This window comes from Escherichia sp. WS1152, assembly GCF_046487665.1.
Classification (GTDB): Bacteria; Pseudomonadota; Gammaproteobacteria; order Enterobacterales; family Enterobacteriaceae; genus Escherichia; species Escherichia coli.
The window spans coordinates 56,484-114,154 of record NZ_JBJQJA010000005.1 but is presented as its reverse complement, the minus strand read 5'-3'; the positions used below and the strand labels follow the sequence as shown (position 1 = coordinate 114,154).

General features: G+C 52.2%; 43 protein-coding genes (2 of these 43 cut by a window edge). 25 read left to right on the top strand and 18 right to left on the bottom strand.

The window, feature by feature from the left end:
* The 5 genes from gntR to ACJHW7_RS10070 all read left to right on the top strand — a co-directional run.
* Positions 1-797 carry the 3' portion of a gluconate operon transcriptional repressor GntR gene (gene gntR, locus ACJHW7_RS10090; protein ID WP_000730247.1) on the top strand. Its footprint begins 199 nt before the window's first position, so the window shows 797 of its 996 coding nt (coding positions 200-996); the start codon falls outside the window, past its left edge; the stop codon is at positions 795-797.
* A gap of 138 nt (positions 798-935) precedes the next feature.
* Positions 936-1,463 carry a gluconokinase gene (gntK, locus tag ACJHW7_RS10085; RefSeq protein WP_000108330.1) on the top strand — a complete coding sequence of 176 codons (528 nt, stop codon included), beginning with the start codon at positions 936-938 and terminating at the stop codon, positions 1,461-1,463.
* Positions 1,464-1,466: 3 nt separating this feature from the next.
* The gene (gene gntU / locus ACJHW7_RS10080) at positions 1,467-2,807 is read left to right on the top strand and encodes a gluconate transporter (RefSeq protein WP_000210111.1); all 1,341 of its coding nucleotides are present in this window, start codon (positions 1,467-1,469) and stop codon (positions 2,805-2,807) included.
* Between the two features lie 139 nt (positions 2,808-2,946).
* Positions 2,947-5,043: a RecQ family ATP-dependent DNA helicase gene (locus ACJHW7_RS10075; RefSeq protein ID WP_021557278.1), complete on the top strand. Its 2,097-nt coding sequence runs from the start codon at positions 2,947-2,949 to the stop codon at positions 5,041-5,043.
* The gene (locus tag ACJHW7_RS10070; protein WP_011310318.1) at positions 4,950-6,245 is read left to right on the top strand and encodes a DNA-processing protein DprA; all 1,296 of its coding nucleotides are present in this window, start codon (positions 4,950-4,952) and stop codon (positions 6,243-6,245) included. Before ACJHW7_RS10075 ends, ACJHW7_RS10070 begins: the two co-directional genes overlap by 94 nt.
* A gap of 45 nt (positions 6,246-6,290) precedes the next feature.
* Here the strand turns inward: ACJHW7_RS10070 and yhgN are convergent, their stop codons facing one another.
* Positions 6,291-6,884: an NAAT family transporter YhgN gene (gene yhgN, locus ACJHW7_RS10065; protein ID WP_001002544.1), complete on the bottom strand. Its 594-nt coding sequence runs from the start codon at positions 6,882-6,884 to the stop codon at positions 6,291-6,293.
* A gap of 191 nt (positions 6,885-7,075) precedes the next feature.
* On the opposite strand from yhgN, the gene asd reads away from it, so the two are divergent.
* From asd to ACJHW7_RS10020, 9 genes are all read left to right on the top strand, one after another.
* A complete protein-coding gene (asd, locus tag ACJHW7_RS10060) occupies positions 7,076-8,179 on the top strand; it encodes an aspartate-semialdehyde dehydrogenase (protein WP_000799956.1) in 1,104 nt (367 codons plus the stop codon).
* Between the two features lie 272 nt (positions 8,180-8,451).
* Complete coding sequence (gene glgB, locus ACJHW7_RS10055) at positions 8,452-10,638, top strand: 1,4-alpha-glucan branching enzyme (protein ID WP_001283746.1); 2,187 nt, start codon at positions 8,452-8,454, stop codon at positions 10,636-10,638.
* On the top strand, positions 10,635-12,608 hold the full coding sequence (glgX, locus tag ACJHW7_RS10050; protein ID WP_021557277.1) for a glycogen debranching protein GlgX: 1,974 nt from the start codon (positions 10,635-10,637) through the stop codon (positions 12,606-12,608). Before glgB ends, glgX begins: the two co-directional genes overlap by 4 nt.
* Positions 12,609-12,625: 17 nt before the next feature.
* Positions 12,626-13,921 carry a glucose-1-phosphate adenylyltransferase gene (gene glgC, locus ACJHW7_RS10045; protein ID WP_000253975.1) on the top strand — a complete coding sequence of 432 codons (1,296 nt, stop codon included), beginning with the start codon at positions 12,626-12,628 and terminating at the stop codon, positions 13,919-13,921.
* On the top strand, positions 13,921-15,354 hold the full coding sequence (glgA, locus tag ACJHW7_RS10040; protein ID WP_001197646.1) for a glycogen synthase GlgA: 1,434 nt from the start codon (positions 13,921-13,923) through the stop codon (positions 15,352-15,354). The genes glgC and glgA overlap by 1 nt, the downstream gene beginning before the upstream one ends.
* An 18-nt stretch (positions 15,355-15,372) precedes the next feature.
* Positions 15,373-17,820 (top strand): glycogen phosphorylase, encoded by a 2,448-nt coding sequence (gene glgP / locus ACJHW7_RS10035; RefSeq protein WP_000993449.1) that lies wholly within the window; start codon positions 15,373-15,375, stop codon positions 17,818-17,820.
* 125 nt (positions 17,821-17,945) lie between these two features.
* The gene (locus ACJHW7_RS10030) at positions 17,946-19,454 is read left to right on the top strand and encodes a PstS family phosphate ABC transporter substrate-binding protein (protein ID WP_021557276.1); all 1,509 of its coding nucleotides are present in this window, start codon (positions 17,946-17,948) and stop codon (positions 19,452-19,454) included.
* 25 nt (positions 19,455-19,479) lie between these two features.
* On the top strand, positions 19,480-20,472 hold the full coding sequence (locus ACJHW7_RS10025) for a PstS family phosphate ABC transporter substrate-binding protein (RefSeq protein ID WP_410233562.1): 993 nt from the start codon (positions 19,480-19,482) through the stop codon (positions 20,470-20,472).
* Complete coding sequence (locus ACJHW7_RS10020; RefSeq protein WP_021557275.1) at positions 20,472-21,074, top strand: hypothetical protein; 603 nt, start codon at positions 20,472-20,474, stop codon at positions 21,072-21,074. Before ACJHW7_RS10025 ends, ACJHW7_RS10020 begins: the two co-directional genes overlap by 1 nt.
* A gap of 215 nt (positions 21,075-21,289) precedes the next feature.
* Here the strand turns inward: ACJHW7_RS10020 and glpD are convergent, their stop codons facing one another.
* Entirely contained in the window at positions 21,290-22,795 is a 1,506-nt protein-coding gene (gene glpD, locus ACJHW7_RS10015) for a glycerol-3-phosphate dehydrogenase (RefSeq protein WP_040235034.1), read from the bottom strand.
* A 189-nt stretch (positions 22,796-22,984) separates the two neighbouring features.
* On the opposite strand from glpD, the gene glpE reads away from it, so the two are divergent.
* Genes glpE through ACJHW7_RS10000 form a run of 3 tightly spaced genes read left to right on the top strand, consistent with a single transcriptional unit; the run spans position 22,985 to position 24,961 of the window.
* The gene (gene glpE, locus ACJHW7_RS10010) at positions 22,985-23,311 is read left to right on the top strand and encodes a thiosulfate sulfurtransferase GlpE (protein WP_000371934.1); all 327 of its coding nucleotides are present in this window, start codon (positions 22,985-22,987) and stop codon (positions 23,309-23,311) included.
* 44 nt (positions 23,312-23,355) lie between these two features.
* Positions 23,356-24,186 carry a rhomboid family intramembrane serine protease GlpG gene (glpG, locus tag ACJHW7_RS10005; protein WP_000928731.1) on the top strand — a complete coding sequence of 277 codons (831 nt, stop codon included), beginning with the start codon at positions 23,356-23,358 and terminating at the stop codon, positions 24,184-24,186.
* Positions 24,187-24,202: 16 nt separating this feature from the next.
* Positions 24,203-24,961: a DeoR/GlpR family transcriptional regulator gene (locus ACJHW7_RS10000; protein WP_000815099.1), complete on the top strand. Its 759-nt coding sequence runs from the start codon at positions 24,203-24,205 to the stop codon at positions 24,959-24,961.
* On the opposite strand, the gene rtcR is transcribed toward ACJHW7_RS10000, so the two are convergent.
* The gene (gene rtcR / locus ACJHW7_RS09995; protein WP_001232966.1) at positions 24,943-26,541 is read right to left on the bottom strand and encodes a DNA-binding transcriptional regulator RtcR; all 1,599 of its coding nucleotides are present in this window, start codon (positions 26,539-26,541) and stop codon (positions 24,943-24,945) included. The genes ACJHW7_RS10000 and rtcR overlap by 19 nt on opposite strands.
* Before the next feature lie 188 nt (positions 26,542-26,729).
* Here rtcR and rtcB point away from each other — a divergent pair, with 188 nt between their 5' ends.
* Together rtcB and rtcA are read left to right on the top strand one after the other, a co-directional pair.
* Entirely contained in the window at positions 26,730-27,956 is a 1,227-nt protein-coding gene (gene rtcB / locus ACJHW7_RS09990) for an RNA-splicing ligase RtcB (protein ID WP_001105504.1), read from the top strand.
* A 3-nt stretch (positions 27,957-27,959) separates the two neighbouring features.
* Complete coding sequence (rtcA, locus tag ACJHW7_RS09985; RefSeq protein WP_001387129.1) at positions 27,960-28,976, top strand: RNA 3'-terminal phosphate cyclase; 1,017 nt, start codon at positions 27,960-27,962, stop codon at positions 28,974-28,976.
* A gap of 42 nt (positions 28,977-29,018) precedes the next feature.
* Here rtcA and malT read toward each other — a convergent pair whose 3' ends face one another.
* On the bottom strand, positions 29,019-31,724 hold the full coding sequence (malT, locus tag ACJHW7_RS09980) for an HTH-type transcriptional regulator MalT (protein ID WP_000906970.1): 2,706 nt from the start codon (positions 31,722-31,724) through the stop codon (positions 29,019-29,021).
* A gap of 611 nt (positions 31,725-32,335) precedes the next feature.
* Between malT and malP the strand changes: the two genes are divergently transcribed.
* Both malP and malQ read left to right on the top strand, forming a co-directional pair.
* Complete coding sequence (gene malP / locus ACJHW7_RS09975) at positions 32,336-34,729, top strand: maltodextrin phosphorylase (RefSeq protein ID WP_000081909.1); 2,394 nt, start codon at positions 32,336-32,338, stop codon at positions 34,727-34,729.
* A 9-nt stretch (positions 34,730-34,738) separates the two neighbouring features.
* Positions 34,739-36,823 (top strand): 4-alpha-glucanotransferase, encoded by a 2,085-nt coding sequence (gene malQ, locus ACJHW7_RS09970; RefSeq protein ID WP_000444353.1) that lies wholly within the window; start codon positions 34,739-34,741, stop codon positions 36,821-36,823.
* 44 nt (positions 36,824-36,867) lie between these two features.
* Here the strand turns inward: malQ and gntT are convergent, their stop codons facing one another.
* From gntT to gntX, 3 genes are all read right to left on the bottom strand, one after another.
* The gene (gntT, locus tag ACJHW7_RS09965; protein ID WP_001131758.1) at positions 36,868-38,184 is read right to left on the bottom strand and encodes a gluconate transporter; all 1,317 of its coding nucleotides are present in this window, start codon (positions 38,182-38,184) and stop codon (positions 36,868-36,870) included.
* A 359-nt stretch (positions 38,185-38,543) separates the two neighbouring features.
* The gene (nfuA, locus tag ACJHW7_RS09960) at positions 38,544-39,119 is read right to left on the bottom strand and encodes a Fe-S biogenesis protein NfuA (protein WP_000619389.1); all 576 of its coding nucleotides are present in this window, start codon (positions 39,117-39,119) and stop codon (positions 38,544-38,546) included.
* A gap of 58 nt (positions 39,120-39,177) precedes the next feature.
* The gene (gene gntX, locus ACJHW7_RS09955) at positions 39,178-39,861 is read right to left on the bottom strand and encodes a DNA utilization protein GntX (protein ID WP_001402592.1); all 684 of its coding nucleotides are present in this window, start codon (positions 39,859-39,861) and stop codon (positions 39,178-39,180) included.
* Between the two features lie 37 nt (positions 39,862-39,898).
* Between gntX and bioH the strand changes: the two genes are divergently transcribed.
* Entirely contained in the window at positions 39,899-40,669 is a 771-nt protein-coding gene (gene bioH, locus ACJHW7_RS09950) for a pimeloyl-ACP methyl ester esterase BioH (protein ID WP_001060076.1), read from the top strand.
* Between the two features lie 28 nt (positions 40,670-40,697).
* On the opposite strand, the gene rpnA is transcribed toward bioH, so the two are convergent.
* The 6 genes from rpnA to greB all read right to left on the bottom strand — a co-directional run bounded on the left by rpnA (position 40,698) and on the right by greB (position 47,912).
* Complete coding sequence (rpnA, locus tag ACJHW7_RS09945) at positions 40,698-41,576, bottom strand: recombination-promoting nuclease RpnA (RefSeq protein ID WP_000039059.1); 879 nt, start codon at positions 41,574-41,576, stop codon at positions 40,698-40,700.
* Between the two features lie 202 nt (positions 41,577-41,778).
* A complete protein-coding gene (gene feoC, locus ACJHW7_RS09940) occupies positions 41,779-42,015 on the bottom strand; it encodes a [Fe-S]-dependent transcriptional repressor FeoC (protein ID WP_000157586.1) in 237 nt (78 codons plus the stop codon).
* Positions 42,015-44,336 carry a Fe(2+) transporter permease subunit FeoB gene (gene feoB, locus ACJHW7_RS09935; RefSeq protein ID WP_000736997.1) on the bottom strand — a complete coding sequence of 774 codons (2,322 nt, stop codon included), beginning with the start codon at positions 44,334-44,336 and terminating at the stop codon, positions 42,015-42,017. The genes feoC and feoB overlap by 1 nt, the downstream gene beginning before the upstream one ends.
* A gap of 16 nt (positions 44,337-44,352) precedes the next feature.
* The gene (gene feoA / locus ACJHW7_RS09930; RefSeq protein ID WP_001200455.1) at positions 44,353-44,580 is read right to left on the bottom strand and encodes a ferrous iron transporter A; all 228 of its coding nucleotides are present in this window, start codon (positions 44,578-44,580) and stop codon (positions 44,353-44,355) included.
* A 437-nt stretch (positions 44,581-45,017) separates the two neighbouring features.
* Positions 45,018-47,339, bottom strand: coding sequence for a Tex family protein (locus ACJHW7_RS09925; protein WP_000980706.1), 2,322 nt, complete (start codon positions 47,337-47,339; stop codon positions 45,018-45,020).
* 96 nt (positions 47,340-47,435) lie between these two features.
* Positions 47,436-47,912, bottom strand: coding sequence for a transcription elongation factor GreB (gene greB / locus ACJHW7_RS09920; RefSeq protein ID WP_000856744.1), 477 nt, complete (start codon positions 47,910-47,912; stop codon positions 47,436-47,438).
* Positions 47,913-48,139: 227 nt separating this feature from the next.
* Between greB and ompR the strand changes: the two genes are divergently transcribed.
* Together ompR and envZ are read left to right on the top strand one after the other, a co-directional pair.
* Positions 48,140-48,859: a two-component system response regulator OmpR gene (gene ompR, locus ACJHW7_RS09915; RefSeq protein ID WP_001157751.1), complete on the top strand. Its 720-nt coding sequence runs from the start codon at positions 48,140-48,142 to the stop codon at positions 48,857-48,859.
* Entirely contained in the window at positions 48,856-50,208 is a 1,353-nt protein-coding gene (gene envZ, locus ACJHW7_RS09910) for a two-component system sensor histidine kinase EnvZ (protein WP_001253696.1), read from the top strand. The genes ompR and envZ overlap by 4 nt, the downstream gene beginning before the upstream one ends.
* Positions 50,209-50,284: 76 nt before the next feature.
* On the opposite strand, the gene pckA is transcribed toward envZ, so the two are convergent.
* Positions 50,285-51,907 (bottom strand): phosphoenolpyruvate carboxykinase (ATP), encoded by a 1,623-nt coding sequence (gene pckA, locus ACJHW7_RS09905; protein ID WP_001265681.1) that lies wholly within the window; start codon positions 51,905-51,907, stop codon positions 50,285-50,287.
* A gap of 378 nt (positions 51,908-52,285) precedes the next feature.
* Between pckA and ACJHW7_RS09900 the strand changes: the two genes are divergently transcribed.
* Positions 52,286-54,010, top strand: a complete 1,725-nt coding sequence (locus tag ACJHW7_RS09900; protein WP_040235026.1) for a DUF4153 domain-containing protein — start codon at positions 52,286-52,288, stop codon at positions 54,008-54,010.
* Positions 54,011-54,144: 134 nt separating this feature from the next.
* On the opposite strand, the gene hslO is transcribed toward ACJHW7_RS09900, so the two are convergent.
* The 4 genes from hslO to igaA form a co-directional block, all read right to left on the bottom strand.
* Positions 54,145-55,023 carry an Hsp33 family molecular chaperone HslO gene (hslO, locus tag ACJHW7_RS09895; protein ID WP_001135574.1) on the bottom strand — a complete coding sequence of 293 codons (879 nt, stop codon included), beginning with the start codon at positions 55,021-55,023 and terminating at the stop codon, positions 54,145-54,147.
* A gap of 24 nt (positions 55,024-55,047) precedes the next feature.
* On the bottom strand, positions 55,048-55,449 hold the full coding sequence (hslR, locus tag ACJHW7_RS09890; protein ID WP_000660485.1) for a ribosome-associated heat shock protein Hsp15: 402 nt from the start codon (positions 55,447-55,449) through the stop codon (positions 55,048-55,050).
* Positions 55,450-55,459: 10 nt separating this feature from the next.
* Positions 55,460-56,128, bottom strand: a complete 669-nt coding sequence (gene yrfG / locus ACJHW7_RS09885) for a GMP/IMP nucleotidase (RefSeq protein ID WP_001295168.1) — start codon at positions 56,126-56,128, stop codon at positions 55,460-55,462.
* Positions 56,129-56,192: 64 nt separating this feature from the next.
* On the bottom strand, positions 56,193-57,671 hold the 3' portion of the coding sequence (igaA, locus tag ACJHW7_RS09880) for an intracellular growth attenuator protein IgaA (protein WP_040235024.1). 657 nt of this gene lie beyond the right edge of the window; only the last 1,479 of its 2,136 coding nucleotides appear in the window; its start codon lies beyond the right edge, outside the window — the gene reads right to left on this strand; the stop codon is at positions 56,193-56,195.

Sequence of the window (57,671 nt, the reverse complement as noted above, 5' to 3'; positions counted from 1 at the left end):
GCGTCCTGTTACCTTCTCTCACCAACCAGGTTTTCGCGGAAGTATTACGCGGAATCGAAAGCGTCACCGACGCGCACGGTTATCAGACCATGCTGGCCCACTACGGTTATAAACCGGAAATGGAGCAAGAACGTCTCGAATCAATGCTCTCATGGAATATCGACGGACTTATCCTCACCGAACGTACCCACACGCCGCGCACCTTAAAGATGATTGAAGTGGCGGGGATTCCCGTGGTGGAACTGATGGACAGCAAGTCGCCATGCCTCGATATTGCCGTCGGTTTTGATAACTTTGAAGCGGCACGCCAGATGACCGCCGCCATTATTGCTCGCGGGCATCGCCATATTGCCTATCTCGGCGCACGTCTCGACGAACGTACTATCATCAAACAGAAGGGATACGAACAGGCGATGCGGGATGCAGGCCTGGTGCCGTATAGCGTGATGGTTGAGCAATCTTCTTCTTACTCTTCCGGTATTGAACTGATTCGCCAGGCGCGGCGGGAATATCCGCAGCTGGATGGCGTGTTCTGTACTAATGATGATCTGGCGGTCGGCGCGGCGTTTGAATGTCAGCGTCTGGGGTTAAAAGTTCCTGACGATATGGCGATTGCCGGTTTCCACGGTCATGACATTGGTCAGGTGATGGAGCCACGACTTGCGAGCGTGCTGACGCCGCGTGAGCGGATGGGCAGTATTGGCGCTGAACGCCTTCTGGCGCGTATTCGTGGCGAATCTGTGACACCGAAAATGTTAGATTTAGGTTTCACCTTGTCACCGGGCGGATCTATTTAAGCCCACAAATTTGAAGTAGCTCACACTTATACACTTAAGGCACGGATGGATATTGCTTCTGATATTGTCCGGCCGGAGAATGTTACCGATAACAGTTACCCGTAACATTTTTAATTCTTGTATTGTGGGGGCACCACTTTGAGCACGACTAACCATGATCACCACATTTACGTCTTGATGGGCGTATCGGGCAGCGGCAAATCTGCGGTCGCAAGTGAAGTGGCGCATCAACTTCATGCCGCGTTTCTTGATGGCGATTTCCTCCATCCACGGCGCAATATCGAAAAAATGGCGTCTGGCGAACCGCTGAATGACGACGATCGCAAACCGTGGTTGCAGGCGCTGAACGACGCCGCGTTTGCTATGCAGCGCACTAATAAAGTGTCGCTGATCGTCTGTTCTGCATTGAAAAAACACTATCGCGACTTGCTGCGTGAAGGTAATCCGAATCTCTCTTTCATCTACCTGAAAGGCGATTTTGATGTGATTGAAAGCCGCCTGAAAGCGCGCAAAGGCCATTTCTTTAAAACCCAAATGTTGGTGACGCAGTTTGAAACGCTGCAGGAGCCGGGTGCGGACGAAACCGATGTACTGGTGGTGGATATCGATCAACCGCTGGAAGGTGTTGTGGCAAGCACCATTGAGGTTATTAAAAAAGGCAAATAAGTAGTGACTACATTAACGCTTGTTTTAACAGCAGTAGGGTCTGTTTTACTGCTGCTGTTTTTAGTCATGAAGGCGCGTATGCACGCTTTCCTGGCTTTAATGGTGGTGTCCATGGGGGCTGGCCTTTTTTCCGGTATGCCGCTCGATAAAATCGCAGCGACGATGGAAAAAGGGATGGGAGGCACCCTCGGCTTCCTGGCGGTGGTTGTCGCCCTGGGAGCTATGTTTGGCAAGATCTTACATGAAACCGGCGCAGTCGATCAGATTGCCGTCAAAATGCTTAAATCCTTCGGTCACAGCCGCGCGCATTATGCCATCGGCCTTGCGGGGCTGGTCTGTGCGCTACCGCTGTTCTTTGAAGTGGCGATTGTTCTGCTGATTAGCGTTGCTTTCTCAATGGCGCGCCACACCGGTACGAACCTGGTGAAGCTGGTAATCCCATTATTCGCAGGCGTGGCGGCCGCGGCTGCGTTCCTGGTGCCAGGGCCAGCGCCAATGCTGCTGGCATCGCAGATGAACGCCGATTTTGGCTGGATGATCCTGATTGGCCTGTGTGCGGCAATTCCGGGAATGATTATTGCCGGGCCGCTGTGGGGTAACTTCATCAGCCGTTACGTTGAGCTGCATATTCCTGACGACATCAGCGAGCCGCATCTCGGCGAAGGCAAAATGCCGTCCTTCGGATTCAGCCTGTCGCTGATCCTGCTGCCGCTGGTGCTGGTGGGGCTGAAAACCATTGCCGCGCGTTTTGTGCCGGAAGGCTCTACCGCTTACGAATGGTTCGAGTTTATTGGTCATCCGTTTACCGCGATTCTGGTTGCTTGTCTGGTAGCGATTTATGGCCTGGCAATGCGTCAGGGCATGCCAAAAGACAAAGTGATGGAGATTTGCGGTCACGCGCTGCAACCGGCGGGGATCATTCTGCTGGTGATTGGTGCGGGCGGCGTGTTCAAACAGGTGCTGGTTGACTCTGGCGTAGGTCCGGCACTGGGCGAAGCGTTAACCGGCATGGGCCTGCCGATTGCTATCACCTGCTTCGTGCTGGCAGCTGCAGTGCGCATCATTCAGGGTTCTGCAACCGTTGCCTGTTTAACGGCGGTGGGACTGGTGATGCCGGTTATTGAACAACTGAACTACTCCGGTGCGCAAATGGCGGCGCTGTCGATTTGTATCGCCGGTGGTTCGATTGTTGTCAGCCACGTTAACGACGCTGGTTTCTGGTTGTTCGGTAAATTTACCGGCGCGACCGAAGCCGAAACGCTGAAAACCTGGACCATGATGGAAACCATCCTCGGCACTGTCGGTGCCATCGTTGGGATGATTGCGTTCCAGCTGTTGAGTTAATTACTGCGACAAATTACTGCGAGCTTGCTCGCAGTAATTCATTTCTCTTTTCTCCTCTCTTCATCTTTTTGATCTCTCTCGCAAATTTACCTGCAAATAATCCGTTCTAATCACTGCCCAAAGATCGCAGGAGATAAAGATGGAAAAGCACGCAGCTGAATTGCTTTTACAGCGGATGTTAGGAAATACCACCGCTACTTTCAGGGAAGGGCAATGGGAAGCCATAGACGCGGTGGTGAACCAACGGCGAAAACTGCTGGTTGTCCAACGCACTGGCTGGGGGAAAAGTGCTGTGTACTTCATCGCCAGTAAAATCTTCCGCGATCGCGGCGCTGGCCCGACAATTATCATCTCTCCTTTGCTTGCCCTGATGCGTAACCAGGTTGCCGCCGCTGAACGGTTAGGTATTACGGCTGAAACGTTGAATTCTACAAACAGAGAAGAATGGCAGCGCATTAGCGATAAGTTGCTGCAAGGTGAGGTCGATTGCTTGCTGGTTTCCCCGGAACGTTTGGCAAACCAGGACTTTATCGAAACGGTTTTATATCCTATAGCCGATCGTATTGGCTTGCTTGTGGTCGACGAGGCGCACTGCATCTCTGATTGGGGCCACGATTTTCGCCCGGATTACCGACGTATATTAGATATTTTGCGCCAACTACCTGCGAATACCCCTGTTCTGGGTACAACCGCGACAGCGAATAACCGTGTCGTTGAGGATATCCGTCAGCAATTGGGTGACATTGTGATTCAGCGTGGAACGCTGGCTCGCGAAAGTTTGGCGCTTGATGCCTTAGTCTTAGGTGAACAGTCATCCCGTCTGGCATGGTTAGCAACGGTTATCCCTCAGTTTTCCAAATCGGGAATTGTTTATACCCTGACTACTCGCGATGCCGAACTTGTCGCCGAGTGGTTAAGGAAAAATGGTATCAGTGCATTTGCTTACTACAGCGGCGTGACTTGCGAAGGCGCGGAAGATTCTAATACTGCCAGGGAATATCTGGAGCAGGCGTTGCTGGCAAATAAAATTAAAGTGCTGGTTGCGACAACGGCGCTGGGAATGGGCTTTGACAAACCGGATTTGGGGTTTGTTATTCATTACCAGATGCCAGGTTCGATAGTTGGTTACTACCAACAGGTGGGGCGTGCCGGTCGCGGTATCGATTCTGCTGTTGGCATACTGCTTTGCGGCAGTGAAGACCGTGCTATTCATAAATTCTTCCGTGAAAGCGCCTTTCCTGCGGAGGCGCAAATTCATGAAATACTCAACGTACTTAGCGTGAATGACGGTCTTACCTTACGAGGCATTGAACAACGGACGAATCTCCGTTATGGGCAAATAGAAAAAGCACTGAAATTATTGGTAGCTGAAAATCCATCGCCTGTGGTGTATACCGAGAAATTATGGCGCAGAACAATTGTCAGTTTTTCTCCTAACCATGAACGAATTAACCATTTGATGAATCAGAGAAAAAGTGAGCTGGCAGACGTTGAAAGCTATATCACGACCAAGGAGTGCAAAATGCAATTTCTGCGCCGCGCACTCGATGAGCCAGGTGCCGAACATTGTGGTAAATGTAGCAGTTGTCTTCAGCATCCGTTGTTGTCGCCCGACATTGATAGCGGCTTACTCCATGCGGCAAACTTATTTATTAAACACGCTGACCTGCCATTAAATCTCAATAAACAGGTGGCAGCTGGGGCTTTTACGCAATACGGATTTAAAGGGAACTTGCCTGCGAGTTTACAAGGATCTACGGGGCGAATCCTTTCTCGTTGGGGAGATTCCGGGTGGGGAAAGCAGGTAGCACAGGAGAAAAAAACGGGGCGATTCAGTGATGAACTGGTGGAGGCATGTGCGGAAATGGTTCGCCAACGCTGGAATCCGCATCCTGAACCAACCTGGGTATGCTGCGTTCCTTCATTAAAGCACCTCGACCTGGTTCCTGATTTTGCCCGGCGACTGGCGGCGAAACTTGGCTTACCTTTTATTGATGCCATTGAAAAAGTCGTGGACAATCCACCGCAGAAAATGCAGCAAAACCGTTTCCACCAGTGTCAAAATCTCGACGGGGCGTTTGTGATTACCCCTCCTTTGATGCCTGGTCCGGCGTTGCTGGTTGACGATATCGTGGATTCTGCATGGACGCTGACAGTTCTGACAGCACTGTTACGCCAGGCAGGTTGCCCGACGGTTTATCCTCTTGCCCTTGCTTCTACCTCGGTAAAAAATTGATGAATCTTTCAGCCAATGCACAAGCAACTCTCCTGCTAACCAGCGATTTTTCTCGCGCGGCGGCGAGTGAGTATAAACCTCTTAGTAATAGTGAATGGGGGAAGTTTGCATTATGGCTGAAGCACCAACGTATCAGTCCCGCCGAGCTTCTGGTGCCGCAACCGCAAGAGAAACTTACAGGCTGGAGCGATCCGCGTATTTCTCAGGAGCGTATTCTTGGCTTGCTGGCGCGTGGTCATAGTCTGGCGTTGGCGGTAGATAAGTGGCAACGCGCCGGTTTATGGATCTTAACCCGCGGAGATGCTGATTATCCCGTTCGCTTGAAAAACCGATTGCGAACGGATGCACCTCCCGTTTTATTTGGCTGCGGGAATAAAGCATTACTGCAAGCGGAAGGTATGGCGATTGTTGGCTCGCGAGATGCTCCGACTGACGATTTGCGCTATACCCAACAACTGGCCGCGAAACTGGCCCAACAGGGGATTTGCGTTATCTCTGGTGGTGCGCGAGGTATTGATGAATGTGCAATGGCGTCGGCACTGGAGGCCGGGGGAACTGCTGTTGGCGTATTAGCTGATAGCTTGTTAAAAACGAGTACGTTAGTGAAATGGCGTGAAGGGCTTATAGCAGGCAACCTGGTGTTGATTTCGCCGTTTTACCCAGAGGTACGTTTCACCGTCGGCAATGCGATGGCGCGAAATAAATATATTTATTGCCTTGCTGAAAGCGCAATGGTTGTACGTGCGGGAATGACCGGTGGAACGATAACCGGGGCGATGGAGGCATTAAAACATCAGTGGCTGCCTGTGCAGGTTAAACCAAATCAGGATATGCAATCAGCCAATTCACGATTAGTAGAAAATGGGGCGTCATGGAGTGCTGAACAGGCTGAGAATGTGACGATCAGACTGCCAGACGTTCCTGGGCTGATGTATGACAGAGCACTCCGTAACGCTCAACCAGAACTGTTTTCGCTGCATGAAGATGACGCAAATTACGCAGTAATGCCCGCGTATACGCCTGTCGATTTTTATCAACTCTTTGTGGCGGAACTGGCGATCCTTGCAAAGGAATCGATAAGTATTGAAAGGCTGGCGTCTTGTACTGGTTTAACCATCGAACAAATTAGTGTGTGGCTGAACCGCGCAGAAGAAGAGGGAAGGGTTATCCGATTGGGCGAAGGTCATTATCAGTTCAGGTAATAAAACAGGTGCCGCGTCTGGTTGTGTGCAGCACCTGTTTGAACCTTACCCCTTCATCCACATTCGAATGCCGTCGAGGAACATCTGGGTTGCCATCATCACCAGAATCAATCCCATCAGGCGTTCAAGTGCGTTCACCCCTTTCTCGCCCAGCAGACGTAAAAATAGCGAAGACTGTAGCAGGATGACAAAGGTGCCGCCCCAGGCCAGCAGCAGAGCAATCACCAGATGTCCCATCTGATTCGGGTACTGATGAGACAACAACATCAGCGTGGCGAGAATAGTTGGCCCGGCGACCAGCGGAATTGCCAGCGGCACGATAAATGGCTCTTCACCTGCCGGAAGCCCGCTGCTATTTCCTGAAGCGCTGGGGAAAATCATCTTAATGGCAATTAGAAACAGAATGATGCCGCCAGAAATGGAGACGGTTTCTGCTCTCAGGCTGAGAAATGCCAGAATTTTCTCACCCGCAAACAGGAACACCAGCATCACCAGGAGAGCAATAAGCAACTCTCGCACCATGATTGCCCGCCGTCTTTTCGGTTCAGTATGTTTCAGTACGGACATGAAAATAGGTAGGTTTCCGAGCGGATCCATAATCAGGATCAATAAAACTGCTGCAGAAATGATTTCATTCATAACTCAAATTCCCTGATAATTGCCGCGGACTTTCTGCGTGCTAACAAAGCAGGATAAGTCGCATTACTGATGGCTTCGCTATCATTGATTAATTTCACTTGCGACTTTGGCTGCTTTTTGTATGGTGAAAGATGTGCCAAGAGGAGACCGGCACATTTATACAGCACACATCTTTGCAGGAAAAAACGCTTATGAAAAATGTTGGTTTTATCGGCTGGCGCGGTATGGTCGGCTCCGTTCTCATGCAACGCATGGTTGAAGAGCGCGACTTCGACGCCATTCGCCCTGTCTTCTTTTCTACTTCTCAGCTTGGTCAGGCTGCGCCGTCTTTTGGCGGAACCACTGGCACACTTCAGGATGCCTTTGATCTGGAGGCGCTAAAGGCCCTCGATATCATTGTGACCTGTCAGGGCGGCGATTATACCAACGAAATCTATCCAAAGCTTCGTGAAAGCGGATGGCAGGGTTACTGGATTGACGCAGCATCGTCTCTGCGCATGAAAGATGACGCCATCATTATTCTTGACCCCGTCAATCAGGACGTCATTACCGACGGATTAAATAATGGCATCAGGACTTTTGTTGGCGGTAACTGTACCGTAAGCCTGATGTTGATGTCGTTGGGTGGTTTATTCGCCAATGATCTTGTTGATTGGGTGTCCGTTGCAACCTACCAGGCCGCTTCCGGCGGTGGTGCGCGACATATGCGTGAGTTATTAACCCAGATGGGCCATCTGTATGGCCATGTAGCAGATGAACTCGCGACCCCGTCCTCTGCTATTCTCGATATCGAACGCAAAGTCACAACCTTAACCCGTAGCGGTGAGCTGCCGGTGGATAACTTTGGCGTGCCGCTGGCGGGTAGCCTGATTCCGTGGATCGACAAACAGCTCGATAACGGTCAGAGCCGCGAAGAGTGGAAAGGGCAGGCGGAAACCAACAAGATCCTCAACACATCTTCCGTAATTCCGGTAGATGGTTTATGTGTGCGTGTCGGGGCATTGCGCTGCCACAGCCAGGCATTCACTATTAAATTGAAAAAAGATGTGTCGATTCCGACCGTGGAAGAACTGCTGGCTGCGCACAATCCGTGGGCGAAAGTCGTTCCGAACGATCGGGAAATCACTATGCGTGAGCTAACCCCAGCTGCCGTTACCGGCACGCTGACCACGCCGGTAGGCCGCCTGCGTAAGCTGAATATGGGACCAGAGTTCCTGTCAGCCTTTACCGTGGGCGACCAGCTGCTGTGGGGGGCCGCGGAGCCGCTGCGTCGGATGCTTCGTCAACTGGCGTAATCTTTATTCATTAAATCTGGGGCGCGATGCCGCCCCTGTTAGTGCGTAATACAGGAGTAAGCGCAGATGTTTCATGATTTACCGGGAGTTAAATAGAGCATTGGCTATTCTTTAAGGGTGGCTGAATACATGAGTATTCACAGCCTTACCTGAAGTGAGGACGACGCAGAGAGGATGCACAGAGTGCTGCGCCGTTCAGGTCAAAAAAATGTCACAACCAGAAGTCAAAAATCCAATTGGATGGGGTGACACAATAAAACAGGAAGACAAGCATGTCCGATCGTATCGATAGAGACGTGATTAACGCGCTAATTGCAGGCCATTTTGCGGATCCTTTTTCCGTACTGGGAATGCATAAAACCACCGCGGGACTGGAAGTCCGTGCCCTTTTACCCGACGCTACCGATGTGTGGGTGATTGAACCGAAAACCGGGCGCAAACTCGCAAAACTGGAGTGTCTCGACTCACGGGGATTCTTTAGCGGCGTCATTCCGCGACGTAAGAATTTTTTCCGCTATCAGTTGGCTGTTGTCTGGCATGGTCAGCAAAACCTGATTGATGATCCTTACCGTTTTGGTCCGCTAATCCAGGAAATGGATGCCTGGCTATTATCTGAAGGTACTCACCTGCGCCCGTATGAAACCTTAGGCGCGCATTCAGATACTATGGATGGCGTCACAGGTACGCGTTTCTCTGTCTGGGCTCCAAACGCCCGTCGGGTCTCGGTGGTTGGGCAATTCAACTACTGGGACGGTCGCCGTCACCCGATGCGCCTGCGTAAAGAGAGCGGCATCTGGGAATTGTTTATCCCTGGGGCGCATAACGGTCAGCTCTATAAATACGAGATGATTGATGCCAATGGCAACTTGCGTCTGAAGTCCGACCCTTATGCCTTCGAAGCGCAAATGCGCCCGGAAACCGCGTCTCTTATTTGCGGGCTGCCGGAAAAGGTTGTACAGACTGAAGAGCGCAAAAAAGCGAATCAGTTTGATGCGCCAATCTCTATTTATGAAGTTCACCTGGGCTCCTGGCGTCGCCACACCGACAACAATTTCTGGTTGAGCTACCGCGAGCTGGCCGATCAACTGGTGCCTTATGCTAAATGGATGGGCTTTACCCACCTCGAACTACTGCCCATTAACGAGCATCCCTTCGATGGCAGTTGGGGTTATCAGCCAACCGGCCTGTATGCACCAACCCGCCGTTTTGGTACTCGCGACGACTTCCGTTATTTCATTGATGCTGCACACGCAGCTGGTCTGAACGTGATTCTCGACTGGGTGCCAGGCCACTTCCCGACTGATGACTTTGCGCTTGCCGAATTTGATGGTACGAACTTGTATGAACACAGCGATCCGCGCGAAGGCTATCATCAGGACTGGAACACGCTGATTTACAACTATGGTCGCCGTGAAGTCAGTAACTTCCTCGTCGGTAACGCGCTTTACTGGATTGAACGTTTTGGTATTGATGCGCTGCGCGTCGATGCGGTGGCGTCGATGATTTATCGTGACTACAGCCGTAAAGAGGGGGAGTGGATCCCGAACGAATTTGGCGGGCGCGAGAATCTTGAAGCGATTGAATTCTTGCGTAATACCAACCGTATTCTTGGTGAGCAGGTTTCCGGTGCGGTGACAATGGCTGAGGAGTCTACCGATTTCCCTGGCGTTTCTCGTCCGCAGGATATGGGCGGTCTGGGCTTCTGGTACAAGTGGAACCTCGGCTGGATGCATGACACCCTGGACTACATGAAGCTCGACCCGATTTATCGTCAGTATCATCACGATAAACTGACCTTCGGGATGCTCTACAACTACACTGAAAACTTCGTCCTACCGTTGTCGCATGATGAAGTGGTCCACGGTAAAAAATCGATTCTCGACCGCATGCCGGGCGACGCATGGCAGAAATTCGCTAACCTGCGCGCTTACTATGGCTGGATGTGGGCATTTCCGGGCAAGAAACTGCTGTTCATGGGGAACGAATTTGCCCAGGGCCGCGAGTGGAACCATGACGCCAGCCTCGACTGGCATCTGTTGGAAGGCGGCGATAACTGGCACCACGGTGTCCAGCGTCTGGTGCGCGATCTGAACCTCACCTACCGCCACCATAAAGCGATGCATGAACTGGATTTTGACCCGTACGGCTTTGAATGGCTAGTGGTGGATGACAAAGAACGCTCGGTGCTGATCTTTGTGCGTCGCGATAAAGAGGGTAACGAAATCATCGTTGCCAGTAACTTTACGCCGGTGCCGCGTCATGATTATCGCTTCGGCATTAATCAGCCAGGCAAATGGCGTGAGATCCTCAATACCGATTCCATGCACTATCACGGCAGTAATGCAGGCAATGGCGGCACGGTACACAGCGATGAGATTGCCAGCCACGGTCGTCAGCATTCACTAAGCCTGACGCTACCACCGCTGGCCACTATCTGGCTGGTTCGGGAGGCAGAATGACACAACTCGCCATTGGCAAACCCGCTCCCCTCGGCGCGCATTACGACGGTCAGGGCGTCAACTTCACACTTTTCTCCGCTCATGCCGAGCGGGTAGAGCTGTGTGTCTTTGACGCCAATGGCCAGGAACATCGCTATGACTTGCCAGGGCACAGTGGCGACATTTGGCACGGTTATCTGCCGGATGCGCGCCCGGGTTTGCGTTATGGTTATCGCGTTCATGGCCCCTGGCAACCCGCCGAGGGGCATCGCTTTAACCCGGCGAAGTTGTTGATTGATCCTTGCGCGCGGCAAATTGACGGGGAATTTAAAGATAACCCGCTGCTGCACGCCGGTCATAATGAACCTGACTATCGCGACAACGCCGCCATTGCGCCGAAATGCGTAGTGGTGGTTGATCACTATGACTGGGAAGATGATGCCCCGCCGCGCACGCCGTGGGGCAGCACCATCATTTATGAAGCCCATGTTAAAGGATTAACGTACCTGCACCCGGAGATCCCGGTCGAGATCCGTGGCACTTATAAAGCCCTCGGGCATCCGGTGATGATCAACTATTTGAAACAGTTGGGCATTACCGCGCTGGAACTGCTGCCGGTGGCGCAGTTTGCCAGTGAACCACGTCTGCAACGCATGGGGCTAAGTAACTACTGGGGTTACAACCCGGTGGCGATGTTTGCGCTGCATCCGGCGTATGCCTGCTCGCCAGAAACGGCGCTGCATGAGTTTCGCGATGCAATCAAAGCACTGCATAAAGCGGGTATCGAAGTCATTCTTGATATCGTGCTCAACCATAGTGCGGAACTGGACCTCGACGGCCCGTTATTCTCGCTGCGTGGGATCGACAACCGTAGCTATTATTGGATAAGAGAAGACGGCGATTATCACAACTGGACCGGTTGTGGCAACACGCTCAATTTGAGTCACCCGGCGGTGGTGGATTATGCCAGCGCCTGCCTGCGTTATTGGGTAGAAACCTGCCACGTCGATGGTTTCCGCTTTGATCTGGCGGCAGTCATGGGCCGTACGCCAGAGTTCCGTCAGGATGCGCCGTTGTTTACCGCTATCCAGAACTGCCCGGTGCTCTCGCAGGTGAAGTTAATTGCTGAACCGTGGGATATCGCTCCTGGTGGTTATCAGGTGGGAAATTTCCCGCCGCTTTTTGCCGAGTGGAACGATCATTTCCGCGATGCTGCCCGTCGTTTCTGGCTGCATTATGATTTGCCTCTGGGGGCGTTTGCAGAGCGTTTTGCTGCCTCCAGCGATGTTTTTAAACGTAATGGTCGTCTGCCTAGTGCCGCGATTAATCTCGTCACCGCACATGACGGTTTTACGCTGCGCGACTGCGTTTGCTTCAACCATAAACACAATGAAGCAAACGGAGAAGAAAATCGCGACGGGACCAACAACAATTACAGTAACAATCATGGTAAAGAAGGGTTAGGCGGTACTCTTGATCTGGTTGAACGGCGGCGCGACAGCATTCATGCCCTGTTAACAACGTTGTTGCTCTCCCAGGGCACGCCGATGTTACTGGCCGGTGACGAACATGGTCACAGCCAGCATGGCAATAACAATGCCTACTGTCAGGATAACCAATTAACCTGGTTGGACTGGTCGCAGGCAAGCAGTGGTTTAACCGCATTTACCGCCGCGTTAATCCATCTGCGCAAGCGTATTCCCGCTTTGGTGGAGAATCGCTGGTGGGAAGAAGGCGACGGCAATGTCCGTTGGCTAAATCGATATGCTCAACCTTTAAGCACGGATGAGTGGCAAAACGGGCCGAAACAGCTGCAAATTCTGCTCTCGGATCGCTTTTTGATCGCAATTAACGCCACGCTTGAGGTAACAGAGATTGTTTTACCTGCTGGGGAGTGGCACGCCATTCCCCCATTCGCTGGAGAGGATAACCCAGTGATTACGGCTGTCTGGCAGGGACCTGCACACGGATTGTGTGTGTTCCAGAGATGATAAAAAAGGAGTTAGTCATGGTTAGTTTAGAGAAGAACGATCACTTAATGTTGGCGCGCCAGCTGCCATTGAAATCTGTTGCCCTGATACTGGCGGGAGGACGTGGTACCCGCCTGAAGGATTTAACCAATAAGCGAGCAAAACCGGCCGTACACTTCGGCGGTAAGTTCCGCATTATCGACTTTGCGCTGTCTAACTGCATCAACTCCGGGATCCGTCGTATGGGCGTGATCACCCAGTACCAGTCCCACACTCTGGTGCAGCACATTCAGCGCGGCTGGTCATTCTTTAATGAAGAAATGAACGAGTTTGTCGATCTGCTGCCAGCGCAGCAGAGAATGAAAGGGGAAAACTGGTATCGCGGCACCGCAGATGCGGTCACCCAAAACCTCGACATTATCCGCCGTTATAAAGCGGAATACGTGGTGATCCTGGCGGGCGACCATATCTACAAGCAAGACTACTCGCGTATGCTTATCGACCACGTCGAAAAAGGCGCACGTTGCACCGTTGCTTGTATGCCAGTACCGATTGAAGAAGCCTCCGCATTTGGCGTTATGGCGGTTGATGAGAACGATAAAATTATCGAATTCGTTGAAAAACCTGCTAACCCACCGTCAATGCCGAACGATCCGAGCAAATCTCTGGCGAGTATGGGTATCTACGTCTTTGACGCCGACTATCTGTATGAACTGCTGGAAGAAGACGATCGCGATGAGAACTCCAGCCACGACTTTGGCAAAGATTTGATTCCCAAGATCACCGAAGCCGGTCTGGCCTATGCGCACCCGTTCCCGCTCTCTTGCGTACAATCCGACCCGGATGCCGAGCCGTACTGGCGCGATGTGGGTACGCTGGAAGCTTACTGGAAAGCGAACCTCGATCTGGCCTCTGTGGTGCCGGAACTGGATATGTACGATCGCAATTGGCCAATTCGCACCTACAATGAATCATTACCGCCAGCGAAATTCGTGCAGGATCGCTCCGGTAGCCACGGGATGACCCTTAACTCACTGGTTTCCGGCGGTTGTGTGATCTCCGGTTCGGTGGTGGTGCAGTCCGTTCTGTTCTCGCGCGTTCGCGTGAATTCATTCTGCAACATTGATTCCGCCGTCTTGTTACCGGAAGTATGGGTAGGTCGCTCGTGCCGTCTGCGTCGCTGCGTCATCGATCGTGCTTGTGTTATTCCGGAAGGCATGGTGATTGGTGAAAACGCAGAGGAAGATGCACGTCGTTTCTATCGTTCAGAAGAAGGCATCGTGCTGGTAACGCGCGAAATGCTACGGAAGTTAGGGCATAAACAGGAGCGATAATGCAGGTTTTACATGTATGTTCAGAGATGTTCCCGCTGCTTAAAACCGGCGGTCTGGCTGATGTTATTGGGGCATTACCCGCAGCACAAATCGCAGACGGCGTTGACGCTCGCGTACTGTTGCCTGCATTTCCCGATATTCGCCGTGGCGTGACCGATGCGCAGGTAGTATCCCGTCGTGATACCTTCGCCGGGCATATCACGCTGTTGTTCGGTCATTACAACGGGGTTGGCATATACCTGATTGACGCGCCGCATCTCTATGATCGTCCGGGAAGCCCGTATCACGATACCAACTTATTTGCCTATACCGACAACGTATTGCGTTTTGCGCTGCTGGGGTGGGTTGGGGCAGAAATGGCCAGCGGGCTTGACCCATTCTGGCGTCCTGATGTGGTGCATGCGCACGACTGGCATGCAGGCCTTGCGCCTGCGTATCTGGCGGCGCGTGGGCGTCCGGCGAAGTCGGTGTTTACTGTGCACAACCTGGCCTATCAAGGCATGTTTTATGCACATCACATGAATGACATCCAATTGCCATGGTCATTCTTTAATATTCATGGGCTGGAATTCAACGGACAAATCTCTTTCCTGAAGGCCGGTCTGTACTATGCCGATCACATTACGGCGGTCAGTCCAACCTACGCTCGCGAGATCACCGAACCGCAGTTTGCCTACGGTATGGAAGGTCTGTTGCAACAGCGTCACCGTGAAGGACGTCTTTCCGGCGTACTGAACGGCGTGGACGAGAAAATCTGGAGTCCAGAGACGGACTTACTGTTGGCCTCGCGTTACACCCGCGATACGTTGGAAGATAAAGCGGAAAATAAGCGCCAGTTACAAATCGCAATGGGGCTTAAGGTTGACGATAAAGTGCCGCTTTTTGCAGTGGTGAGCCGTCTGACCAGCCAGAAAGGTCTCGACCTGGTGCTGGAAGCCTTACCGGGCCTTCTGGAGCAGGGCGGGCAGCTGGCGCTACTCGGCGCGGGCGATCCGGTGCTGCAGGAAGGTTTCCTTGCGGCGGCAGCGGAATACCCCGGCCAGGTGGGCGTTCAGATTGGCTATCACGAAGCATTTTCGCATCGCATTATGGGCGGCGCGGACGTCATTCTGGTGCCCAGCCGTTTTGAACCGTGCGGCTTAACGCAACTTTATGGATTGAAGTACGGTACGCTGCCGTTAGTGCGGCGCACCGGTGGGCTTGCTGATACGGTTTCTGACTGTTCTCTTGAGAACCTTGCAGATGGCGTCGCCAGTGGGTTTGTCTTTGAAGATAGTAATGCCTGGTCGCTGTTACGGGCTATTCGACGTGCTTTTGTACTGTGGTCCCGTCCTTCACTGTGGCGGTTTGTGCAACGTCAGGCTATGGCAATGGATTTTAGCTGGCAGGTCGCGGCGAAGTCGTACCGTGAGCTTTACTATCGCTTGAAATAGTTTTCAGGAAACGCCTATATGAATGCTCCGTTTACATATTCATCGCCCACGCTTAGCGTAGAAGCTCTTAAGCACTCTATCGCTTACAAGCTGATGTTTACGATTGGAAAGGACCCGGTCGTCGCCAATAAACATGAATGGCTGAACGCAACGTTATTTGCTGTGCGCGATCGTCTCGTGGAGCGCTGGTTACGTTCAAACCGTGCCCAGTTGTCGCAAGAAACTCGTCAGGTTTACTACCTGTCGATGGAGTTTTTGATTGGCCGTACGCTCTCCAACGCCATGTTGTCGCTAGGAATTTACGAAGATGTACAGGGCGCACTGGAAGCGATGGGGTTAAATCTCGAAGAGCTGATTGATGAAGAAAATGACCCGGGCCTCGGTAACGGTGGCCTGGGACGTCTGGCGGCTTGCTTCCTCGATTCTCTGGCGACGTTAGGGTTGCCGGGGCGCGGTTACGGCATCCGCTATGACTACGGTATGTTCAAGCAGAACATCGTTAACGGTAGCCAGAAAGAGTCGCCTGACTACTGGCTGGAATATGGTAACCCGTGGGAATTCAAACGCCACAACACGCGCTATAAAGTCCGTTTTGGTGGTCGCATTCAGCAGGAAGGTAAAAAAACGCGCTGGATTGAAACCGAAGAGATTCTGGGAGTCGCTTACGATCAGATAATCCCGGGTTACGACACCGACGCGACCAACACGTTGCGTTTGTGGAGTGCGCAAGCCAGTAGCGAAATTAACCTCGGTAAATTCAACCAGGGTGACTACTTCGCGGCAGTGGAAGATAAAAACCACTCCGAGAACGTATCTCGCGTACTGTATCCGGATGACTCCACCTACTCCGGGCGTGAGCTGCGCCTGCGTCAGGAATACTTCCTGGTTTCCTCGACCATTCAGGACATTTTAAGCCGCCATTATCAGTTGCATAAAACCTACGATAACCTGGCGGATAAAATCGCGATTCATCTCAATGATACCCATCCGGTACTGTCGATTCCTGAGATGATGCGTCTGCTGATCGATGAGCACCAATTTAGCTGGGACGACGCGTTTGAGGTGTGTTGTCAGGTCTTCTCCTACACTAACCACACGCTGATGAGCGAGGCGCTGGAAACCTGGCCGGTTGATATGCTGGGTAAAATTCTGCCGCGTCACCTGCAGATCATCTTTGAAATCAACGACTATTTCCTGAAAACCTTGCAGGAACAGTATCCGAACGATACCGATCTGCTGGGACGGGCGTCGATCATTGATGAATCCAACGGTCGTCGTGTGCGTATGGCCTGGCTGGCGGTTGTTGTGAGCCACAAAGTTAACGGTGTATCGGAACTGCACTCTAATCTGATGGTGCAATCGTTGTTTGCCGACTTTGCGAAAATCTTCCCGGGTCGTTTCACCAACGTCACCAACGGTGTGACGCCGCGTCGCTGGCTGGCGGTAGCGAACCCATCGCTTTCAGCCGTGCTGGACGAACACCTGGGCCGTAACTGGCGCACCGACCTTAGCCTGCTTAATGAGCTGCAACAACACTGTGATTTCCCAATGGTTAATCACGCTGTGCATCAGGCGAAGCTGGAGAATAAAAAGCGTCTGGCGGAGTATATCGCCCAGCAGCTGAATGTGGTGGTGAATCCAAAGGCGTTGTTCGATGTGCAAATCAAACGTATTCACGAATACAAACGTCAATTGATGAATGTGTTGCATGTGATTACCCGCTATAACCGCATCAAGGCCGACCCGGATGCGAAGTGGGTACCGCGCGTGAATATTTTTGGCGGTAAGGCGGCTTCGGCCTATTACATGGCGAAGCATATTATCCATTTGATCAATGACGTAGCGAAAGTGATCAACAACGATCCGCAGATTGGCGATAAGCTGAAAGTCGTGTTCATCCCGAACTACAGCGTTAGCCTGGCGCAGTTGATCATTCCGGCGGCAGATCTGTCTGAACAGATTTCGCTGGCAGGGACGGAAGCTTCCGGCACTAGTAACATGAAGTTTGCGCTTAACGGTGCGCTGACTATCGGTACGTTGGACGGTGCGAATGTCGAGATGCTGGATCATGTCGGTGCTGACAATATCTTTATTTTTGGTAACACAGCGGAAGAAGTGGAAGAACTGCGTCGTCAGGGCTACAAACCGCGTGAATACTACGAGAAAGATGAGGAGCTGCATCAGGTGCTGACGCAAATCGGCAGCGGTGTATTCAGTCCGGAAGATCCGGGTCGCTATCGCGATCTGGTTGATTCGCTGATCAACTTCGGCGATCACTACCAGGTACTGGCGGATTATCGCAGCTATGTCGATTGTCAGGATAAAGTCGATGAACTCTACGAGCTTCAGGAAGAGTGGACCGCAAAAGCGATGCTGAACATTGCCAATATGGGCTACTTCTCTTCTGACCGTACTATCAAAGAGTACGCTGATCATATCTGGCATATCGATCCGGTGAGATTGTAAGTTCGCTAAAAAACAGAACGGGGCCACAAGGTCCCGTTTTTTTTCGCCTTTATTTCGGAAAAGTGTCCAGAGGGGGCGAGGGTTCTCGTGGAGTATAATTCCGTCATTCAGGAAGAATGGACAGAATGATGCCAAATAGAAAATGGATTTTGACCTCGCTGATAATGACTTTTTTCGGCATCCCCATACTGGCGCAATTTTTGGCAGCGGTTGTTGCCATGCTGGGTGTCGGGCTTACCGGTATTATTGAAGTTTGTAATATCCTTATCACGCCAACAATTTATCTTCTACTCAACGTCTTTATGCTGACGCTGGGGGCGATAATAATATTTTTCTCTGGTCGCGTGTGGGCCGGTGATAGCGCGCCAGAAAACAGAGAAATAGCCGTCTGGCGGCAATGCTTTTTTCTCTTACCCGCGCTATTAACCCTGGTTGGCTGGATAATCACGCTACATCTGGCAGATTATCAATTTCGCCAGATGGGAGCTGGTTGGTTGGCAAACCTTATGCTTCCCTGGTTGGGCGTTTTTTTAGTCTCATTAGTGGGTGGTGAGTACTGGTGGATGGTCATTATTCCCGTTGGGGCGCATATCAGTTTTTCGCTGGGATACGCCTGGCCGACCAGATATCCTTTATCCGGCACGTCCGGACTACGTTGCCGTAACTTACTCCTGTTTCTACTTCTCTTACTTGGTATTGTCGCCGGGTATCAGGCCCATTTATATAAGCAGCAAAATCCTGGTGTCGGTGTACGCGAAAATATTGATATCTGGGCCTGGCGACCCGATAAACTCAATAATCGACTGACGCCGCTGCGCGGCAAACCGCAAATTCAGTTTAGGCAAAACTGGCCGCGAATCGATGGCGCCACGGCTGCGTACCCAATTTATGCTTCTGCATTTTATGCATTAAGTGTAATACCAGAGGATTTTCACGTTTGGGATTATCTGGAAAACTCTCGTACGCCAGAAGCATATAACAAAATCGTTAAGGGCGATGCTGATATTATTTTCGTGGCGCAACCTTCCGGTGGGCAAAAAAAACGTGCAAAGGAATCTGGTGTCACTTTGCTGTACACCCCCTTTGCCCGTGAAGCATTCGTTTTCATCGTCAATGCGGATAATCCGGTTAATTCCCTGACTGAACAACAGGTGCGTGACATTTTCAGTGGTGCAATTACCAACTGGCGTACTGTTGGCGGTAACGATCAGGAGATCCAGACCTGGCAGCGCCCGGAAGACTCTGGCAGCCAGACAGTGATGCAATCACAGGTCATGAAAAATGTCCGCATGATCTCGCCGCAGGAAACGGAAGTGGCAAGCGTGATGGAGGGAATGATTAAAGTCGTTGCCGAATACCGTAATACAAACAACGCAATAGGCTATACCTTCCGCTATTACGCGACGCAAATGAATGCTGATAAAAATATAAAATTGCTAGCGATTAACGGTATTACACCGACGGCGGAAAACATTCGCAACGGCAAATATGCGTACATCGTCGATGCATTTATGGTGACGAGAGAAAATACAACGTCAGAAACACAAAAACTGGTCGAATGGTTTTTAACGCCGCAGGGGCAGAGTCTGGTAGAAGATGTGGGATATGTGCCGCTGTATCCAACAATGGAATAACGCTCGAGAGAAAGGAATCAGCGAGATGAATAAATTCACCGGTGTTTTACTATTAGGCACGGCGTTACTGGCGGGATGTGTCGACCGGGAAGGGTACTATAACAGCGTCAGGGAAGAAGAGAGCCATGGACTGACGTCTCTGCGGGGGCAACCTGCATTACGTTACAGCGATGATTGGTCAAGATGGCCGAGAGTGTACGGCGCTACAGCCTTATACCCGCTGTATGCCTCCGCGTATTATAAATTAGTACCCGAGCCAAAAGATAAGGATCGAACCTCGCTGGCCTGGCAGGCGTATGGTTTGCAGCAAACCCGAACAGCTGAAGCCTACGATAGTCTGATTAAAGGTTCCGCGACGGTTATTTTTGTTGCGCAACCGTCGGAAGGACAGAAAAAACGTGCAGAAGAAGCGGGTGTTAAACTGAAATATACCGCTTTCGCCCGCGAAGCCTTTGTCTTTATCGTTGGTATTAATAACCCGGTAAATTCTCTCTCTGAGCACCAGGTTAAAGATATTTTTAGCGGCAAAACTAGCCGCTGGAATAAAGTAGGTGGTAGTGACGAACATATAAAAGTCTGGCAGCGCCCTGAAGATTCTGGAAGCCAAACGATTATGAAGGGGTTGGTTATGCAAGACACCCCAATGCTGCCAGCTAAAAAATCCACTGTGATTGATCTTATGGGCGGTTTAATTACTGAAGTTGCCGACTATCAAAACACGCCATCTTCCATTGGGTACACCTTCCACTATTACGTCACTCGTATGAATGACAATATGCTCAAAATGCGCAAGCAGATTAAACTTTTGGCTATAAATGGCGTTGCGCCTACCGAGGAAAATATCCGCAACGGCACTTATCCATACATTGTGGATGCCTATATGGTGACGCGTGAAAATCCCACGCCGGAAACGCAGAAATTTGTTGACTGGTTTATAAGTCAGCAGGGGCAACAGTTGGTAGAGGATGTGGGGTATGTGCCGCTGTATGAAGCATCCCCCGAATCATCAGGACAATAATGATGAATATAATCAGACTTTATATTTATCCGCTATATCTCGGCTTTGTTATTGTGCCGTTGTTGGTGTGGCCGACGGTGGTTGCGCTGGCTGCTTGTATTATCACGCTGAGTTTTCTGGGGGAAATGCTGTTCTCAATCCCGCTCATGATCAGGCGTATTTCACTTCTGCAATTACAACTTTGGTTATCGGCTGAATATGCGCTTTTCTTCTGTGCAATGGTGGGCGTTGGTTGGCAATTTGCGCGCAGAACGCCACCTGAATTGAAAAGCAAACTGCATTATTGGCTGGTATTTGTACCAGTTTATTTCTGGTTGCTCCTGTGGAATATCATTTTCTATGTCGCGCCAGCGAAAATTGCATTGCTGGAAAATATGCGCAGTTTCTTTCTGACCGTTGTCTGGCTCCCACTGAATTTTTCGCCATTTTGGTCTCAACCGTGGATTGACTTTATCGGTCCAATAAGCGCACAGCTTGGTTTTGCGTTGGGATATTATTGCCAGTGGCGCAGCAAAAATAGATGCCAGATACGGAAGTGGAGTGAGTGGGGAACGTGCTTAAGTTTTGTTACGTTGGGTATGATGGCGTGGGCTTTGCGGTAATTCCCTGAATCAAAAAGTAGGTCAGATTGTTGACAACGTGGCGCTTTGTTCATGCCTGATGCGGCGTGAACGCCTTATCAGGCCTACAAAATCATGCAAATTCAATATATTGTATAAACAACGTAGGCCAGATAAGCGTAGCGCATCTGGCAGTTTTTTGGTTTGTCATCAGTCTCAGGTCAGATTGAAATCTGACCTGGCCACCTTACATTAAATCACGACGCCAGCGACAGCTTCTGCTGCGTATACTCCACCAACCACTGACTCACACGAGATTGTTGTTCCGCACTTAGCCACATACCTTGTTTTGTGCGACGCCACAGGGCATCGTCGGCGCGGCGGACCCATTCGTGATCCACCAGGTATTTCAGTTCCGCTTCGTAGAACTCATGACCGAAATCCTCCCCGAGGTCGCTTATCGCCCCCGCATTGCCGAGCAGCAGCTCGCTGTTGCTGCCGTAAGTGCGTGCGTAATGACGCGCCAGCGATTCAGTCAGGAATGGATAGCGACGGCGCAGACGAGCTGCGTAATCGTCGCGGTCGCCTTCAATGGCACCACCCGGCAGCACGCTCTCTTTCGTCCATGCCGGGCCAATGCCCTGATAATACGGCGTCAGTTTTTCCAGCGCATGTTCCGCCAGTTTGCGGTAGGTGGTCAACTTACCGCCGAATACCGACAGCAGCGGTGCTTTGCCGTTTTCATCATGGATATCAAGGGTGTAATCACGGGTAATAGCCTGCGGCGAGTCGGACTCATCATCACACAGCGGACGCACACCGGAGTAGGTCCAGACGATATCGTCACGGCTAAGCTGTTTTTTAAAGTGCGCGTTATACACTTTCAGCAGATAGTTGATTTCACTCTCTTCAATCTTCACCGCTTTCGGATCGCCTTTATACTCTACGTCGGTGGTGCCGATGATGGAAAATTCGTCCATCCACGGGATCACGAACACAATACGTTTATCTTCGTTTTGCAGAATGTAGGCCTGCTTCTGGGTATGCACACGCGGCACCACAATATGGCTGCCTTTGATCAGGCGAATGCCATAAGGCGAAGGCAGATGCATCCCCTCGTCGAAGAACTGTTTCACCCACGGGCCGGTGGCGTTAACCAGGCCGCGCGCTTGCCAGCTATATTTTTTGCCGGTATCGATATCTTCCGCTTCCACAATCCACAGGCCGTTTTCGCGGCGAGCAGAGGTGGCGCGAGTCCGAGTAAGCACTTCGCCGCCTTTACGCACCACCATCTGGGCGTTGGCGAGTACCAGACGGGCGTCGTCTACCCAACAGTCAGAATATTCGAATCCGCGCTTAATTTCCGGTTTTAACACTGAATTTGCGCCAAAACGCAAACCAGTTGATCCCGGCAGGCTGGTGCGTTTACCCAGATGATCGTACATAAACAGACCAATGCGAATCATCCACGCCGGGCGCAGATGCGGACGATGTGGCAGGCGAAAACGCATCGGGAAGGCGATATGCGGAGCCATTTTCAGCAGCACTTCACGTTCAGCCAGCGCCTCGCTGACCAGGCGGAATTCATAGTGCTCAAGGTAGCGCAGGCCACCGTGAATGAGTTTTGAACTGGCGGAAGAGGTCGCGCAAGCGAGATCCTGCGCCTCCAGCATCAGCACGGATAAACCGCGTCCAGCGGCGTCTGCCGCGATACCAGCACCATTGATGCCGCCCCCTATCACAATCAGATCTTTGGTTTCCATGCTGCCCTCATTCACTTTCGTTAAAGCTCATAAATGTTCGTTATCGAACATATTAGCAAAGAATCGCGCTTTAGGTAACATTGAAAAAACATTTTAGAGTGATATGTATAACATTATGGCGTTTATCTGCCGCTTCGACGTAAACTGTGCGGTAAATTTGCCCACTTGTTTGTAAAGAAAGAGAGACGCATGGATCAGTTCGAATGTATTAACGTTGCCGTCGCGCACCAGAAGTTGCAGGAAAAAGAGGCGGTGCTGGTCGATATTCGCGATCCACAGAGTTTCGCAATGGGGCATGCGGTGCAGGCTTTCCATTTAACCAACGACACGCTGGGCGCGTTTATGCGTGATAACGACTTTGACACTCCGGTGATGGTGATGTGTTATCACGGCAATAGCAGCAAAGGCGCGGCGCAGTATCTGCTGCAACAGGGCTACGATGTGGTCTATAGCATTGACGGCGGCTTTGAAGCCTGGCAACGTCAGTTTCCCGCAGAGGTGGCGTACGGCGCGTAACGCTTTATACTGTCCCCTTTTGTGTGGAATAAGCGACAGCAACGATGTTGATGATTACCTCTTTTGCTAACCCCCGCGTGGCGCAGGCGTTTGTTGATTACATGGCGACGCAGGGTGTTATCCTCACGATTCAACAACATAACCAAAGCGATGTCTGGCTGGCGGATGAGTCCCAGGCCGAGCGCGTACGGGCGGAGCTGGCGCGTTTTCTCGAAAACCCGGCAGATCCGCGTTATCTGGCGGCCAGCTGGCAGGCAGGCCATACCGGCAGTGGCCTGCATTATCGCCGTTATCCTTTCTTTGCCGCCTTGCGTGAACGCGCAGGTCCGGTAACCTGGGTGGTGATGATCGCCTGCGTGGTGGTGTTTATCGCCATGCAAATTCTCGGCGATCAGGAAGTGATGTTATGGCTGGCCTGGCCATTCGATCCAACACTGAAATTTGAGTTCTGGCGTTACTTCACCCACGCGTTAATGCACTTCTCGCTGATGCATATCCTCTTTAACCTGCTCTGGTGGTGGTATCTCGGCGGTGCGGTGGAAAAACGCCTCGGTAGCGGTAAGCTAATTGTTATTACTCTCATTAGCGCCCTGTTAAGCGGCTATGTGCAGCAAAAATTCAGCGGGCCGTGGTTTGGCGGGCTTTCTGGCGTGGTGTATGCGCTGATGGGCTACGTCTGGCTACGTGGTGAACGCGATCCGCAAAGTGGCATTTACCTGCAACGTGGGTTAATTATCTTTGCGCTGATCTGGATTGTCGCCGGATGGTTTGATTTGTTTGGGATGTCGATGGCGAACGGAGCACACATCGCCGGGTTAGCCGTGGGTTTAGCGATGGCTTTTGTTGATTCGCTCAATGCGCGAAAACGAAAATAATTCCAGGGATTTATAAATGAAACAAACACAACGTCACAACGGTATTATCGAACTGGTTAAACAGCAGGGTTATGTCAGTACTGAAGAGCTGGTAGAGCATTTCTCCGTCAGCCCGCAGACTATTCGCCGCGACCTCAATGAGCTGGCGGAGCAAAACCTGATCCTGCGTCACCATGGCGGTGCGGCGCTGCCTTCCAGTTCGGTTAACACGCCGTGGCACGATCGCAAAGCCACCCAGACCGAAGAAAAAGAGAGGATTGCCCGCAAAGTGGCGGAGCAAATCCCCAACGGCTCGACACTGTTTATCGATATCGGCACCACGCCGGAAGCGGTGGCGCACGCGCTGCTTAATCACAGCAATTTGCGTATTGTCACCAACAATCTCAATGTTGCTAACACGTTGATGGTAAAAGAAGATTTCCGCATTATTCTCGCCGGTGGCGAATTACGCAGCCGCGATGGCGGGATCATTGGCGAAGCGACGCTCGATTTTATCTCCCAGTTCCGCCTTGATTTCGGCATTCTGGGGATAAGCGGCATCGATAGCGACGGCTCGCTGCTGGAGTTCGATTACCACGAAGTTCGCACCAAGCGCGCCATTATTGAGAACTCGCGCCACGTTATGCTGGTTGTCGATCACTCGAAATTTGGCCGTAACGCGATGGTCAATATGGGCAGCATCAGCATGGTAGATGCCGTCTACACCGACGCCCCGCCGCCAGTAAGCGTAATGCAGGTGCTGACGGACCATCATATTCAACTGGAGCTGTGCTGATCCTGCACGGCTTCCCACGTCAGACCAAAACGCGCCAGGTATTTGCGTAGCCGATCCGCGTCATTGACGCTGGCTTTGCCCTGGCGCGAAACATCAAAAAGCAGGCGTCCGGCAGCGGAAAGCGACTTTGCCTGGCGACAGAGAGCTATCACGTGTTCCAGTTGCAGCCTGTCAAAAAGGTCGATGTTTTCTGCCTCTGCGCCCAGCAACGCCGTAAGCGCGGAGGGGCGGCTCTCCTGCCAGTTATAGCGCAGACGGTTTATCTCATCTTCAACCACGTCCAGAGTGATGCGTCCGCTAGTGGCAAAGGTGGCCATCCGCGTGACGCTGGCAGAAAGTTCGCGAAAGTTACCGCGCCATGTTGCCTGGGGAGAGGTCGCAAAAGCCAACCAGGCGCGCCGCGCTTCGGTGTTAAAACGCACGCTGTCGCCAGTGAGTGTGGCGTGGCGCTCCACTTCATAATCAAGGTTCGGTTCAATATCTTCCTGGCGCTGGCGTAGACCCGGCAGGGTGAAGGTCCAGAGATTGATCCGCGCGTACAGATCTTCGCGAAATTTGCCTTCGGCAACCAGCTGGCGCAAATCGCGCACCGTTCCGGCGATAAGCTGAAAATCACTGCTCACCTGGCGATCGCTGCCAAACGGGTAAAAGGTTTTCTCTTCAATGGCTTTTAGCAGCATTGCTTGTTCGTCTGCGCCCAGTTCGCCAATCTCATCAAGAAACAACATTCCGCCGTTGGCGCTGCGTAATAAACCTTCACGAGATTCCCGCGCCCCGGTAAACGCGCCTTTTACATGACCAAACAGCGTCGACATGGCGGTATCGCCGCGCAGGGTGGCGCAGTTCACTTCCACAAACGCGCCGCTAAACTGATGCCGCGCCTGTTTTAACTCGAAGATGCGTCGCGCCAGAAATGACTTGCCCGCGCCGGTTGGACCGTTAAGCAGAATCGGCGCGCGGGATTTGATCGCCACTTTTTCGATCTGCTCAATCATGCGGTTGAAGTGGGGGTTACGCGTGGCAATGCCGGACTTAAGAAAATCAAGCGTTTGCTGGCGTTCCTCGGCAAAGCGGCTGGCGATGGCGTTATAACGGCTTAAATCGAGATCGATAATCGTCACTTCACCTGCGCCGCGCGGCTGTTCTTTTTTGCGCGGAGGTGAAGATTGTATCAGCCGGGCGGGCAGGTAACGCGCTTCCGCCAGCAGAAACCAGCAAATCTGCGCGACGTGGGTGCCGGTGGTGATGTGAATTAAATAGTCTTCTTTTTCTGGCTGAAACTCGTAACCACGGGCGAAATCATGCAGGCAGGCGTAAACCTCTTCGAAATCCCACGGGTTATGCAGTTCAATCTCAACGCCCACGACTTCTGTTTCTGGCGAAACGCTGGCGATATCGCGTTTAAGCGTTTCGAATAGCGAGCGCGAGCGGGTGTCGTGCAACAATTCCAGCCGATCGATGACTAACGATTCTTGCTGGCATAAACAAAGCGTCGGACGCCATTTCGACCAGCGCTGACTACCGCGTCCGGCATAATCCAGCACGGTACCGACAAAGCCAAAAGCCACTGTTTTACGCATCTTAGATATCCTTATAAAAGACGATATTTCATTATCGGTGAATTGGTTTTGTGGAAAATCTCCGTTTACGGACGTAAAGATATAATCTTTTTTAAAACAATGAATTAAAAAATTAAGCTGCTTATTTAATTTTCTGGCACGACGGTTGCAATTATCAGGACAGCAAACAACGAAAAGAGAAAAACAAAATGAATTACGAATTACTGACCACTGAAAATGCCCCGGTAAAAATGTGGACCAAAGGCGTGCCGGTAGAGGCCGATGCGCGTCAGCAACTTATTAATACGGCGAAGATGCCGTTTATTTTCAAACATATTGCGGTAATGCCTGATGTACACCTGGGTAAAGGTTCCACCATTGGTAGCGTGATCCCGACCAAAGGGGCGATTATTCCGGCGGCGGTGGGCGTGGATATTGGCTGTGGAATGAACGCGCTGCGTACCGCGTTAACGGCGGAAGACCTGCCTGAAAACCTGGCAGAGCTGCGTCAGGCGATTGAAACGGCCGTGCCGCACGGGCGTACCACTGGCCGTTGTAAACGTGATAAAGGTGCCTGGGAAAATCCACCTGTTAACGTCGATGCTAAATGGGCTGAGCTTGAAGCCGGTTATCAGTGGTTAACGCAAAAATATCCCCGTTTCCTGAATACCAATAACTATAAACACCTGGGAACGCTGGGAACCGGTAACCACTTTATTGAAATCTGCCTTGATGAGTCGGACCAGGTGTGGATTATGCTGCACTCCGGTTCACGCGGAATTGGTAACGCCATCGGGACTTACTTTATCGATCTGGCACAAAAAGAGATGCAGGAAACGCTTGAGACGTTGCCGTCGCGTGATCTGGCGTACTTTATGGAAGGTACGGAATACTTTGATGATTACCTGAAAGCCGTGGCCTGGGCGCAGCTTTTTGCCAGCCTTAACCGCGATGCGATGATGGAAAACGTGGTAACGGCATTGCAGAGCATTACGCAGAAAACGGTCAGACAGCCACAAACGCTGGCGATGGAAGAGATCAACTGTCACCACAACTATGTGCAAAAAGAACAGCACTTTGGTGAAGAGATCTACGTGACGCGTAAAGGCGCGGTGTCTGCGCGTGCTGGTCAATATGGAATTATTCCCGGTTCGATGGGAGCAAAAAGCTTTATCGTCCGTGGGCTGGGAAATGAAGAGTCGTTCTGTTCGTGCAGCCACGGTGCCGGGCGGGTAATGAGCCGAACTAAAGCGAAAAAACTGTTCAGCGTGGAAGATCAAATTCGTGCCACCGCGCATGTGGAATGCCGTAAAGATGCCGAAGTGATCGACGAAATCCCGATGGCGTATAAAGATATTGATGCGGTGATGGCGGCACAAAGCGATCTGGTGGAAGTTATCTATACCCTGCGTCAGGTGGTGTGCGTAAAAGGATAAATGATGAAAAGGATGATTGCGCTGGATGGCGCACAGGGCGAAGGTGGCGGGCAGATCCTGCGCTCGGCGCTGAGCCTGTCGATGATAACCGGCCAGCCATTTACCATCACCAGCATTCGTGCCGGGCGGGCGAAACCGGGGCTGTTGCGCCAGCATCTGACCGCGGTAAAGGCGGCGACGGAAATTTGCGGAGCAACCGTGGAAGGCGCGGAGCTGGGGTCGCAGCGTCTGCTCTTCCGGCCTGGCACCGTGCGCGGCGGCGAGTACCGCTTTGCTATCGGTAGTGCCGGAAGCTGTACGCTGGTGCTGCAAACGGTGCTGCCCGCGCTGTGGTTTGCCGATGGACCTTCGCGTGTTGAAGTGAGCGGAGGCACCGATAACCCGTCGGCCCCGCCTGCGGATTTTATCCGCCGGGTGCTGGAGCCGCTGCTGGCGAAAATAGGAATTCATCAGCAAACCACGCTGTTACGTCACGGTTTTTATCCTGCCGGAGGCGGCGTGGTGGCAACGGAAGTCTCGCCGGTGGCATCGTTTAACACCTTGCAACTTGGCGAGCGCGGGAACATTGTGCAGATGCGTGGAGAGGTGTTATTAGCTGGCGTGCCGCGCCATGTCGCTGAGCGTGAAATCGCTACGCTGGCGGGTAGTTTTTCCCTGCATGAGCAGAATATTCATAACCTGCCGCGTGACCAGGGGCCGGGTAATACCGTCTCGCTTGAAGTCGAAAGTGAAAATATCACCGAACGCTTTTTTGTCGTCGGTGAAAAGCGCGTCAGTGCCGAGGTGGTAGCCGCGCAGTTAGTGAAAGAGGTGAAACGCTACCTGGCAAGCCCGGCGGCAGTGGGGGAATATCTCGCCGACCAGCTGGTACTGCCGATGGCGCTGGCGGGCGCGGGAGAATTTAAGGTCGCCCATCCTTCATGCCATCTGCTGACCAATATCGCGGTGGTGGAGCGTTTCTTGCCGGTGCGGTTTGGTTTGATAGAAACAGATGGCGTAACGCGGGTGAGTATTGAATGATGTAAAGATGTAAACCGGATCCAATGCATTATCCGGCTAAACTCACACCCCATAACCCATCATCTTCAGCAGTTTCTGCGCGTGCTGCACGGCAGCCTGACGGTGGGCGACGCCGAGTTTTTGGTACAGATTGCGGATATGCGTCTTGATGGTGGTTGCCGCCACTTCCAGTTCGCCCGCAATTTGTTCATTGCTGTAACCGGAGTAAATCAGCCCCAGGACCTGCCATTCACGTTGGGTCAACGGGCTGGTGCGGATCAGTTCTGGCACTTCCGGATGATTTAGCAGACGTTCAACGAAATTCTCATCGAAATGGGCGAATTTATGCCGATGATGTTGATTGATTTCTCGCAGAATACGCTGTGCGCGATGCTGTTCCAGTTCCGGCAGCGTATTGAGTTGAATCAGCTGGCGCAGTTGTTGCGCCATCGCTTCGCCTTCGATGACAAAATGGCTGATAAATCCGGTGCGATTCGCCAGTTTTAATGCGTCCAGCAACACGCGCTGGGCGTCACTTTTACGTCCGGCCTGCCAGTACAGTTGATTAAGCAGCAACAGGTTACGGTTGAGATCGCTCATCAACCGCAGACTGCGGGCATTTTCATTGAGTTCTTCGAGAACAATTTCCGCAGGTTCAAACTCGCCCAGCAAGATTTGTGCGCGGGCAATGTTGCGCCATTGACCTTGCAGGAAGTGGTTGTTCGCAAACTCCGGTTTAGCCGTATGACGCAACCAGTTGGCAGCGGCGGCTTTATCGCCGGTCATTTGCCAGTAAATCACCCGGACTTTGTTGGCGTTAGAGATCCAGTCGCTGTGATATTTGCCATTCCCCAGCAGGTTTTCCAGACGGTTCAGCTGGCTACGGGCGTTATCTAAATCACCACGGGCCAGCGAGCATTGAATCAACATTGCCAGGCACTGAAGCTGTTGCTGTGGCTGATAAGACGACAAGACTTCAATCCCGCTACGCGCCGACGCTTCGGCTTCATCCAGCCGTGCCCAGGCCCATAACAGTTGTGCTCGGATGCGCACCAGAAACTCATGCATCGGCAGCTGTTCCAGATGCTGCTCGTTGATCAGCTGGAACGCTTTTTCCTGTGTTTCCCACGCGGTTTGCAGGAACCCTTGGGCAAACAGAATTTCACTTTGCTGGATTAAACTCCATAAGGCGTAGTGCCAGACGTCGTGCTGGCGTGCCATCTGTTCGGTTTGCTGCATTAGCGCCAGTGAGCGGGTCAATTCGCCTTTGCAGTGCAGCACTTCACCCAGCACCGAGGTTGCCACAATGCGGCTATAGAACCAGCCCGGCGGCAGCTCTTCCAGTGCCAGTTTTGCCAGCCGTTCCGCTTCATCCGGATTACCATCGTTAATCGCCACCTGGGCGCGCAGAGCGTTAAATTCTGCGTGCATGGTGCCTTCTCTGATGTCCTTGATTTCATGTTCAGCACGGGCTAGCAGGGTGTTAACTTCGCCATAGCGATGTTGGCTTTGCATTAGCCACGCCTGCAATAACACTAACTGCGGATTTTCCAGCAAACTGTCCCACGGCAGGGCCTTAAGCGACTCTTCCAGCAGCGACAGTTCGCTATGGTTGAACAAACTCCAGGCGTGATTAAGCAGAATATCGCGCAGCATCAGCGCATCGCCTGCCGCCAGCGCATGATGAATCGCTTCGCTGGGAAATCCCTGGGCCATCCAGCTTTCTGCGGCGGCACGGTGGATTTCCGGCAGCTCCGCCGCCAGTTCCCACTGGCAGCGCTGGCGCAGGAAGTTGCCAAACAGCGGGTGATAGCAGAACCACTCGCCGGTATCATCCATCCGCTGTAAAAACAGCCCCTGACGCTCAATCTCTTCGAGACGCATTTGCCCGTTTTCTTCGCCGGTCACACGGGTGATGAGGGCATCGTTCATTGAGCGCAAAATGGCGCTTTTCAACAGAAAATGGCGCGTTGCGAGATCGACGTTATCCAAAACCTCATCGACCAGATAATCCGAAAGATGGCTGGCATTGATTCCCGCCAGGCGGCGTGCCGACTTATGGGCTGAGTGGGTATTCTGCCGGGCGGAGAGGGCGATTAGCTGTAGTGCCGTCGCCCAACCGGAAACGTCATCGCAAATCCGACTGCTTTCTGCAGCTTCAATCGGCGATGACAGACGGCAATCAAAAAACTGCTTCGCTTCCTGATGGGTAAATGCCAGTTGCTGACTGCCAATTTCCAGCAGTTGATCACGAACACGCAGATTGGCAATGCCCAGTTGCGGAAGGTTGCGTGACAACACCACCAGGGTGAGATTTTCTGGTTGATGGCGAATAAAGAAGCGCATTGACTCGTGGATCACTGGATTAGTGATCAGATGATAGTCATCGATGACCAGATAAAGTGGGCTATGCCATTCCGCCAGCTCAATGAAAAGCTGGGCGAAGAGTGACGTCAGGCTGGCATATTGCCGTTTTTGCGCCATCGTCTCACATATCGCACAGTGACCGTTGGTTGCCTGCTGCACGGCGGCAATGAGATAGCTGGCGAAACGCTCTTGCTGGTTATCACCTTCATCCAGCGAGTACCAGCCGATATCGTTTTTGCCTGCCGCCCACTGGGAAATGAGGGTGGTCTTTCCGTAGCCCGCAGGACTCGTGATCAGCGCCAGCCGGAAGTTGTTCGCGCCGGAAAGTTTAGCCAGCAGGCGCTCACGAACCACGGTATGGTCGAGTCGAACCGGACGACTTAGTTTTGACGGAATCAGCATAGTTAATCACTTCACTGTGGAAAATGAGGAAATATTATTTTTTTTGCGCTTCGTAATTAATGGTTATAAGGTCGGCCAGAAACCTTTCTAATGCAAGCGATGACGTTTTTTTATGTGTCTGAATTTGCACTGTGTCACAATTCCAAATCTTTATTAACAACTCACCTAAAACGACGCTGATCCAGCGTGAATACTGGTTTCCCTTATGTTCATCAGATTCATTTAAGCAAGGGTTTCTTCTTCATTCCTGATGAAAGTGCCATCTAAAAAGATGATCTTAATAAATCTATTAAGAATGAGATGGAGCACACTGGATATTTTACTTATGAAACTGTTTCACTCCTTTACTTAATTTATAGAGTTACCTTCCGCTTTTTGAAAATACGCAACGGCCATTTTTTGCACTTAGATACAGATTTTCTGCGCTGTATTGCATTGATTTGCTGCTAATCCTGTGGTTTGCACTAGCTTTAAGTGGTTGAGATCACATTTCCTTGCTCATCCCCGCAACTCCTCCCTGCCTAATCCCCCGCAGGATGAGGAAGGTCAACATCGAGCCTGGCAAACTAGCGATAACGTTGTGTTGAAAATCTAAGAAAAGTGGAACTCCTATGTCACAACCTATTTTTAACGATAAGCAATTTCAGGAAGCGCTTTCACGTCAGTGGCAGCGTTATGGCTTAAATTCTGCGGCTGAAATGACTCCTCGCCAGTGGTGGCTAGCAGTGAGTGAAGCACTGGCCGAAATGCTGCGTGCTCAGCCATTCGCCAAGCCGGTGGCGAATCAGCGACATGTTAACTACATCTCAATGGAGTTTTTGATTGGTCGCCTGACGGGCAACAACCTGTTGAATCTCGGCTGGTATCAGGATGTACAGGATTCGTTGAAGGCTTATGACATCAATCTGACGGACCTGCTGGAAGAAGAGATCGACCCGGCGCTGGGTAACGGTGGTCTGGGACGTCTGGCGGCGTGCTTCCTCGACTCAATGGCAACTGTCGGTCAGTCTGCGACGGGTTACGGTCTGAACTATCAATATGGTTTGTTCCGCCAGTCTTTTGTCGATGGCAAACAGGTTGAAGCGCCGGATGACTGGCATCGCAGTAACTACCCGTGGTTCCGCCACAACGAAGCACTGGATGTGCAGGTAGGGATTGGCGGTAAAGTGACGAAAGACGGACGCTGGGAGCCGGAGTTTACCATTACCGGTCAAGCGTGGGATCTCCCCGTTGTCGGCTATCGTAATGGCGTGGCGCAGCCGCTGCGTCTGTGGCAGGCGACGCACGCGCATCCGTTTGATCTGACTAAATTTAACGACGGTGATTTCCTGCGTGCCGAACAGCAGGGCATCAATGCGGAAAAACTGACCAAAGTTCTCTATCCAAACGACAACCATACTGCCGGTAAAAAGCTGCGCTTGATGCAGCAGTACTTCCAGTGTGCCTGTTCGGTAGCAGATATTTTGCGTCGCCATCATCTGGCGGGGCGTAAACTGCACGAACTGGCGGATTACGAAGTTATTCAGCTGAACGATACCCACCCAACTATCGCGATTCCAGAACTGCTGCGCGTGCTGATCGATGAGCACCAGATGAGCTGGGATGACGCCTGGGCCATTACCAGCAAAACTTTCGCTTACACCAACCATACCCTGATGCCAGAAGCGCTGGAACGCTGGGATGTGAAACTGGTGAAAGGCTTACTGCCGCGCCATATGCAGATTATTAACGAAATTAATACTCGCTTTAAAACGCTGGTGGAGAAAACCTGGCCGGGCGATGAAAAAGTGTGGGCCAAACTGGCGGTGGTGCACGATAAACAAGTGCATATGGCGAACCTGTGTGTGGTTGGCGGTTTCGCGGTGAACGGTGTTGCGGCGCTGCACTCGGATCTGGTGGTGAAAGATCTGTTCCCGGAATATCACCAGCTATGGCCGAACAAATTCCATAACGTCACCAACGGTATTACCCCACGTCGCTGGATCAAACAGTGCAACCCTGCACTGGCGGCTCTGTTGGATAAATCACTGCAAAAAGAGTGGGCTAACGATCTCGATCAGCTGATCAATCTGGAAAAATTCGCTGATGATGCGAAATTCCGTCAGCAATATCGCGAGATCAAGCAGGCGAATAAAGTCCGTCTGGCGGAGTTTGTGAAAGTTCGTACCGGTATTGAGATCAATCCACAGGCGATTTTCGATATTCAGATCAAACGTCTGCATGAGTACAAACGCCAGCACCTGAATCTGCTGCATATTCTGGCGTTGTACAAAGAAATTCGTGAAAACCCGCAGGCTGATCGCGTACCGCGCGTCTTCCTCTTCGGCGCGAAAGCGGCACCGGGCTACTACCTGGCGAAGAATATTATCTTTGCGATCAACAAAGTGGCTGACGTGATCAACAACGATCCACTGGTTGGCGATAAGTTGAAGGTGGTGTTCCTGCCGGATTATTGCGTTTCGGCGGCGGAAAAACTGATCCCGGCGGCGGATATCTCCGAACAAATTTCGACTGCAGGTAAAGAAGCTTCCGGTACCGGCAATATGAAACTGGCGCTCAATGGTGCGCTTACTGTCGGTACGCTGGATGGTGCGAACGTTGAAATCGCCGAGAAAGTCGGTGAAGAAAATATCTTTATTTTTGGTCATACCGTGGAACAAGTGAAGGCTATTCTGGCCAAAGGCTACGACCCGGTGAAATGGCGGAAGAAAGATAAGGTGCTGGACGCAGTATTGAAAGAGCTGGAAAGCGGTAAATACAGCGACGGCGATAAGCATGCCTTCGACCAGATGCTGCACAGTATCGGCAAACAAGGCGGCGATCCGTATCTGGTGATGGCGGATTTCGCAGCCTATGTTGAGGCACAAAAGCAGGTGGATGTGCTGTACCGCGACCAGGAGGCCTGGACTCGCGCGGCGATCCTCAATACCGCCCGCTGCGGTATGTTTAGCTCGGATCGCTCTATTCGCGATTATCAGGCTCGTATCTGGCAGGCAAAACGCTAAGGAAGCTCGATGGAAAGCAAACGTCTGGATAATGCCGCGCTGGCGGCGGGGATTAGCCCCAATTACATCAATGCCCACGGTAAACCGCAGTCGATTAGCGCCGAAACCAAACGGCGTTTGCTTGACGCGATGCATCAACGTACCGCCACGAAAGTGGCGGTAACGCCAGTCCCGAATGTCATGGTTTATACCAGCGGCAAAAAAATGCCGATGGTGGTGGAGGGCAGCGGCGAATATAGCTGGCTGCTGACCACCGAAGAAGGAACACAGTACAAAGGCCATGTAACGGGGGGCAAAGCGTTCAATCTACCGACGAAGCTGCCGGAAGGTTATCACACGCTGACACTCACCCAGGACGACCAGCGCGCGCATTGCCGGGTGATTGTCGCCCCGAAACGCTGTTACGAACCGCAGGCGTTGCTGAATAAACAAAAGCTGTGGGGTGCCTGCGTTCAGCTTTATACGCTGCGATCGGAAAAAAACTGGGGTATTGGGGATTTTGGCGATCTCAAAGCGATGCTGGTGGATGTGGCAAAACGTGGCGGGTCGTTCATCGGCCTGAACCCGATTCATGCGCTCTATCCGGCAAATCCGGAGAGTGCCAGCCCATACAGCCCGTCTTCTCGCCGTTGGCTGAATGTGATTTATATCGACGTTAACGCCGTTGAAGATTTCCATCTTAGCGAAGAGGCTCAGGCCTGGTGGCAGTTGCCGACCACGCAACAGACGCTGCAACAGGCGCGCGATGCCGACTGGGTCGATTACTCCACGGTTACCGCCCTAAAAATGACAGCATTACGAATGGCGTGGAAAGGTTTCGCGCAACGTGATGATGAGCAGATGACCGCGTTTCGCCAGTTTGTTGCAGAGCAGGGCGACAGCCTGTTCTGGCAGGCAGCCTTTGATGCGCTACATGCCCAGCAAGTGAAAGAGGACGAAATGCGCTGGGGCTGGCCTGCATGGCCAGAGATGTATCAGAACGTGGATTCACCAGAAGTGCGTCAGTTCTGCGAAGAACATCGTAATGACGTCGATTTTTATCTCTGGTTGCAGTGGCTGGCTTACAGCCAGTTTGCCGCCTGCTGGGAGATAAGCCAGGGCTATGAAATGCCGATTGGCTTGTATCGTGATCTGGCGGTTGGCGTAGCGGAAGGTGGGGCGGAAACCTGGTGTGATCGTGAACTATATTGCCTGAAAGCGTCGGTTGGCGCGCCGCCGGATATCCTCGGCCCGTTGGGGCAGAACTGGGGATTACCGCCAATGGACCCGCATATCATCACCGCGCGTGCCTATGAACCGTTTATCGAGCTGTTGCGTGCCAATATGCAAAACTGCGGCGCATTACGAATTGACCATGTGATGTCGATGCTGCGTTTGTGGTGGATACCGTATGGCGAGACGGCAGATCAGGGCGCGTATGTTCACTATCCGGTGGATGATCTGCTCTCGATTCTGGCACTCGAAAGTAAACGTCATCGCTGTATGGTGATTGGTGAAGATCTCGGTACCGTACCGGTAGAGATTGTCGGTAAGCTGCGCAGCAGCGGTGTGTACTCCTACAAAGTGCTCTATTTCGAAAACGACCACGAGAAGACGTTCCGTGCACCGAAAGCGTATCCGGAGCAGTCGATGGCGGTTGCGGCGACACATGACCTGCCTACGCTGCGCGGTTACTGGGAGAGCGGGGATCTAACGTTGGGCAAAACCCTGGGGCTGTATCCGGATGAAGTGGTACTGCGCGGTCTGTATCAGGATCGCGAACTGGCGAAGCAAGGGCTGCTGGATGCACTGCATAAATATGGTTGTCTGCCAAAACGTGCCGGGCATAAGGCATCGTTGATGTCGATGACGCCGACGCTGAACCGTGGTTTGCAGCGCTACATTGCCGACAGTAACAGTGCTCTGTTAGGACTACAGCCGGAAGACTGGCTGGATATGGCCGAACCGGTGAATATTCCTGGCACCAGTTACCAGTATAAAAACTGGCGACGCAAGCTTTCCGCAACGCTTGAGTCGATGTTTGCCGATGATGGCGTGAACAAGTTGCTGAAGGATTTGGACAGACGGCGCAGAGCTGCAGCGAAGAAGAAGTAGAGTGCGGTTGATGCCGGATGCGATGCATCCGGCAGTCAGTGTTATCAAATCACCATATTCAGCAGCAGACAGCCTACCAGACCGCACACCGAGATAATGGTTTCCAGCATCGACCAGGATTTGATGGTCTCGCCGATAGTCAGGTTAAAGTACTCTTTGAACAGCCAGAAGCCCGGATCGTTCACATGAGAGAAAATCACACTACCGGAACCCACCGCAATAACCATCAGCTCCGGGCTAACACCCGTCGTTGCAATCAGCGGTGCCGCGATACCACCCGCAGTGATTGCCGCAACGGTTGCGGAACCCAGCGCGATACGCAGTACGGCAGCAATCGACCAGGCCATCAGCAGCGGAGAAATGTTGGTTTCGTGCATCATGGAAGCAATGTATTTGTCCACGCCGCTGTCTACCAGCACCTGCTTGAACGCACCGCCACCACCGATGATCAACAGCATCATCGCAATGATTTTGATGGAAGAAACCAGCGTGTCGTTAATCTGATCCATTGAACGACCACGGTTTAGACCAAAGGTGAACATCGCAATCAGCACGGCAATCAGCGTTGCCATTACCGGGTCACCGAGGAACTCCGCTACCGGCAGGAAAGCGTGACCTTTCGGCAGGATCATTTCGGCAATCGCACGCATCGCCATCAGTACTACCGGCACCAGAGAGGTCCAGACGCTGACGCCAAAGCTCGGCATCTCTTCTTCGCTGAAGGTTTTCGCGCTGTAGAGACCTTCCGGAATTGGCTTATCGATACCTTTCAACACGCGAGCGTAAACCGGACCGGCGAGAATCACGGTCGGGATTGCCAGAATAGTACCGTACAGCAGGGTTTTACCCATATCGGCATTGAAAATGGTGGCAATCGCAGTCGGACCCGGATGCGGTGGCAGGAAGCCGTGGGTCACAGACAGTGCAGCCGCCATTGGTACACCAACATACAGCAGTGGAATATTCGCAGAAGCCGCGATGGTAAACACCAGCGGCAGCATCAGCACAAAGCCCACTTCATAGAACAGGGCAAAACCAACGGTAAAACCGGTCAGTACCACCGCCCACTGGATGTGTTTTTTACCAAATTTGGCAATCAGCGTGGTGGCGATACGTTGTGCGCCACCGCAGTCTGCCAGCATTTTGCCCAGCATTGCGCCAAAACCCATGATCAGGGCAAGGCTACCGAGCGTCCCGCCGACACCGGCTTTGATGGAGCCAATAACTTTATCCAGCGGCATTCCTTGCATTAATCCAACAGCAAGCGCCACGAGGACGAGAGCGATGAAGCCGTTCATTTTGAAGCGGATCATCAGGAGCAACAACAAGATTACACCGATAGCAACAATGACTAATGGCATGATTTACCTGGCCTTTCATTTGTTATGGGTAACGTCAATTTTCTGACGACAAACTCTAATTATCCCAATCGGGAACAGAGATATTGCGGCACCACGACTGATACCCACTAAAACTAATTATTGTAGTCAGATGTCAGGAGTATGTTTGGTACCCATGTGAATGATACGGGTAACATCTGGCGTTTGAGAATCACCAGAGCGGGGTAAATTTAAATTATGAGAGGTTGGTCATATTATCGCGGGGAAACGAACCGAGGATTTGACAAAGCAATGCTGCGCCAACGTCTGGCACATGTTCAACGTAGGCCCGAAATGACGCTTTAGCGTCGCATCGGGCAATCTACAAAAGAGGGGATAACTTAGTAGTAGGAGTGTTCGCCGCGCTGGTGTTCGGTGAGATCGCGCACACCTTTCAGCTCCGGGAATTCGTTCAGCAGCTGCTTCTCGATCCCTTCTTTCAGCGTCACATCGACCATGGAACAACCGTTACAGCCGCCGCCAAATTGCAGAATGGCGTAACCGTCTTCGGTGATTTCCATCAGCGAAACGCGACCACCGTGACCAGCAAGCTGTGGGTTGATCTGCGACTGCAGCATATACTCCACGCGCTCCATCAGCGGTGCATCGTCTGCCACTTTACGCATTTTGGCGTTCGGGGCTTTCAGCGTTAACTGAGAACCCAACTGGTCGGTAACAAAGTCGATCTCTGCATCTTCCAGGTATGGTGCGCTTAACTCATCAACATACGCGGTCAGCAGGTCAAATTTCAGGGCAGTGTCGGTGGCTTCCACGGCATCCGGCGGACAATAAGAAACACCACATTCAGCGTTAGGCGTGCCAGGGTTAATCACAAATACGCGGATTTGTGTCCCTTCTTCCTGATTTGCCAGCAGTTTGGCAAAGTGCGCTTGTGCAGCATCGGAAATACGGATCATAGTAATGGCCTAATAGTTGACTATTTTAGTTGGTTATAATACGCCCATCATCGAGGCTCTACAAGGTTCGACAAAGGCACCAGACCTGGACAGTCGCCGCACCATTGCGTAAAAGCAACTGCGCAATCTCTGCGACGGTACTTCCGGTGGTAACGACATCATCCACAATCACCATATGGCGACCTTGCACGGGCAATTCAAGACGAAAGGCATTTTTCAGGTTGCGCTTGCGCAGCCGGGCACTGAGAAAATGCTGGGTCGCAGTGGCCCGTGTACGTGTGACGGCTTCGCTATCCCATTGGCAGTGCAACCAGCGTGATAACGGCTGACACAGCAAATCGCTCTGATTAAATCCCCGACGCCAGTGACGCCGCTGCCATAACGGAACGCTGATGATGCGATCCGGCAATTGCAACCCGGTGGTGCGACGAGCGTGTAAGACTTCCAATAGTAACAGACGTGACAGGGCGCTGGCGATTTCACTGCGCCGGGAAAATTTAAGCTGGTGGATAAGCGGACTTAACGGCGGCGCATAGTCGGCAACCGTGACCAGTCTTTGCCAGAGCGGCGGTTTTTGCAGGCAGCGACCGCAGGGAAGATGGGAGTGTGTGGCGGGTAATCCACATTGTGGGCATAACGTTTTATCTGTGCGGGTGGCGCGTGAACAGACCGAACAAATCCCCCAATGACCTAACGCCAGTGGCATTCGGCATAGCCAGCATAATCCCGGTACTGTTAGCATATGTTCATCCTTGTGAGTCAAAAGAGAACAATAGCGGATGAATAACATCTGGTGGCAGACCAAAGGTCAGGGGAATGTTCATCTTGTGCTGCTGCACGGATGGGGACTGAATGCCGAAGTGTGGCGTTGCATTGACGAGGAACTTAGCTCGCATTTTACGCTGCACCTTGTTGACCTGCCCGGCTTCGGGCGTAGCCGGGGATTTGGTGCGCTGTCACTTGCTGATATGGCCGAAGCCGTGCTGCAACAGGCACCTGATAAAGCCATTTGGTTAGGCTGGAGTCTGGGCGGGCTGGTGGCAAGCCAAATTGTTTTAACCCATCCCGAGCGTGTTCAGGCGCTGGTCACCGTGGCGTCGTCACCTTGTTTTAGTGCTCGTGACGAGTGGCCGGGGATAAAACCGGACGTGCTGGCGGGATTTCAGCAGCAACTCAGTGATGATTTTCAGCGTACAGTGGAGCGGTTCCTGGCGTTACAAACCATGGGGACTGAAACGGCGCGCCAGGATGCGCGGGCGTTGAAGAAAACCGTTCTGGCGTTACCGATGCCGGAGGTTGACGTGCTTAATGGCGGGCTGGAAATCCTGAAAACGGTCGATCTCCGTCAGCCGCTGCAAAACGTGTCCATGCCGTTTTTGCGATTGTATGGCTATCTCGACGGTCTGGTGCCGCGCAAAGTGGTGCCGATGCTGGATAAACTTTGGCCTCACAGCGAATCATATATCTTCGCCAAAGCGGCCCATGCGCCGTTTATTTCGCATCCGGTCGAGTTTTGTCACCTGCTGGTGGCGTTGAAGCAGAGGGTGTAGGCAACTTTTGAAATGGCGAGACAGAAATTTACTGGCTCGCCGCAGCCAACTCTTCTTCTGACACCCCGGTAAAGCGCATGATGTCTGTAAGAGGGACTCCGGATTCAAGCATTATTTTGGCTATATGCAGGGCTTTGGATTGTTCCCCCTCCTGCCGCAATCTTTCCGCAATTGTCATTAAACTCTCCTTGTGTTTCGGTGAACGTTCGGCAACGCCGTCGATAAAATCGTTAAAACGTACCGCGTCGCCGGTTTGCAGTATGTAATTAAACAGCCCTTTGATTTGTCTGTCATTAGCGTATCCACTACTTAATAAGCAGGCCATTTGCTCTACCAGCCCCATCAGGTCGCGTTGGCGAATATGTTTTTGAATTAACTCCAGCAGCGCCATACGTCGGTGCTGCATGATTTCATCATCAGGCATGACGGTGACATCAATCAGCGGAAATGCGGAGGCATAAAGCTGCCTTGCCAGTTTGGGATCGGCGAAACAATCCAGCCAAGACAGCGAATAGGGATAGGGGCTTTCAATACCGTGGTAAAACAACAATAGCACCACCATCGGCAACGTTTTGTATCCAGCATCAAGGTGATTTTGCATTGCGGCAATAGCGTAACGCATCATGCGAAATGCGATCAGTTTGTTTGAGGTGCTTTGATGTTCAATCAGACAATAGATGTATCCTGGTCCTTGTTCCGTTTTCACCGACCACAGCACATCGGAATAGCTTTCACGCAGATCGTCATCAATAAAGCTGCTCGACTCCAGCTTGAGGGTTTTCATATCACAGAGCGCGTGAATGGGGGCCGGTAAATGGAACGCAAGAAAATCGCGAGCCGTGTCCGGTTGGCGTAAAAAGAGTTTGAACAGCGCATCATGTGGGGTGGAACTCTGCTTTTTACTCATGGCGTTCCTTCACCTGTTGTTTGAATGCCGCGACTCTACGCGCCACTTCACATCTGTGCATTAGCGAGTTTTCATCCCTGCGAGATGCTTTCAAAGGAACTTACGCCGTGCTGCAAGAGTTGCATTTTTATGGAAAGCCGCACGCAAAAAAGCCCGGATGCAGACGCATACCGGGCTTTCCAAAACAGGCGATGGAGTAAGGTTAACGCAGCGCCCACCACTCGCGCAGACAGGCTTTTCCTTCCGGGCAGCTTTTACAACTGCCAGAGAGGCAGCCGTCAGGTTCTTCCTGAATCCGCACGGCTTTGCCCATACTTTCCAGTTGTTGCAGCATGGCGTTAATCATTGGCTGTGGAGTGTTCAATGTCTGGCTTATCTGGGCCGCTTCCATACGGCCCCGTAACGCCAGCAAATCGCGCACCTGAATAAGTGAAGCCATTAATGGCAATCACCGGTGGTGCTGGCTGCGCAGCAACTGCTTACCGACTTGCGGGTTGCCAGCAGTTCGATATCCACCCGGCTACGCGCGCGGCGCAGCAGACCGATAACCACGATGTTAAACAGGATAACCGCCAGAATGCACACCAGGCTGTAAGTTGGATGCTGACTGTAGCTGGCGACCTGATAGAACAATGTTGCCAGTGAGTAAGCGATATTCAGCCCCCACAGGATGGAGAAGCCCATCCAGCCACGGCTTGATTCACGGGCGATAGCCCCCATCACCGAGATACACGGTACATACAGCAGGACGAAAATCAGGTAGCTGTATGCGGCAGCTGCGCTACCGAATTTCTGATCCATCACGCCCATCGCCCCGGTACCCATTTCGCCGTCGCCTTTGCTAGCTTCAATGGGGTTCATCAGTACGCTAAGGCTGAAGGTGTCTTTCAGGCTCTGCCAGGTTTCATCTACCGCACTGAACAGCTCTTCACCGAGGTTGAATTCCGCCGGATTGAACTCTTCGTCCTGAATATTTTCTGCGGTGTAGAGGGTGTTGAGCGTACCCACCACCACTTCTTTCGCCATTGCGCCCGTAAACAGGCCAACCGTTGCCTGCCAGTTATCTTCATGTACGCCAATCGGCTTGAAGACCGGGGTGATCACCCGGCTGACGGAAGCCAGCGCCGAGTCGTTGATGTTATCGACGATTTTCCCGCTCAGCGAGAAGCTGTTGAAAGCGCTCAGGAAAATGCTGACGATGATGATCACTTTACCAGCACGCAGAACGAAGCCTTTCAGACGCTGCCAGGTCTGGATAATCAGGCTTTTAACGTGTGGTACATGATAGACCGGCAACTCCATGACAAACGGCGTCGCTTCACCGCGCATGATGGTGTACTTGAGCATCAGGCCAGTCAGCACCGCCATCACAATACCCAGCATATACAGCGAGAAGACCGCCAGCGCACCGTTCTGCCCGAAGAAGGCAGCCGCGAATACTGCGAAGATAGCCAGACGCGCGCCGCAGGACATAAACGGTGCCATCATGATGGTCATCAGACGTTCACGCGGTGCATCAAGCGTACGTGCACCCATTACCGACGGTACGTTACAACCGAAACCGACGATCAGCGGCACAAAGGATTTCCCCGGCAAGCCCAGCGCCTGCATCAGACGGTCCATCACAAACGCCGCACGCGCCATATACCCGGAGTCCTCAAGGAAGGAGAGGAACAGGTACATCATGCCAATCTGCGGCACCAGTGGCAGCACGGTGTTAATGCCGCCACCCAGGCCCTGGGCGAGGAAGATAGTCAGCCAGTCCGGGAAGTGGAGCGTGTAGCCAATCCATTGAATACCATGCACAAATAGCGCCACGGAGCCGACGTCAAACAGCGGCTGTAACGCCCCGCCGATGTTGATAGCCAGCAGGAACATCAGGTACATCACAAAGAGGAAAATCGGCAGACCGAGGAAACGGTTGAGCACGATTTTATCTACCGCAGTGGTGAAACGGCTGGGTTCTGCCGTCAGGGTGTTGCTTACCACATCACAGATGGCAGCAATGCACTGGTAACGCGCATCGGCAATGTGCAGCGCCGGATCGTCCATCTCATTACGCAGACGGGCGAGGGCGGCATCAAGATGCTGCGACGCTTCACCGGCGTAGGCGCGGCTGTAGATATCGCCTTCCAGCATTTGCAGGCCCAGCCAGCGACGTTGTTTCAGCGGGATGTCGGAAGGCATCACTTTTGCCAGTGAATCTGCTTCGTTGAGCAGCGGCTGTGCGTAATGCACCAGTTCTACATTGTCGTTAGCTTTATAGCGGTCAATCGCCAGTTTCAGAGCTTCGATACCGCGACCACGCGTGGAAACCAGCGGGATCACCGGGCAGCCAAGACGCGCCGACAGCGCATCAATTTCAATACGAATATTTTGCTTCTCGGCAATGTCGAGCATGTTCAGTGCCACGATGCAGGGAATGCCGAGTTCCAGCAGTTGCAGCGTCAGGTACAGGTTACGCTCAAGGTTAGAAGCATCCACCACGTTAATCAGCAGGTCTGCGTCGCCACTCAAAATGTAGTGACAGGCGATTTGCTCATCGAGCGAGGTCTGCGATGAGATGGTGGTCAGGGAATAGGTGCCGGGCAGGTCCACCAGCGTGACCTGATGATCGGTGGTGGAGAATTGCCCTTCTTTACGTTCGACGGTAACGCCAGCCCAGTTACCTACACGCTGACGTGCGCCAGTGAGCTGGTTAAATAAGGTTGTCTTGCCAGAATTTGGATTACCAATTAAGCCAATGGTTAATTTTTTCATTGTTGTTATCACCGTATTAACAGGAAACCGCTTCCACTTCTAATAAGGCCAGATCTTTTTTGCGTAATACCAGGCTCACACGACGGGTTTCGATATGAATGGGGTCGCCGAGTGGAGCGACGCGCACCACATTAAAAGAGGAGCCAGGTAACATGCCTAGAGAAAGCAGTTTTTGACGATATGCCGGGCTGATTTCACGGGAAAAGCCAGTGATTTTCCACGCAGTATCTGGAGTGTATTGCATAGGTGCCTACTTGTTTCTCATTAACTGGATAACTACCTCATGGGGCGTTTGACAGCGACATGAGACCAGATGATTTGCCAACAAAGGAGAGATTAAATAATCAACAACACAATGATAATGAGAATGGTTTCTATCAGCAATACTTAAAATGTGTGCGAATGTTGGTTTAGTTAATAATCTGCGTGAATGTTGATGTGGCTCAAGGTTATATCGCAGCGAAAATATAATTCGAATAGCGAATTACCAGGACTGGCTAATGTTTAATTAAGGTTTCAGTTGTTAATGAAGTGATAAATGTTGCCGGAATATATTGTGAGTTTGGCTGTGGAATAAAAATGCCGGAGATATTCTCCGGCACTTTTATGTCAGACAAGGCGTTCGTTGCCAGATGCGGCGTGGACACCTTATCGCGCAGGTTTAGGGGTCAATCAGGGCGTTTAACGTTTTTTGCCCATTGCTGCCGCCAGCGCGTCCATCATCGCGCTGTTACCGGCAGGCTGCGCTTCACGTCCGCGCGGTTTGGCTGCCGGGCGGTTGTTTTGCGGGCGTTCATTACCGCCGCCGCGACGGGCGTTGGTTTCGCCAGGCTGCTCGTCCAGACGCATGGTCAGGGCGATACGTTTACGCTGAAGATCCACTTCCAGCACTTTCACCTTCACAATGTCGCCCGCTTTCACCACGGTATGCGGATCTTCTACAAACTTGTTCGACAATGAAGAGATGTGAACCAGGCCGTCCTGATGCACGCCGATATCGACAAACGCGCCAAAGTTGGTGACGTTGGTCACCGCACCTTCGAGGATCATACCCGGTTGCAGGTCGTTCATTGTCTCGACGCCATCGGCAAACTGAGCGGTTTTAAATTCCGGACGCGGATCGCGACCCGGTTTTTCCAGCTCTTTGATGATGTCAGTTACTGTCGGCACACCGAATTTTTCATCAGTAAAGTCAGACGCTTTCAGGTTACGCAGTTCGCTGCTGTTACCCATCAGATCTTTCAGTGCCTGCTGTGTTGCTGCCAGAATGCGTTCCACCACCGGATAGGCTTCCGGGTGGACGGTAGACGCGTCCAGCGGGTTATCACCATGGTTAATGCGCAAGAAGCCCGCGCACTGCTCGAAGGCTTTCGGCCCCAGACGGCTCACTTTCAGCAGTTGCTGACGGTTCTGGAACTGACCGTTCTCATCGCGCCAGGCCACGATGTTTTGCGCCATCATGCGCGTCAGGCCCGCCACGCGGGTTAACAGCGGAACAGAAGCAGTGTTGAGATCGACGCCAACGGCGTTTACGCAGTCTTCTACTACTGCGTCCAGTTTGCGGGCCAGTTGCGTCTGGCTGACGTCATGCTGATACTGACCTACGCCGATAGATTTCGGATCGATTTTCACCAGCTCCGCCAGCGGATCCTGCAAACGGCGGGCGATAGATACCGCACCACGCAGCGAAACGTCGAGATCCGGGAACTCCTGCGCTGCCAGCTCGGAAGCTGAGTAAACCGACGCGCCAGCTTCGCTGACGATCACTTTCTGTGCGGTCACTTTCGGGAACTGCTTCTGCACGTCGAGATAGAAACGTTCGGTTTCGCGGGAAGCTGTACCGTTGCCGATCGCCACCAGTTCAACGTTATGCTTTTCACACAGCGCAGCAACAGTCATCGCTGCTTTTGCGGCTTGTCCGGTGTGCGGGTAAATGGTATCGGTCGCTACCAGTTTGCCAGTGGCATCGACCACCGCCACTTTTACCCCAGTACGCAGACCCGGATCGAGGCCCATCGTTGCACGCAGTCCGGCAGGGGCCGCCATCAGCAGATCGTGCAGGTTACGGGCAAAGACGTTGATTGCTTCATCTTCCGCGCGTTCGCGCACGGTACCCATCAGTTCGGTTTCCAGATGCATCAGCACCTTGATGCGCCAGGTCCAGCTCACTACGCCTTTGCGCCAGCTATCCGCCGGGGCATTGTTCAGGCGCAGGCCAAGGTGATCCATGATGATTTGCTCGCAATAGCTCTCTTTGGGCGGCTCATCGAACTGCGGATCGGCATTCAGCGAAAGCTGGAGTACGCCTTCGTTACGCCCACGGAACATCGCCAGCGCGCGGTGAGAAGGCACCGTGGACAACGGTTCGTGATGATCGAAATAGTCGCGGAATTTTGCCCCTTCCTCTTCTTTACCGCTCACCACGGTTGAGACCAGATGCGCGTTCTTCCACAGATAATCACGCACTTTCGCCAGCAGCGCGGCATCTTCGGCAAAACGTTCCATCAGGATATAGCGCGCGCCGTCCAGCGCGGCTTTGGTATCTGCCACGCCTTTATCGGCATCAACATATTGTGCAGCCGCGACTTCTGGCGTGTGTGACGGATCGCTCCACAGCAGGTCAGCCAACGGCTCAAGCCCTGCTTCAATGGCGATTTGCCCGCGGGTGCGGCGTTTAGGTTTGTAGGGCAGGTAGAGGTCTTCGAGTTCGGTTTTGCTTAGGGTGGCGTTGATGGCCTTCGCCAGATCATCGGTGAGTTTGCCTTGCTCGGAAATGGATTTGAGGATCGCCTGACGTCTCTCTTCCAGCTCGCGCAGATAGCTCAGACGCGTTTCCAGATTACGCAGCTGCGTGTCATCCAGACCGCCGGTGATTTCCTTACGATAACGTGCGATAAACGGCACGGTATTCCCTTCGTCAAGCAGGCGAACGGCAGCGTCAACCTGTTCCGGGCGCGCCTGAATTTCACCCGCAATAATGCGGCAGAACGAATCATTCATCATGGTTTGAGTTCATCTTTTCGGATCAAAAATCAGGGGATAGTTATACGGACTGGCTGGCAAAAATGCCAGCCATCGGCAGGAGGTTAAGACTCTTCCTTACGGTTTCACGTACTCGATAGCATTAACATACCAGCTCGCTTCCCCGGCAGGAGTATTCACCACAGCCAGATCGCCGACTTCTTTTTTCAGCAATGCGCGGGCCATCGGGGAATCGATAGAGATGTAATCTTTACGGCCAAAAATTTCATCGTAGCCGACAATACGGAAACGGTGAGTCACGCCATCGTCGTTTTCAATCTCCACCCACGCGCCAAAAAAGACTTTGCCTTCCTGCTGAGGGGAGTAATCGACGATTTTGAGATTTTCCATGCATTTAGTGAGATAGCGCACGCGACGGTCGATTTCACGCAGACGCTTTTTATTATACTGATAGTCAGCATTTTCGCTGCGGTCGCCCAGACTTGCGGCCCAGGTCACCTTTTTTGTGACCTCCGGGCGTTCTTCACGCCAGAGATAATTAAGCTCTTGTTTGAGTTTTTCATACCCTTCCCGGGTAACCAGGGGCGTTTTCATCTCGTTGATTCCCTTTGTCTGTTTGATAATGCGCACATTGGGTATAACGTGATCATATCAACAGAATCAATAATGTTTCGCCGAATAAATTGTATACTTAAGCTGCTGTTTAATATGCTTTGTAACAATTTAGGCTGAAATTCATACCAGATTTAGCTGGTGACGAACGTGAGCTTTTTTAAGAATACACGCTTACAAATTGTTGCGAACCTTTGGGAGTACAAACAATGCAAGAGAACTACAAGATTCTGGTGGTCGATGACGACATGCGCCTGCGTGCGCTGCTGGAACGTTATCTCACCGAACAAGGCTTCCAGGTTCGAAGCGTCGCTAATGCAGAACAGATGGATCGCCTGCTGACTCGTGAATCTTTCCATCTTATGGTACTGGATTTAATGTTACCTGGTGAAGATGGCTTGTCGATTTGCCGACGTCTTCGTAGTCAGAGCAACCCGATGCCGATCATTATGGTGACGGCGAAAGGGGAAGAAGTGGACCGTATCGTAGGCCTGGAGATTGGCGCTGACGACTACATTCCAAAACCGTTTAACCCGCGTGAACTGCTGGCCCGTATTCGTGCGGTGCTGCGTCGTCAGGCGAACGAACTGCCAGGCGCACCGTCACAGGAAGAGGCGGTAATTGCTTTCGGTAAGTTCAAACTTAACCTCGGTACGCGCGAAATGTTCCGCGAAGATGAGCCGATGCCGCTCACCAGCGGTGAGTTTGCGGTACTGAAGGCACTGGTCAGCCATCCGCGTGAGCCGCTCTCCCGCGATAAGCTGATGAACCTTGCCCGTGGTCGTGAATATTCCGCAATGGAACGCTCCATCGACGTGCAGATTTCGCGTCTGCGCCGCATGGTAGAAGAAGATCCAGCGCATCCGCGTTACATTCAGACCGTTTGGGGCCTGGGCTACGTCTTTGTACCGGACGGCTCTAAAGCATGAGGCGATTGCGCTTCTCGCCACGAAGTTCATTTGCCCGTACGTTATTGCTCATCGTCACCTTGCTGTTCGCCAGCCTGGTGACGACTTATCTGGTGGTGCTGAACTTCGCGATTTTGCCGAGCCTCCAGCAGTTTAATAAAGTCCTCGCGTACGAAGTGCGTATGTTGATGACCGACAAACTGCAACTGGAGGACGGCACGCAGTTGGTTGTGCCTCCCGCTTTCCGTCGGGAGATCTACCGTGAGCTGGGGATCTCTCTCTACTCCAACGAGGCTGCCGAAGAGGCAGGTCTGCGTTGGGCGCAACACTATGAATTCTTAAGCCATCAGATGGCACAGCAACTGGGCGGCCCGACGGAAGTGCGCGTTGAGGTCAACAAAAGTTCGCCTGTCGTCTGGCTGAAAACCTGGCTGTCGCCCAATATCTGGGTACGCGTGCCGCTGACCGAAATTCATCAGGGCGATTTCTCTCCGCTGTTCCGCTATACGCTGGCGATTATGCTATTGGCGATAGGCGGGGCGTGGCTGTTTATTCGTATCCAGAACCGACCGTTGGTCGATCTCGAACACGCAGCCTTGCAGGTTGGTAAAGGGATTATTCCGCCGCCGCTGCGTGAATATGGCGCTTCGGAGGTGCGTTCCGTTACCCGTGCCTTTAACCATATGGCGGCTGGTGTTAAGCAACTGGCGGATGACCGCACGCTGCTGATGGCGGGGGTAAGTCACGACTTGCGCACGCCGCTGACGCGTATTCGCCTGGCGACTGAGATGATGAGCGAGCAGGATGGCTATCTGGCAGAATCGATCAATAAAGATATCGAAGAGTGCAACGCCATCATTGAGCAGTTTATCGACTACCTGCGCACCGGGCAGGAGATGCCGATGGAAATGGCGGATCTTAATGCAGTACTCGGTGAGGTGATTGCTGCCGAAAGTGGCTATGAGCGGGAAATTGAAACCGCGCTTTACCCCGGCAGCATTGAAGTGAAAATGCACCCGCTGTCGATCAAACGCGCGGTGGCGAATATGGTGGTCAACGCCGCCCGTTATGGCAATGGCTGGATCAAAGTCAGCAGCGGAACGGAGCCGAATCGCGCCTGGTTCCAGGTGGAAGATGACGGTCCGGGAATTGCGCCGGAACAACGTAAGCACCTTTTCCAGCCGTTTGTTCGCGGCGACAGTGCACGCACCATTAGCGGCACGGGATTAGGGCTGGCGATTGTGCAGCGTATCGTGGATAACCATAACGGGATGCTGGAGCTTGGCACCAGCGAGCGGGGCGGGCTTTCCATTCGCGCCTGGCTGCCTGTGCCGGTAACGCGGGCGCAGGGCACGACAAAAGAAGGGTAAATAAAACGGGAGGCGAAGGTGTCTCCCGTTTTGCTTTCTATAAGATACTGGATAGATATTCTCCAGCTTCAAATCATTACAGTTTCGGACCAGCCGCTACCAGCGCGGCACCCGCAGGGGTGTCGGTGTATTTATCGAAGTTGTCGATAAACAGTTTCGCCAGGGTTTCGGCTTTTTCCTGCCACTGTTCCGGAGAAGCGTAGGTGTTACGCGGATCGAGAATCTTCGTGTCTACGCCCGGCAGTTCGGTTGGGATCGCCAGGTTAAACATCGGCAGAGTGAAGGTTTCTGCATTATCCAGCGAACCGTTGAGGATGGCGTCGATAATGGCGCGGGTATCTTTAATCGAGATACGTTTGCCAGTGCCGTTCCAGCCAGTGTTAACCAGATAAGCCTGCGCGCCCGCCGCCTGCATACGTTTCACCAGCACTTCTGCGTACTGAGTCGGGTGCAGCGACAGGAACGCCGCGCCGAAGCAAGCGGAGAAGGTTGGCGTCGGTTCGGTGATGCCACGCTCAGTACCGGCCAGTTTGGCGGTGAAGCCAGAGAGGAAGTGATACTGGGTTTGATCGGCAGTCAGGCGAGAAACCGGCGGCAACACGCCGAAAGCATCAGCAGTCAGGAAGATAACCTTAGTCGCGTGGCCCGCTTTGGAAACCGGCTTAACAATGTTATCGATGTGATAGATCGGATAAGAAACGCGGGTGTTCTCGGTTTTTGAACCATCATCAAAGTCGATAGTGCCATCTTCACGCACGGTGACGTTTTCCAGCAGCGCATCGCGACGGATAGCGTTGTAGATTTCAGGTTCCGCTTCTTTCGACAGCTTGATAGTTTTTGCGTAGCAGCCGCCTTCGAAGTTAAACACGCCGTCATCGTCCCAGCCGTGCTCGTCATCACCAATCAGGCGACGTTTCGGGTCGGTGGAAAGGGTGGTTTTACCGGTGCCGGAAAGGCCGAAGAACACCGCAACATCGCCTTTCTCACCAACGTTGGCGGAGCAGTGCATAGAAGCGATACCTTTCAGCGGCAGCAGGTAGTTCATCATCGAGAACATCCCTTTCTTCATTTCGCCGCCGTACCAGGTGCCGCCAATCAGCTGCATGCGCTCGGTCAGGTTAAACGCCACGAAGTTTTCGGAGTTCAGACCCTGTTCTTTCCACTGCGGGTTAGTGCACTTCGCGCCGTTCATAACGATAAAGTCTGGTTTGAAACCTGCCAGCTCTTCATCGCTCGGGCGAATAAACATGTTTTTGACAAAATGCGCCTGCCAGGCCACTTCGGTGATGAAACGGACGGAAAGACGAGTATCCGGGTTCGCACCACAGAAAGCGTCGACAACGAACAGACGTTTGCCGGAAAGCTGCCTGGTCACCAGGCCTTTCAGATGCTGCCAGGTTTCCGGAGAGAGAGGTTTGTTGTCGTTCTTACCTTTGCCTTTGTCTGCCCACCAGAAAGTATCGCGAGTGGTATCGTCACGGACGATATACTTATCTTTTGGTGAACGACCGGTGAAGATCCCGGTATCGACGGCAACGGCACCCAGATTAGTTAACACCCCGCGCTCATAACCTGTCAGGCTCGGATCGAGCTCTTCCTGATACAGCAGGTCGTAGCTTGGGTTGTAAACGATATCATGTACGTCACTGATACCATAAGCCTCGAGTTCTTGCGGGGTCAAACCATTGTTAACGCGCATTTCACTGCTCCTTAGCCAATATGTATTGCCTGAATAGTAAAGTCTTTTTGGGGGTGTTAACCGCGACAAGGCTCATAGATTTACGTATCTGGAGAAATTCATATTTGACAAAAAACTCCGTGATTCCTGTCACGAAACGGTTGCTATTATCGCAGAAATAGCATTTTAGGTGTGGAAAATGTTCTCAAAAGGTTAAATCTTGGTTTATATGGCGGGAATATTGTGAGTGGAATCGCATTCCTTAATGAAATTGATGCAAATTCAATCGGTAAAGTATCGATTCACCACGCTAACTTTTTTTGATTATTTTCTGAAAAAAGCAAAATACTACTGCCCGGATGCGATAATTAACCCACCTTTTGATTCTGGATAACCAACATGGATAACGTTGAACTTTCACCGGCAACACGCTGGGGGATGATTGCTACCGGATTACTTCAGGGGCTGGTTTGCTACCTGTTGATCGCCTGGCTTGCCGGAAAAAATCACAGTTGGATTGTTTATGGCGTGCCTGCGACCGTTGCGTTTTCATCCGTTTTACTCTTCTCCGTGATCTCTTTTAAACAGAAGCGCCTTTGGGGATGGCTGGCGCTGGTGTTTATTGCCACGACAGGGATGAGCGGTTGGCTGAAGTGGCAAACTGATGGCATGAACCCCTGGAGAGCTGAAAAGGCGATTTGGGATTTTGGCTACTATCTGCTGTTGATGGCAATGTTGTTGCTACCGTGGATACAACAAAGCCTTCGTATCCGCAATGGCAGTAGCCGCTATAGCTACTTTTACAAGTCAGTATGGCATAACGTACTTATATTACTGGTGATTTTTCTCGCCAATGGCCTGACGTGGGTGGTGCTTTTACTGTGGGGTGAGTTGTTTAAACTTGTTGGCATCAAGTTTTTCAATACGCTCTTTTTTGCAACCGACTGGTTTATGTATCTTACATTAGGTCTGGTTACCGCACTGGCGGTGATTCTCGCGCGCACACAGTCACGTTTAATCGACTCTATTCAAAAGTTGTTCACGTTAATCGCCACGGGGTTGCTGCCGTTAGTATCATTGCTAACCCTGATGTTTATCATCACTCTGCCGTTTACGGGCCTGAGCGCGATTTCTCGCCACATCTCCGCCGCCGGGTTGCTGTTAACGCTGGCCTTTTTGCAATTGATCTTAATGGCTATTGTCCGCGATCCGCAAAAAGCGTCACTTCCCTGGACGGGGCCGTTGCGTTGCCTGATTAAAACCGCTTTGCTGGTTGCTCCGCTGTATGTGTTCGTCGCCGCCTGGGCGTTATGGCTGCGGGTCGCTCAGTACGGCTGGACTGTCGACCGCTTGCAGGGCGCGCTGGCGGTGCTGGTGTTACTGGTGTGGTCGCTGGGGTATTTTGTCAGTATCGTCTGGCGTAATGGGCAAAATCCCCTTGTTCTTCAGGGCAAAGTGAACCTTGCGGTTTCGTTATTGGTGTTGGTGATACTGGTGCTTCTTAATTCGCCGGTGCTGGATAGTATGCGTATTAGCGTGAACAGTCATATGGCGCGTTATCAGAGCGGCAAAAACACGCCAGACCAGGTAACTATCTACATGCTCGAACAGAGCGGTCGCTATGGACGTGCGGCGCTTGAGTCGCTGAAAAGCGATGCCGGGTTTATGAAAGACCCGAAACGCGCGCGGGATCTGCTGATGGCGTTAGATGGAGAGCAACATCTTCAGGAACAGGTATCGGAAAAAGTATTAGCCGAAAATGTGTTAATTGCCCCTGGTTCTGTTAAACCGGATGCGACATTCTGGTCGGCCTTAATCCAGGATCGCTATAACGTGATGACCTGTATTGAAAAAGACGCCTGCGTCCTGGTCGAGCAAGATCTGAATAGTGATGGTCAGGCGGAGCGGATCCTGTTTGCTTTTAATGATGACAGAGTCATTGTCTATGGCTTTGACTCAGACAGAAAAGAATGGGACGCGCTTGATATGAGTTTACTTCCGAACGAAATAACGAAAGAAAAATTACTCACAGCTGCGAAGGATGGAAAACTGGGGACGAGGCCGAAAGCGTGGCGCGATCTGACGGTAGATGGTGAAACGCTGGAAATAAACTTAAGTAAGTGACAACTCTTTTAACGGATACGACGCTGTATCTGACCAACAATAATTTGCGATTTATTTCACAGGCCTGGTAAGCGCAGCACATCAGGCCATTACGTCGTAAAATCCGGCAGAGCCCTCTCTGCCGGACATACTCATTAATGAACTTGCGGATCTGCCGGAGACGCGTTGTTGCGGATTTCAGCAATATCCATCGCATTGAACAGATAGTGGTTACCGCAGTAATCACAATGCATGTCAATTTCGCCATCTTCCGCCAGGATGCTATCAACTTCTTCATCAGGCAGCGTTTTCAGCGCATCGGCGCAACGTTCACGCGAGCAGGTGCATTTGAACTCCACATCCTGCGGATCGTAAACCGTCACCTCTTCTTCGTGATACAAACGCCACAACACTTCGTTTGCCGGTAAGGTCAGCAGTTCTTCGGTTTTGATGGTTTCGGTTAGCGTCGCCAGGTGGTCAAAGTCGTCCTGCTGGGCATTTTGCGCAGGCATTACCTGCAACAACATACCGCCTGCAGCCGGTTTGCCGTCTACGTCGCCGGTGCGAATAAACAGGCGCGTCGGCAGCTGTTCAGAACGCATAAAGTAATCTTCCAGGCAGGCCGCCAGGGTATCACCTTCCAGACCAACCACGCCCTGATAGCGTTCGCCTTCGCTCGGGGTAATGGTGATCACCACGTAACCATTGCCGACCAGCGTTTTCAGGTCGGCATTTTCTGGAATTTCGCCCTGCACGCGCGCCACACCGCGCATTTGCTGGTTATTGTTACCGTTAATAACCGCCAGATTCATCGGACCGTCGCCTTGCAGCTGTACGGTGATATCACCATCAAACTTCAGCGTAGCGGTTAACAGGCTGGTCGCAACCAGCAGTTCTGCCAGCACGTTTTTAACGGGCTGCGGATAATCGTGGTTCTCAAGGATCTGTTGCAGGGTTTCCGAAACGGTTACCAGTTCGCCGCGAACGGCAAAATTTTCAAACAGATAGCGATGTAATTGGTCATGTTGCGGCATAATCATCTCTCTTGCAGGTGACAGTTATTCACTGTCGCCGTGTTTAAATCGTAACAGGTCGCGGCGCTCTTTTTTGTCCGGGCGTCGGTCCGGGTGCGGCATGGTTAAGGCATTAAGTTTACGTGCCATCGCCATTTTTTCGCGTTTCTCTACACTTTCCGCAGTCTCTTCATACAGCAAGGCTGCCTCGCTGGCGGGGCGACGCTGTTCAGTAATCGCCTTTACAATCACCGTGCGTTCGTCATTTCCCTGGCGCAGAGTGAGCGTGGCATTCAGCTCGACGATTTTGCTCGGCTTGCTGCGCTGCCCGTTGTAATGCACCTTACCGCCTTCAATCATTTCACGGGCCAGCGCGCGGGTTTTATAAAAACGGGCAGCCCATAGCCATTTATCCAGTCGAACCTCAACAGCAGGTTTTTCTTTCATGGCGTCTCCTTCACATTAGCGAGGGGATCAGGCGGCGGTAGTCATTCAGTGACGGATGGCGTTGATACTGTTTCTCGGCAATCCCGGAATCAGGATTAGTCACGCCGAGGCAGTAACGAATACCAAATTGCGCGGCAGCATCGAGAATCGCTTCGCTGTCATCAATAAACAGCGTTCTTTCAGCTTTCAGACCCGTAGCTTCGGCCACCGCATGCCATAACCGCTGATCCTCTTTCGGATAACCAAATGTGTGGGTGGAAAGTAATAAATCAAGGTGTGCGTCCAGACCCGTATGCTCAAGTTTTACCGCCAGGTTGTGCGGATGAGCATTGGTGAGCAAAATTCGCTGCTTACCGCTGGCTTTCAGTGCCTCAAGAAACGGAATGGTATCTTCACGCAGTACGGCGCGCGGTCCCATCTCGGTGGTCATCGCACAGATATCCAGACCCAGTTGCTCACTCCAGTAATCAAGACAGTACCAGTTTAGCGTATGCTGTACGTCGTGATATTGCTGGCGCATATATTCCATCGCTTCCTGTGGCGTAACCCCGTTTTTCGCGCCCCATGTTTCAGGCACCAGCTTTTGCCAGAAATAGTTATCGAAGGCGAGGTCGAGCAACGTGCCGTCCATATCCAGCAGAACGGTATCTACGTCCTGCCAGGCAATGTTGATATGCATGAGGGAAATCTCCAGAGTGAAGCAATTTGCGCGACAGGGTAGCATAACCTGCCGCGCAAACGTGTTATTCGATAAGGCTTTCTGAAGGGGGGATCAGTTGCGGGTTCAGGCAGCTTTCATAATAGGCCTCAATCTCCATCATGCGAGTGCGATGACGCTGGTAACGACGCCAGGCCTGTACGCCATTGTAAATGGCGCTACCCAGCATCGTCAGTAGCAGCAGAGTGGTGCTGAGATAGCGCCACAGGCCGGAACGATCCGGGATCGGATGAAGGCCTATATGCTGCGTACCATTGGCGTCAGTGAAGATTTTTGTGACGATACCCTCGGCGTTAAACGGCGTATGCATCAGCATTTGTGCCAGTTTCTGGAAAGCGTTCCACTGTTCTTGCGGCGGGTAGTCGTAAAGTGATGCCGAAGGCCAGGGCTGATCAACAAAATCGCTGCCTTCGTCGCTGACAATCAGGAATCCGCCGGGGGCCGGACTGTTTAGTGATTGTGCCGCTCGCGCCGTTTCATGCGTGATAAACGGCGCGGTGGAGGTTGCCACCAGGTTATCCAGCGATTCCGCACTCACCGGGCGTAATAACACATTCACGCCATCGAGCTTCCCGGCGTTGGCGCGTTTTACCAGCGCGTCCCAGTCTTTACTGTTGCCGAGATTGACCAGCGCATTTTTCAGTCGCACACAGTCATCTTTGGCAGAACATAAATCCGCTGTCTTCAGTACAATGTCGCCAAAATCATCAATCAATACCATGCCGGATTTTTGAATCGCTGAACGTAATGAGGCACTGACGCGAGATTCATCTTCCGGTTTAGGGTGCAGCTGGCGATTAACTGCTTCAGTCAATGCCGTCGCTTTGTTGACCAGCTCAGATTCTGGTAATGGTAATGAGCGGGCGTCATTCCAGATGATCTGCGAGCAGTCAAACGGTAAAAAAGGTGAATTGGTTTTCGCGCTCCAGGTTCCGGAAGTGCGAATATTACACATTCCCGTACCACTAATACGCAATGTATCGCCTACCCGCACGCCAGCGTCAGCCAGTTGTTTTACGCTGGTGGCTTCAATGGTCTGCGCGCCTTTCATCCATGAGAGAGTGAATTTCAGCGGCATATCCAGCGGGATCCAGAATAACAGCATAAACAGCACCAGCAGCGAGCCCGCAGCGATAATCGTACTGCGCAGCCAGTGCTGTAACGGAAAGTTTTTTACTTCATCATGCAGCGAAAGATATCGTCCCTGACGCACTACATGGCGGTCGAGATAGATATCGATATCGGTTTGTTGACCGAGATCCTGAGCAATGTATGGCTGCCAGTGTGCGGGATAGACCAGGTCGATAATACCGAGTGAAATATTGTTGATCTGTTCCTGATCGTTTTCGCCAAACAATCCCCAACGACGGGGTGTACCGCGCAGACAATGAATTTCCCGCAGGGAGGATTTTGCCGGGGGGGCGAATAGCCCCCACAGACCTGCGCCCAGCAGCAGTAACGCGCCACCTGCCAGCCACGGAACAAATACATCCGGGGTAATCAG

Coding starts and splice junctions, on each gene's coding strand:
- malP (WP_000081909.1), top strand. CDS start 32,336: ATGTCACAACCTATTTTTAACGATAAGCAATTTCAGGAAGCGCTTTCA.
- ACJHW7_RS10000 (WP_000815099.1), top strand. CDS start 24,203: ATGAAACAAACACAACGTCACAACGGTATTATCGAACTGGTTAAACAG.
- rtcA (WP_001387129.1), top strand. CDS start 27,960: ATGAAAAGGATGATTGCGCTGGATGGCGCACAGGGCGAAGGTGGCGGG.
- gntT (WP_001131758.1), bottom strand. CDS start 38,184: ATGCCATTAGTCATTGTTGCTATCGGTGTAATCTTGTTGTTGCTCCTG.
- ACJHW7_RS10075 (WP_021557278.1), top strand. CDS start 2,947: ATGGAAAAGCACGCAGCTGAATTGCTTTTACAGCGGATGTTAGGAAAT.
- gntX (WP_001402592.1), bottom strand. CDS start 39,861: ATGCTAACAGTACCGGGATTATGCTGGCTATGCCGAATGCCACTGGCG.
- feoB (WP_000736997.1), bottom strand. CDS start 44,336: ATGAAAAAATTAACCATTGGCTTAATTGGTAATCCAAATTCTGGCAAG.
- rpnA (WP_000039059.1), bottom strand. CDS start 41,576: ATGAGTAAAAAGCAGAGTTCCACCCCACATGATGCGCTGTTCAAACTC.
- ACJHW7_RS10030 (WP_021557276.1), top strand. CDS start 17,946: ATGATGCCAAATAGAAAATGGATTTTGACCTCGCTGATAATGACTTTT.
- asd (WP_000799956.1), top strand. CDS start 7,076: ATGAAAAATGTTGGTTTTATCGGCTGGCGCGGTATGGTCGGCTCCGTT.
- glgX (WP_021557277.1), top strand. CDS start 10,635: ATGACACAACTCGCCATTGGCAAACCCGCTCCCCTCGGCGCGCATTAC.
- glgC (WP_000253975.1), top strand. CDS start 12,626: ATGGTTAGTTTAGAGAAGAACGATCACTTAATGTTGGCGCGCCAGCTG.
- ACJHW7_RS09925 (WP_000980706.1), bottom strand. CDS start 47,339: ATGATGAATGATTCGTTCTGCCGCATTATTGCGGGTGAAATTCAGGCG.
- feoA (WP_001200455.1), bottom strand. CDS start 44,580: ATGCAATACACTCCAGATACTGCGTGGAAAATCACTGGCTTTTCCCGT.
- hslR (WP_000660485.1), bottom strand. CDS start 55,449: ATGAAAGAAAAACCTGCTGTTGAGGTTCGACTGGATAAATGGCTATGG.
- feoC (WP_000157586.1), bottom strand. CDS start 42,015: ATGGCTTCACTTATTCAGGTGCGCGATTTGCTGGCGTTACGGGGCCGT.
- yhgN (WP_001002544.1), bottom strand. CDS start 6,884: ATGAATGAAATCATTTCTGCAGCAGTTTTATTGATCCTGATTATGGAT.
- glgA (WP_001197646.1), top strand. CDS start 13,921: ATGCAGGTTTTACATGTATGTTCAGAGATGTTCCCGCTGCTTAAAACC.
- ompR (WP_001157751.1), top strand. CDS start 48,140: ATGCAAGAGAACTACAAGATTCTGGTGGTCGATGACGACATGCGCCTG.
- glpE (WP_000371934.1), top strand. CDS start 22,985: ATGGATCAGTTCGAATGTATTAACGTTGCCGTCGCGCACCAGAAGTTG.
- rtcB (WP_001105504.1), top strand. CDS start 26,730: ATGAATTACGAATTACTGACCACTGAAAATGCCCCGGTAAAAATGTGG.
- pckA (WP_001265681.1), bottom strand. CDS start 51,907: ATGCGCGTTAACAATGGTTTGACCCCGCAAGAACTCGAGGCTTATGGT.
- glpG (WP_000928731.1), top strand. CDS start 23,356: ATGTTGATGATTACCTCTTTTGCTAACCCCCGCGTGGCGCAGGCGTTT.
- malQ (WP_000444353.1), top strand. CDS start 34,739: ATGGAAAGCAAACGTCTGGATAATGCCGCGCTGGCGGCGGGGATTAGC.
- rtcR (WP_001232966.1), bottom strand. CDS start 26,541: ATGCGTAAAACAGTGGCTTTTGGCTTTGTCGGTACCGTGCTGGATTAT.
- ACJHW7_RS09900 (WP_040235026.1), top strand. CDS start 52,286: ATGGATAACGTTGAACTTTCACCGGCAACACGCTGGGGGATGATTGCT.
- bioH (WP_001060076.1), top strand. CDS start 39,899: ATGAATAACATCTGGTGGCAGACCAAAGGTCAGGGGAATGTTCATCTT.
- nfuA (WP_000619389.1), bottom strand. CDS start 39,119: ATGATCCGTATTTCCGATGCTGCACAAGCGCACTTTGCCAAACTGCTG.
- glgB (WP_001283746.1), top strand. CDS start 8,452: ATGTCCGATCGTATCGATAGAGACGTGATTAACGCGCTAATTGCAGGC.
- hslO (WP_001135574.1), bottom strand. CDS start 55,023: ATGCCGCAACATGACCAATTACATCGCTATCTGTTTGAAAATTTTGCC.
- ACJHW7_RS10070 (WP_011310318.1), top strand. CDS start 4,950: ATGGACGCTGACAGTTCTGACAGCACTGTTACGCCAGGCAGGTTGCCC.
- malT (WP_000906970.1), bottom strand. CDS start 31,724: ATGCTGATTCCGTCAAAACTAAGTCGTCCGGTTCGACTCGACCATACC.
- glgP (WP_000993449.1), top strand. CDS start 15,373: ATGAATGCTCCGTTTACATATTCATCGCCCACGCTTAGCGTAGAAGCT.
- glpD (WP_040235034.1), bottom strand. CDS start 22,795: ATGGAAACCAAAGATCTGATTGTGATAGGGGGCGGCATCAATGGTGCT.
- envZ (WP_001253696.1), top strand. CDS start 48,856: ATGAGGCGATTGCGCTTCTCGCCACGAAGTTCATTTGCCCGTACGTTA.
- ACJHW7_RS10025 (WP_410233562.1), top strand. CDS start 19,480: ATGAATAAATTCACCGGTGTTTTACTATTAGGCACGGCGTTACTGGCG.
- ACJHW7_RS10020 (WP_021557275.1), top strand. CDS start 20,472: ATGATGAATATAATCAGACTTTATATTTATCCGCTATATCTCGGCTTT.
- yrfG (WP_001295168.1), bottom strand. CDS start 56,128: ATGCATATCAACATTGCCTGGCAGGACGTAGATACCGTTCTGCTGGAT.
- greB (WP_000856744.1), bottom strand. CDS start 47,912: ATGAAAACGCCCCTGGTTACCCGGGAAGGGTATGAAAAACTCAAACAA.